The following is a 57,671-nucleotide window of genomic DNA, read 5'->3' on the forward strand; positions in this document are numbered from 1 at the left end:
GCATCTTCCCGTCCGCCAACTGCCGGGTAGTAATCGCGCCGCCGACCAATCTCGTTAAACCCATAACGCTCATACAACTTGAACGCGCCACGGTTGCTGTCGCGCACTTCAAGGAAACACTCGCGCGCCTTGGCGTCATACGCCCGGGACATCAAATGCTCCAGCAACGTCAAGCCCAGGCCACGGCCCTGGTTTTCCGGTTTGACGGTGATGTTCAGCAGATGCGCTTCATCAAGGATGATCTGCACCACCCCGTGGCCGACTTGCTGCTGGCCTTCAAACATCAGCCATATCTGATATTTACCCAGCCCATCGAGAAAAATCCCGCGAGTCCAGGGATGGCTGTAAGCCGCGTATTCGATTTTCAGTACAGCGTCCAGGTCCGCCTCGGTCATTGGGCGGAACGATACAGCGTCACTCATTCGATTCTTTCCAGCGCGCCATCAGCCGACGCATGGCTTGCCAGACATCAGCCTTACGCTGTGGCTCTTCCATTAATAATTCCAGACCCGGCAGGGCCCAGACCGAGCCCAGGCCTTCGACCTGGAGTTCACGGTTGAAGGATTCGGCGTTCGCCTCACCGGCGAACCGCACCGCCGGCAGACCGATCAGCCACACGCAGACGCACGGTGCGTCTTCCAGTCGGGCCGAGAGAAAACCTTGCACGAAGTCGCGAGCCGCTTCCGGACCTTGATCCATGGTGCCCCGAGACAACAGCGGCCAACGCACCGGCTCGCCGACGATCTGCGGGCTGTCCGGCAGACCGGCGGCGCGCAGCATGTCTTTGAGCAACAGATAGGCGGGGTCGCGGGTCTGGAACGATTCGCCTGTGGGTAACTCCACCAGCAGCAGGCAACGCCCGGCCCGCAGCAATTGCAGCGCGAAACGCGGTGGCGGCACGACTGGCGCCTTGGCCACAACCGGAGCGGCCTCTTCTTCAACCTTGGCATTCGTGCGCGTGCTGGCCAGCGATGGCCGTGGCACCTCGATTTTCACCCGTTCGGCCGGTTTGGCCACAGGTTCCACGGGTGAATCAGCCACAGGCGCGGGCGCAACCGGAGCAACCGGCGCGACGAGCAACGGCTCGGGCATCTCCAGCAGTTCGGGGCGCGAGGGCGCAGCAAAGGGCAATTCGGTGCGCGGCAGCCAGTTGACCACCTGCATGGCGGTCAAATAAGCGCGGCGACGGGACTCGATAAGCAAAGGTCGGCCACTTGTGGATAACTAAAGTGCGGTGATTCTACCGCCCTTCGCTCAAGATCGCCCACGCTTGATCGATAGAAAGCCAACTGTCCGTCCCGAGAGTGAATCGCAACGGGCGTGATGCAGTACAATCGCGACTTTTAATCGCCAACCAGCCGGCCATTCCGATGATCGAACCCAAGCGCGTCTTGCGCGCCCTCGCTGAACACTGGGCACTTCTGGAGCCACTGTGCGAGCACTTCGACCAAGGCACCTTGAGCCTCAACGAACTGCGTTCACAGCTGGCCGCCCAGCAACTGGACAGTACGCCGCAGGACATCACCAGCCTGCTGGACGTGTGGATCCGCCTCGACATTCTGGTTCCCGTGGCGAAAAGCCCGAACCGTTTCGAGCTCAATGCGCAGATCCACGACTTCCTCGCCTACCTGCGCCGTGAGCACCGTCTGGGCCTGTGCCTGGAGATCGAAGCCTATCTGCGTCATCTCGAACGCCTGGCCGGTTATATCCAGGACGCTTTCGACATCCGCGACGGCCACGACCTGGCGCGCCAGTTGCGCCTGCTCGACATGCGCGTACGGGACGTATTGAAGAAACTCGCCAACGACGAACAGGCCCTGGTGGCCGTCGCCGAGCGGGCCAAGACCAGCGACCGGCAGATTCCGCTGCGTCAGCGTTACGCCGAAGTACTGGCGACCTGGGACGAATACGTCGAACCGATGATCCAGTTGGTGAATGCCGACGGCGCCTTCGAACAAGGTGTGCGCAAGGTCGAGAACGTGCTGCTGAAGATGCTCACCGAGCAGCAGCGCCTCGGCCACCTGGTCGATGACGACATGTTGCTGCGCACCCACGCGCGCATCCTCGAAATGCAGACCAGCGCTCAACTGACCTTGCGTCACGCGCGAGAGCTGTTGCTGCCGCTGCGTGAAGAAGCCCGTCGGCACAACGCCGTGACCCGTGGCGCGGCGCTGGCCTTGTCGGCCATTCGTCGCAAAGGCATCGATGCGGTGCCACAAGCGGCGATGCCGATGTTCACCCGCCCGCAAAGCACGTTCCTCGGCAGTGCCAGCCAGGTCGAAGCCTACGTTTACGCTTTGGCCCGTTTCGAGCCGAAACCGGCGCGCTTCCCCAAGGCGCACAAAACTCAGAAAGGCGAAGCGCCGCGCGCGCCACGCACGGTTCGGGAAATGCTCGAGCGCTGCGAAGACGCCCTGCCGATGCCGGACTTGATGACCTGGCTGCTGGAGCAGGAACCGGACGGCGCTACCGACGAATTGCTTTATTGGTTCTCGCGCCTGTCGCGGGAAAAGCGCTTCACACGCGAGCGTCTGGAACGCCGCGACTACCACACTCACGAGCACCAGGTCAGCCTGCGCTCCTTCGCCCTGCTCTCGGCCCGCGACACCGCCGCCGAGGATTCTGCGAGCACCCCACATGCATCTTGATCTATCCGAACTGTCCCAGCTGGCGCCGATCTTTCGCGAGCTGTTCAAGGGTTATCACGTCAGCCGCCGCGACCCTGAGCTGTACGCGCAACTGTCGAACTTCCAGGACCAGTACCGCACGCTGTTCAGGGCGCTGGGCTATGAGTTGGTCTGCGACACCCGCGGTTTCTACTACTTCGTGCCGGATCTGGCCGCTGCGGCGGTGAACAAGACGGCGCAACGTCTGGCGCTGTTCACCTTCATCCTCGTCGAGCACCTGGCCGACCAGGGCCGCGACCCGGTCGCCGTGCTTGACGGTGGCAGCCTCGGCCGTGATGAATTGCCGTCGTTGCTGGAAAAGTACCGCGACCTGTTTATCCAGGCCGAAGTACAGACCGTCGAAGAACTCGAAGAAAAAATCATGCGCCGCATGACCCAACTCGGTTTCGCCGGCGAAGAAAACGGCATCTACCGTTTCCTGCCGCCGATGCACCGCTTCCTCGATGTCTGCCTGTCGGTCCAGCAGGACCGCGATCTGGCCGCCAGCCTGCACAGCGTCTTGCCTCTGCCGGTTCCGGTGCTAATCGATGACGACAGCGACGAAAAGCTTTTGGAAACCGATGATCCGCTCGATCTCAGCGACTTCGCTGAAGAAAGAGAAGAAGACGCCATGGCCCGCGCCATTGCCGAAGAACAGGAGACCGACGCATGAGCAAGGAACGCTACGGCATTCGCCGCTTTGCCCTTTTGAACACCGCCGGGTACAGCCTCGGCCTGTTCCCGCTGGAAGAACCGCTGTCGGTTTACGGCGCGAACAACCTCGGCAAATCCGCCTCGATCAACGCGTTGCAGTTCCCGATTCTGGCGCGCATGTCGGACATGAGTTTCGGCAAGTACAGCCTGGAACAATCCCGGCGTTTCTACTTCGCCTCGGACACCAGCTACATCCTGGTCGAAGTCTCGCTGCCCCACGGCCCGCACGTGATCGGCGTGGTCGGTCGCGGCCCGGGCGGTGGTTTCGGTCACCAGTTCTTTGCCTATGCCGGCAAACTGGATCTGGCCCATTACCAGAAAAACGACACCTGCCTGCGTCAGAAAGAATTGTTCACCAACCTTGAGCGCGAAGGCCTGAAAGCCTACGAGCTCAAGCCGGATGAACTGCGTCGTTTGTTGGTCGGCGGTCACACGTCGATCCCGCTGGACCTGACACTGATCCCGCTGCGCTCCACCAGCGAGCAGAGCCTGAAGACCTTCCGCGCGCTGTTCATCAACCTGCTGCACATGCGCGAAATCACCGCGGCCAAGCTCAAGCAGCTATTCCTCGATGCGTTCGAACACAGCTTGCGTTCCGGCAGCGTCGACTACATCGCCGCGTGCGAAGAAGCGTTCCGCGATGTACGACGCATGGAGCAGGACTACAACTCGCTGGTCACAGCCGGCCCATTGGTTGAAGCCCTTGCGGCAGGCGTGACCCAGCGCAACATCCTGCGCGGCAAACTGCACCGGATCTCGCCGCTGCTCGATTCCCTGCTCGGCACCTGGTCGGACTACGCCAGTGCGCGCAAGGAAGAACTGACGATTCAGGCCGAGCACTACCGTAACGAACAGGACGCGCTGCAAAACGATCAGCGCGGCGGCACTCAGGAACTGATGCGCCTGGAGCGGGAAATTTCCGGCATCCAGCGCTGGCTCGGCGAGCTGTCGGTGCTCAAGCATCGCTTCGCCTTGGTCACTGACGTCAAAGTCCTTGAGCAGCAACTGCTCGCGGCCAAGGATGCGCACGATGAACTGGCCGGTGCGCTGGCGCAGTCGCGACAGTTCAGCGCCGAGGATCTGGAAGAGCGTCTGCGGGATCTGGAAAAACGCCTGAAGTCGGTCAAGCAGCAACTCGATCACGCCGACAACAACAGCTACGCCCGTCTGCGCGAGGAATTCTCGCAACAGGACGTCGAGCGCCTGATGCGTTTGTTCAACAGCGCATTGTTCAGCCTGCCGCTGGGTGAGCACGGTATTACGCTGGACGAGGACGGTCAGTGGGTCAAATCCATGGAACTGATCCTCGACGGTTTCAAGGGCGAGCGCTTCGAAGTGCCTGGCCTGTCCATCGACATCTCGCACATCGAGCCGCCGGCCCTGCAAGCCCTGGCTGACCGCGCAGCATTGCGCGATCAGAAAGAGCGTCTGGACAAAGAACTCAAGCAACTGAAAACCCAGCAAGCCGTGGCCGCCGACCGCGCCGCGAGCAAGACCCAGACCGAAGCGTTGTACCAGCAAGTGCTGGATGCGCAGAAAGCGCTGGAAGATTTCCGCCGCGCGCAAACCCTGAGCGCCGAGGAAGGTGACAAGCTCGAACAACTCGCGCAGATGGAAGCGGCGCAGGACGAGTTGAAGCGCTCCAGCGACGCCTTCACCGAACGCGTCCAGCAACTGTCGGCCAAACTGCAACTGGTCGGCCGGCAGATCGGCGACATGGAAGCCAAGCAACGCACCCTCGACGACGCCCTGCGCCGCCGTCAGCTGTTACCCGCAGATCTGCCGTTCGGTACGCCATTCATGGACCCGATCGACGATTCCATGGACAACCTGCTGCCGCTGCTCAATGACTATCAGGACAGCTGGCAAGGTTTGCTACGCAGCGATGGTCAGATCGAGGCGCTGTACGCTCAGGTCCGCCTAAAGGGTGTGGCCAAGTTCGACAGCGAAGACGATATGGAGCGTCGCCTGCAACTGTTGATCAACGCTTACGCGCACCGTACCGACGAAGCACTGACCCTTGGCAAGGCGCGTCGTGCGGCCGTAACCGACATTGCCCGGACCCTGCGCAACATCCGCAGCGACTACGACAGCCTCGAGCATCAACTGGCGTTGTTCAACCGCGAGATCAACAAGCGTCAGGTCTCCAACCTGCAAAGCTTCCGCATCGTGCTGGCCCCGAACAAGGAAGCGCTCAAGCACATCGACCAGATCATCCACAGCGCCGGTCAGTATGAAGAAGGCGAAACCCTTTCGGTCTTCGACCTGAGCCAAAGCGCCGATCAGGACAACAAGAACGAAGAAGCCAAGGAGTATCTGGCACGGCTGGTGGCGGCGAACCACAACCAGCTCGGCCTCAAGGACTTGTTCGAGCTGGCGTTCGAGATCACCAAGGTCAACGGTCAGCCGGTCATCCACACCGACATCGATGGCGCCGCGTCCAACGGTACGACCATGACCATCAAAGCGCTGACCAACATGTACTTGTTGCTGCACTTGATGGACCGCGACCAGGCCGGTCGCGTGCGCCTGCCGTACTACCTCGACGAGGCAGCGGACATTGACGAGAAGAACCAGGCAGCGCTGTTGGAAACCAGCCTGCAACTGGGCTTCGTACCGATCCTGGCGAGTGTGAAACCGCAGGTCTGCGCCAGTGTCGCCATCGACCTGGAAGGCGGCAGCGGCCCGAACGGGATCTACATCGACGAGGCGGACTGGAAGTACATCCGTCGTCACGATGAAGTGAAGGCTGCCGCTACCGTTGAAGCGGATGAGCCGGAGCTGGATGCGGTCTGATTTGCGTTAATCGACAGCCATGAAAAAGGCCGCGATCCAATGGATCGCGGCCTTTTTCATGCCTGCCGTTTTGGGCTTACTTGCCGATTGAAATCTTCGGTGCCCAGGTCAGCCATTCGTCTTCGAACTTATCGAACAGCGGGAACGTTTGCTCAGCTCGCGCCGGACTACCCATGCGCTCACCGTCCGGTGTGGCGAAAGCGATGCCGCCCTGAATCAGCGTCTCCAGCGATTCGGTACGCATCGTCGCCCCTTTGAACAAGCCGTAATCAAAGCCAAAACCACTGGAGTTCCAGAAACGCGTGCCGCTGCGCACCAACGGCGCGTACTTCGGCTCGATCAGGATGTGCACCAACACACGATCCGCCGTCTGGCCGAGTTCATAGCCTGTCACCTTGCCCACGGTGATTTCGCGATAAGTGACCGGCACACCTGTTTTCAGCGAACCACGGCGGGCAGCGCTCAACACCAGACTCAAACCGGCTTCTTGTTTAGCGGTTTCCGGCGGATTGGTCAGGGCCACGAAGTTCTTCTGCGGGCCGAGGTTTTTCGCCGCCGGCTGCACTTCGATGTATTGGCCCGTAACCAGCGTTTCGAGGTTGGACGTCTTGATCAGACCCAGTTCAGGTTTGACCACCCAGAACTGACTGCCGACCCGAGCGATACGCTCCGGCACCTCGGTGATTCTTGCGGTCAGCATCACCGATTGCAGGTCATCCGTGAGGTCGACGTCTTCAATTTTGCCGACATCCAGGCCTTTGAATCTCACAGGTGTGCCGTTGCGCAAGCCATCGGCACGATCAACCTTGATCGTGACCACGGCTCCTTTCTGGTTGGCTTCGTCATGGCTGGCGAACAGACGGAAACGCGGAATCCGTTTCTGCAACGGTGCCTTGGCTTCCGGGGTTTCGAAGGCAACGCCGCCAGCCATCAGGCTTTGCAGCGACTCACTTTTGACCTGGATTCCGCCGGTCAGTCCGCCCGTGAGCGTAATGCCGCTGGCATTCCAGAACCGTGTCGAGGCGTTGACCAGACCTTCGTATTCCTTCTCGATGTGTACACCAATCACCAACTGCTTTTTAGTGCGTGAGAACTGATAGCTCTGGACCGAACCGACCTTGACCTGCTTGTAGAGAATCGGGCTGCCGACCTCCAGCGAACCGAGGTTTTCGGTGAACAGCACCAGGTGCAATCCCGGTGCACGCAAGTCGAGCGGCGGTGCCTTCGGCCGTGCCACAAACTCGCGCTGCGGTGCGGCGCCTTTGTCTCCTGGACGCACGGCGATGTAGTTACCTTTGACCAACGCTTCGAGACCGGTGATACCGGCCAGCGAGATCGACGGTTTGACCACCCAGAACTGGGTGCCTTCGACCAGGTAATCTTCAGCCAGAGGATCGAGGGTCAATTCGGCGGTGGCACTGGATAGATCAGGATCGATCTTGAGCGCTTTCAGATTGCCGACCTGAATGCCTTTGTACATAACCGGTGTGCGACCAGCCTGCATTCCTTCGAAGTCGCTGAGTTTGACCTTGACCCGAATACCGGCCGCGGCTGCATCGAAATCTTCGTAGAGACGGAATGGCAGGCTCGGGTCGGTGGGTGGGCTGTCCTTGCGGTTCTCCGGCGTGGCGAACGCGATACCGCCGGCGACGATGCTCGCCAGGGACTCGCTGCGCACTTTCACACCCGACAGGTTGGCGTCGATGCTGATGCCGCTGGCGTTCCAGAATCGCGTGTGTTTGCGCACAAGCTTGGCGTAAGTCGGTTCGATGAAAACTTTGAGTTCGACGGTGCTTTGGTCTTCGGATAGCAGGTAACTTTTGATCTGGCCGACCCTGATCTGCTTATAGAAAACCGGGCTACCGCGATTGAGTGAACCGAGACGATCAGCCTTGATGGTCAGGTGTAGACCGGGCTGGGCGTCCGATAGCGGCGGCTCTTCAGCCAAGGCTTTGAACTTGCGAGTCGGCTCACCCTCACCCGGGCTTATCGCCACGTAGTTACCCGAGACCAGCGTCTCCAGGCCAGTGATGCCGGCCAGCGTCACGCTCGGCTTTACCAGCCAGAAACGGGTGCTGGTCCGCAGGTATGGCTCCACGTCCTTGTTCATTTCGACGGTGGCGATCACGCCTTTGGAGTTGCCTTCGTCATCAAGTTTGAGGGTCTTCACCTTACCCACCGACATGCCTTTGTAGACGACTTCGGTCTTGTTGGCCTGAATGCCTTCACCACTTTCGAAACGCACCTGAATCTCGATGCCGGTCTCGTTGTAGGCACGCCAGCCAAGCCAGCCGCCGATGATCAGGGCAATCAGGGGCAACACCCAAATAGCTGACCAGTTCGAGGCCGGTCGGGTTTTTGCTGTAGGCAAATCAGTCATGGTCGTCGTCCGACTCCGTGTTATCCCAAATCAGTCGGGGATCGAAAGTTACTGCGGCAAGCATCGTCAGAATCACCACACTGGCGAAAGCGATGGCGCCAAGATTGGCTTCGACGCTGGCAAGCCGTCCGAAATTCACAACCGCCACCAGGATGGCGATCACAAAAATATCGAGCATCGACCAGCGGCCAATGAACTCAATAAAGCGGTACATCCAAATGCGTTGACGAGCCGAGAGTGGCTGGCGGCGCTGCACGGAAAACAGCAGCAGTGCAATGCCCACCAGTTTGAACGTTGGTACCAGAATACTGGCGATAAAAACCACGGCGGCGATGGGGATCATGCCGTGTTGAACCAGTTGGATCACACCGGACATGATGGTGCTGGGATCGCCCTGCCCCAGTGAACTGACGGTCATGATCGGCAGCACGTTGGCCGGGATGTAGAGAACCGCGGCGGTAACCAGCAACGCCCAGGTACGCATCACGCTGTTCGGGCGACGGGCGTGAACCAGCGCACCGCAACGGGTGCAGACCTGTTCGTCGGTGTCGGCTTCCTGCTTGTTCAATTCATGGCATTCGGCGCAAATCAGAATGCCTGCATCAATCGCCCGCATGGGCATCCTCTCCTGATAAAGCCTGCCAGATCTGATGGGGCGACATCACAACCTCCAACCAGACCTGAACCAACAACAAACCGATAAAGCACGCCAGGCCAAGCCCGACGGTAATTGCTGCCATATCTGCCAGTTTTACGATCGCCACCAGTACGCCCATGAGGTAGACCTCGAGCATCCCCCAATCGCGTAAATGGTGATAAATGCGGTAGAGCAACAGGCCGTAACTGCGTCCGATATCAAAACGAATACTCAGCAGTACAACCAGTTGGCAAAGCAACTTGAGCAGCGGGATTCCCATGCTGCAGAGAAACACCACGACTGCAACGCCCTGCATTCCGGTATCGAACAGGCCAACAACGCCAGTCCAGACAGTGTCATGCGATGACTGCCCGAGTAGATGGAGCTGCATGATGGGTAAAAAGTTCGCCGGGATATACAACAACAGAGCGGCGAGAACCAAGGCGAGACTGCGCTGTACGACGTTATGTCGATGGGCGTAGAGCTCGTAACCGCAGCGCGGACAGAGCGCTTTCTCGCCATGGGCGAGTTCGGGCTTGCGCATCAGCAAGTCGCACTCATGACACGCTACCAAGTCGTCCAGCGGTAATTCTGACAGCCCTGGGGCGTCAACCGGATCTGGCATAAAGGCTCTGGCTCCGAAAAAGTTGGACCTATTCTAGTGTCATGGATCGAAAATAACTGTGCAAATTTGTGCTTTAACTGAAAGCCACTTTCCTGCGGACAAAACAAAACCCCTACCTGCATACGCAGATAGGGGTTTCGGAATTTAATCTTGACGATGACCTACTCTCACATGGGGAAACCCCACACTACCATCGGCGATGCATCGTTTCACTGCTGAGTTCGGGATGGGATCAGGTGGTTCCAATGCTCTATGGTCGTCAAGAAATTCGGTAGCCAGGTCGTGGGCCTTTGCAGGTTCACGCTCCAGCGAATGGGTAGGTGATAGATTTGTGTGTTGCCTTGCGAATTTTCGACTGCTGTCGTCTTCACACACCGCAATCTGGTGCCTCTTCAGGTCAGCAAATTGCTTGGGTGTTATATGGTCAAGCCTCACGGGCAATTAGTATTGGTTAGCTCAACGCCTCACAGCGCTTACACACCCAACCTATCAACGTCGTAGTCTTCGACGGCCCTTCAGGGGACTCAAGGTCCCAGTGAGATCTCATCTTGAGGCTAGTTTCCCGCTTAGATGCTTTCAGCGGTTATCTATTCCGAACATAGCTACCCGGCAATGCCACTGGCGTGACAACCGGAACACCAGAGGTTCGTCCACTCCGGTCCTCTCGTACTAGGAGCAGCCCCTCTCAAATCTCAAACGTCCACGGCAGATAGGGACCGAACTGTCTCACGACGTTCTAAACCCAGCTCGCGTACCACTTTAAATGGCGAACAGCCATACCCTTGGGACCGGCTTCAGCCCCAGGATGTGATGAGCCGACATCGAGGTGCCAAACACCGCCGTCGATATGAACTCTTGGGCGGTATCAGCCTGTTATCCCCGGAGTACCTTTTATCCGTTGAGCGATGGCCCTTCCATACAGAACCACCGGATCACTAAGACCTACTTTCGTACCTGCTCGACGTGTCTGTCTCGCAGTCAAGCGCGCTTTTGCCTTTATACTCTACGACCGATTTCCGACCGGTCTGAGCGCACCTTCGTACTCCTCCGTTACTCTTTAGGAGGAGACCGCCCCAGTCAAACTACCCACCATACACTGTCCTCGATCCGGATAACGGACCTGAGTTAGAACCTCAAAGTTGCCAGGGTGGTATTTCAAGGTTGGCTCCACGCGAACTGGCGTCCACGCTTCAAAGCCTCCCACCTATCCTACACAAGCAAATTCAAAGTCCAGTGCAAAGCTATAGTAAAGGTTCACGGGGTCTTTCCGTCTAGCCGCGGATACACTGCATCTTCACAGCGATTTCAATTTCACTGAGTCTCGGGTGGAGACAGCGCCGCCATCGTTACGCCATTCGTGCAGGTCGGAACTTACCCGACAAGGAATTTCGCTACCTTAGGACCGTTATAGTTACGGCCGCCGTTTACCGGGGCTTCGATCAAGAGCTTCGCGTTAGCTAACCCCATCAATTAACCTTCCGGCACCGGGCAGGCGTCACACCCTATACGTCCACTTTCGTGTTTGCAGAGTGCTGTGTTTTTAATAAACAGTCGCAGCGGCCTGGTATCTTCGACCGGCATGGGCTTACGCAGTAAATGCTTCACCCTCACCGGCGCACCTTCTCCCGAAGTTACGGTGCCATTTTGCCTAGTTCCTTCACCCGAGTTCTCTCAAGCGCCTTGGTATTCTCTACCCAACCACCTGTGTCGGTTTGGGGTACGGTTCCTGGTTACCTGAAGCTTAGAAGCTTTTCTTGGAAGCATGGCATCAACCACTTCGTCACCCAAAGGGTAACTCGTCATCAGCTCTCGGCCTTAGAATCCCGGATTTACCTAAGATTCCAGCCTACCACCTTAAACTTGGACAACCAACGCCAAGCTGGCCTAGCCTTCTCCGTCCCTCCATCGCAATAACCAGAAGTACAGGAATATTAACCTGTTTTCCATCGACTACGCTTTTCAGCCTCGCCTTAGGGACCGACTAACCCTGCGTCGATTAACGTTGCGCAGGAAACCTTGGTCTTTCGGCGTGGGTGTTTTTCACACCCATTGTCGTTACTCATGTCAGCATTCGCACTTCTGATACCTCCAGCAAGCTTCTCAACTCACCTTCACAGGCTTACAGAACGCTCCTCTACCGCATCACCTAAGTGATACCCGTAGCTTCGGTGTATGGTTTGAGCCCCGTTACATCTTCCGCGCAGGCCGACTCGACTAGTGAGCTATTACGCTTTCTTTAAAGGGTGGCTGCTTCTAAGCCAACCTCCTAGCTGTCTAAGCCTTCCCACATCGTTTCCCACTTAACCATAACTTTGGGACCTTAGCTGACGGTCTGGGTTGTTTCCCTTTTCACGACGGACGTTAGCACCCGCCGTGTGTCTCCCATGCTCGGCACTTGTAGGTATTCGGAGTTTGCATCGGTTTGGTAAGTCGGGATGACCCCCTAGCCGAAACAGTGCTCTACCCCCTACAGTGATACATGAGGCGCTACCTAAATAGCTTTCGAGGAGAACCAGCTATCTCCGAGCTTGATTAGCCTTTCACTCCGATCCACAGGTCATCCGCTAACTTTTCAACGGTAGTCGGTTCGGTCCTCCAGTTAGTGTTACCCAACCTTCAACCTGCCCATGGATAGATCGCCCGGTTTCGGGTCTATTCCCAGCGACTAGACGCCCTATTAAGACTCGCTTTCGCTACGCCTCCCCTATTCGGTTAAGCTCGCCACTGAAAATAAGTCGCTGACCCATTATACAAAAGGTACGCAGTCACCCAACAAAGTGGGCTCCCACTGCTTGTACGCATACGGTTTCAGGATCTATTTCACTCCCCTCTCCGGGGTTCTTTTCGCCTTTCCCTCACGGTACTAGTTCACTATCGGTCAGTCAGTAGTATTTAGCCTTGGAGGATGGTCCCCCCATATTCAGACAAAGTTTCTCGTGCTCCGTCCTACTCGATTTCATGACTAAGAGATTTTCGCGTACAGGGCTATCACCCACTATGGCCGTACTTTCCAGAACGTTCCGCTAATCTCAAAGCCACTTAAGGGCTAGTCCCCGTTCGCTCGCCACTACTAAGGGAATCTCGGTTGATTTCTTTTCCTCAGGGTACTTAGATGTTTCAGTTCCCCTGGTTCGCCTCTTAAGCCTATGTATTCAGCTTAAGATAACCATCTTATGATGGCTGGGTTCCCCCATTCAGACATCTCCGGATCAAAGTCTGTTTGCCGACTCCCCGAAGCTTTTCGCAGGCTACCACGTCTTTCATCGCCTCTGACTGCCAAGGCATCCACCGTATGCGCTTCTTCACTTGACCATATAACCCCAAGCAATCTGGTTATACTGTGAAGACGACATTCGCCGAAAATTCGCATGCTTGCTCAATTAAGAGCTACTCACAAATTTTACCTTAGCCTGATCCGTTACCAGTGAAAGTAACGTCCAGTCTATCTTTCTATCACATACCCAAATTTTTAAAGAACGATCTAATCCAAAGACTAGAAATCAACATTCACCATCATCACGATGGAATGCTCATTTCTAAGCTTTCAACAAACAGAAGCAGTAGTGGTGGAGCCAAACGGGATCGAACCGTTGACCTCCTGCGTGCAAGGCAGGCGCTCTCCCAGCTGAGCTATGGCCCCGTATTTCTACAGGTTCCCACACAAAATTGGTGGGTCTGGGCAGATTCGAACTGCCGACCTCACCCTTATCAGGGGTGCGCTCTAACCAACTGAGCTACAGACCCAATTTCGAGCTTTAAGGCCGACCTCACCCTGCTCTTTACCACAGAGCATGGGGTGCGCTCCAACCAACTAAGCTACAACCTGTTAGGGCTGCTTCTTATCGTCTTCTTCAATGAATCAAGCAATTCGTGTGGGAACTTATGGAGCAGCTGATGTCGTCGATTAAGGAGGTGATCCAGCCGCAGGTTCCCCTACGGCTACCTTGTTACGACTTCACCCCAGTCATGAATCACACCGTGGTAACCGTCCTCCCGAAGGTTAGACTAGCTACTTCTGGTGCAACCCACTCCCATGGTGTGACGGGCGGTGTGTACAAGGCCCGGGAACGTATTCACCGCGACATTCTGATTCGCGATTACTAGCGATTCCGACTTCACGCAGTCGAGTTGCAGACTGCGATCCGGACTACGATCGGTTTTCTGGGATTAGCTCCACCTCGCGGCTTGGCAACCCTCTGTACCGACCATTGTAGCACGTGTGTAGCCCAGGCCGTAAGGGCCATGATGACTTGACGTCATCCCCACCTTCCTCCGGTTTGTCACCGGCAGTCTCCTTAGAGTGCCCACCATGACGTGCTGGTAACTAAGGACAAGGGTTGCGCTCGTTACGGGACTTAACCCAACATCTCACGACACGAGCTGACGACAGCCATGCAGCACCTGTCTCAATGTTCCCGAAGGCACCAATCCATCTCTGGAAAGTTCATTGGATGTCAAGGCCTGGTAAGGTTCTTCGCGTTGCTTCGAATTAAACCACATGCTCCACCGCTTGTGCGGGCCCCCGTCAATTCATTTGAGTTTTAACCTTGCGGCCGTACTCCCCAGGCGGTCAACTTAATGCGTTAGCTGCGCCACTAAGAGCTCAAGGCTCCCAACGGCTAGTTGACATCGTTTACGGCGTGGACTACCAGGGTATCTAATCCTGTTTGCTCCCCACGCTTTCGCACCTCAGTGTCAGTATCAGTCCAGGTGGTCGCCTTCGCCACTGGTGTTCCTTCCTATATCTACGCATTTCACCGCTACACAGGAAATTCCACCACCCTCTACCATACTCTAGCTTGTCAGTTTTGAATGCAGTTCCCAGGTTGAGCCCGGGGATTTCACATCCAACTTAACAAACCACCTACGCGCGCTTTACGCCCAGTAATTCCGATTAACGCTTGCACCCTCTGTATTACCGCGGCTGCTGGCACAGAGTTAGCCGGTGCTTATTCTGTCGGTAACGTCAAGACACCAACGTATTAGGTTAATGCCCTTCCTCCCAACTTAAAGTGCTTTACAATCCGAAGACCTTCTTCACACACGCGGCATGGCTGGATCAGGCTTTCGCCCATTGTCCAATATTCCCCACTGCTGCCTCCCGTAGGAGTCTGGACCGTGTCTCAGTTCCAGTGTGACTGATCATCCTCTCAGACCAGTTACGGATCGTCGCCTTGGTGAGCCATTACCTCACCAACTAGCTAATCCGACCTAGGCTCATCTGATAGCGCAAGGCCCGAAGGTCCCCTGCTTTCTCCCGTAGGACGTATGCGGTATTAGCGTCCGTTTCCGAGCGTTATCCCCCACTACCAGGCAGATTCCTAGGCATTACTCACCCGTCCGCCGCTCGCCACCAGGTACAAGTACCCGTGCTGCCGCTCGACTTGCATGTGTTAGGCCTGCCGCCAGCGTTCAATCTGAGCCATGATCAAACTCTTCAGTTCAAACATCTTTGGGTTTTTAAGAAACCCTAAACTTGGCTCAGCAATCGTTGGTTACATCTTTGATTTCTCGCGGAGTAACTTGTGATGCTGATAATCTTGTTGACTATCAGTCTGACTCCACAAGCACCCACACGAATTGCTTGATTCAGTTGTTAAAGAGCGGTTGGTTAAGAGCTTTCGTCTCAACCGAGGCGCGCATTCTACAGCAGCCTCTGTTGCTGTCAAGCGGTTATTTTCCGAAGTTTTCAAAGTTTCCTTTGCAACTTCAACCACTTGCGCTTGCGATCTCTCGTCAGCGGGAGGCGAATTCTACAGCGTTACTCGCTGCTGTCAACACCTCTTTTACCCCGCTTTCGACCGAGAAGATCGAACCGTTAAAAGAGCCAAACAACCTCGCTCTTTCAACTCCTTCTGGGCTTCGATGACCTGAAGCAACTCGCTGTCGAAAACTGCTTAACTCATTGTTTACCAAGGAGTTTTCCGTTTCGACTGCGCCGGAAGTGGGGCGAATTATAGACTTCCAGAATCTGCCGTCAACCCTTAATTACGCTTTCCTTGCAGAAGGTGCCTTTTTAGCAATTAAACGGGGGATTCGGCGGATTACAGGGGGTAGTCGCAACACTAATAGCAATGCACCTATAGAAGCGTAAACCGCCCACTCCTTTAGATCAGCACGCACGATCCACAACATATGCAGCAATCCAAGCCCGAGAACCACATAGGCAAGACGATGCAATGTCTTCCAGCGAGAACCCAAACGCCGCTGACTATAGCGATTTGAGGTCACCGCCAAGGCCAACAAACAGAGAAACCCCAGCGTCCCGACAATAATGTACGGCCGTTTGCGCAACTCGACACCCAACTGCGACCAATCAAAGCCGAGGATGAACGCCGTATACCCACTCAAATGCAAAACCACATAAGCGAAGCACCACAGCCCCAGTTGCCGCCGGACAGCAACCCACCCCGCCCAACCGGTAAGCCTCTGCACAGGTGTCATGCTTAAAGTAATGAGCAGCAGGACAAGCGTCCCCAGCCCCAACCGGTCAACCAGCACCTTGCCCGGATCAGGCCCCAGCACATCCTCCCAGGCCTGATACAACCAAAGCAGCGGCCAGACCGCAGCAGCTATAAAGACGCCAATTCGCCAAAACGGAAATCGCATCAGTAGTTCTTCCGCAAATCGAGCCCTGTATATAAGGAGGCGACTTCATCCGAGTAGCCATTGAACATCTGCGTGTCCCGCACATTGGGCTTGAACAATCCACTCGGCAAACGCCGCTCACGCGCCTGAGTCCAACGTGGATGGTCGACCGCAGGATTCACGTTCGCATAAAAACCATACTCATCCGAGGCAATGCTCTGCCAGGTGGTTTTAGGCTGCTCACTCACCAGACTGATCCGCACGATGGATTTGATGCTCTTGAAGCCGTACTTCCACGGGACCACCAAACGCAGAGGCGCGCCGTTCTGATTCGGCAACTCCCGCCCATACATACCCACGGCAAGAATCGCCAACGGGTTCATCGCCTCATCCAGGCGCAGCCCTTCCACATAAGGCCAGTCAATCAAGGCAAAACCGGAACGTTGCCCGGGCATGCTCTTGGGATCTTCCAGGGTTTCGAAGCGAATGAATTTGGCATTGGACGTCGGCTCAACTTCCTTGAGCAAGGCCGAGATGGGAAATCCGATCCATGGAATGACCATTGACCAGGCCTCTACACAGCGAAGACGGTAGATGCGCTCCTCCAACTGATAAGGCTTCATGAAGTCTTCCAGTGCATACCGCCCCGGCTTGCCCACCTCCCCGTCCACCACCACACTCCAAGGTTCGGTTTTCAGCGCGCCGGCGTTGGCGGCAGGATCACCTTTATCGGTGCCGAACTCGTAGAAGTTGTTGTAATGGGTCGCGTCCTTGAATGGCGTGATCGCCTCATCCTTGACGCTGACCGCGCCCCACTTGGTAGAAGGAAGTTTTTCGGCAAACCAGGAAGGCGCCTTGCCAGGCTCAACATCCGCATAACGCACAGCATCATCCGCAGCCGCCCAACGCGGCAGGCTGCTCATGGCCAAACCGGCAACGGCGGCACCGAGAACATTGCGACGAGATAGATAGAAGGATTCAGGCGTGACGTCCGACTCGTGGCAGTCAGACACTTTGGAGACTTTGATCAGCATGGTAACTCCGCAGCTTTGGAGAACAGATGCACCAATAGACTGCGGAGTATGAGGGAAGTTAAACGTTTTTGTGCCGACGAAGACGTAACAGATATTGAACCGGGCCAGAGGCTGCATAAGCGAGGAAAACCAGCAGCAGGATGCGCGGCGGATCACTGAACACCACGGCAAACACCAACACCACGGCGAGAATCGCCACGAAAGGTACACGCCCTTTCAAGTCCAGCTCCTTGAAGCTGTTGTACTTGATGTTGCTGACCATCAGCATGCCGGCGGCAGCGACCATCAGTGCAACCAGGAAGGACATCTTCGAACCCTGAATGCCGTAATCACTGAACGCCCAGACAATGCCTGCGACCACACCAGCAGCAGCCGGACTGGCCAGACCAATGAAGTAGCGCTTGTCCGCAGTGCCGACCTGGGTATTGAAACGCGCCAGGCGCAACGCCGCACCAGCTACATAAATGAAGGCGACCATCCAGCCGACCTTCCCCATGTCGCCCAAGGCCCAACCGAACGCAAGCAATGCCGGCGCGACACCAAAGGCGACCATGTCGGACAGCGAGTCGTACTCGGCACCGAAGGCGCTCTGGGTATTAGTCATACGGGCAACGCGACCATCGAGGCCGTCGAGCACCATCGCGACAAAAATCGCGATCGCTGCAAAAGCAAAATACTTGCTCGCACCAATCGAATCACCGGCACTCAAGGCGCTCTGGGCGCTCATCGAGTTGATGATGGAATAAAACCCTGCGAACAGATTCGCAGTGGTGAACAGATTCGGCAGAAGATAGATACCACGATGCCGGACTTTACGACCTTCAGCGTCATGCCCTTCCTCGATGTGTTCATCGATGGGCAGCAGGCTTTCGGCGTCAGAAGCCTGGTTTGGCTCTTCGGGACGTTCGCTCATGGACATTACCTTGCAACGGGGTGGAAAGTTTGGACAGGTGTCTGGGACGACGGTTCGGCCGCAAACGATGCAGCTTTATACCAGAACCAGCCACCCAAACGAAAAAACGCGGCCTAGGCCGCGTTTTTCGTACAAGTGCGCGACTTAGTTTTTAGCTTTGTCGACGATCTTGTTGGCACCGATCCACGGCATCATGGAGCGCAGTTGCTCGCCGATGATTTCGATACCGTGAGCGGCGTTGTTACGACGCTTGGCGGTCATCGAAGGATAGCCGGTAGCGCCTTCGCTGATGAACATCTTGGCGTATTCGCCGTCCTGAATACGTTTCAGGGCGTTGCGCATGGCCTGACGGGATTCGGCGTTGATCACTTCCGGACCGGTCACGTACTCGCCGTATTCAGCGTTGTTGGAGATCGAGTAGTTCATGTTGGCGATACCGCCTTCGTACATGAGGTCAACGATCAGCTTCAGTTCGTGCAGGCATTCGAAGTAGGCCATTTCCGGCGCGTAGCCAGCTTCAACCAGGGTTTCGAAACCGGCTTTAACCAGCTCAACGGTACCGCCGCACAGAACGGCTTGTTCGCCGAACAGGTCGGTTTCAGTCTCGTCCTTGAAGGTGGTTTCGATGATGCCGGTACGACCGCCACCAACGCCAGCAGCGTAGGACAGTGCAACGTTTTTGGCGTTGCCGGAAGCATCCTGATAGATAGCGATCAGGTCAGGGATACCGCCGCCTTTGACGAACTCGGAACGCACGGTGTGGCCCGGAGCTTTCGGCGCGATCATGATCACGTCGAGGTCAGCGCGCGGAACAACCTGGTTGTAGTGGATCGCGAAGCCGTGGGAGAAGGCCAGGGTGGCGCCTTTCTTGATGTTCGGCTCGATTTCGTTCTTGTACAGAGCGGACTGGAACTCGTCCGGGGTCAGGATCATGACCAGGTCGGCAGCCGCAACAGCGGAAGCAACGTCGGTCACTTTCAGGCCGTGAGCTTCGGCTTTGGCAACAGTGGCCGAACCTTTACGCAGGCCAACAGTAACGTCAACGCCGGAGTCTTTCAGGTTGCACGCTTGAGCGTGGCCCTGGGAGCCGTAACCGATGATGGCAACTTTCTTGCCCTGGATGATCGACAGGTCGCAGTCTTTTTCGTAATAAACTTTCATGAAATTCCCCTATATATCCAGGCCGTTCAGGCCATTCGCTAATTTGGTTTAGATGCTGAGTACTTTGTCGCCGCGGGCAATACCGGTTACGCCGCTGCGGACGGTTTCCAGAATCGAGGCGGTGCCAATGGACTGAATGAAGCTGTCGAGCTTATCGCTGGTACCGGTCAATTGAACGGTATACACGCTAGCGCTGACGTCAACGATCTGCCCACGATAAATATCGGTAGTGCGTTTGATCTCGGCGCGCTGGGCACCGGTAGCCTTGACCTTGACCAGCATCAGCTCGCGCTCGATGTGAGCACTCTCCGACAGGTCGACCAGTTTGACCACTTCGATCAACTTGTTCAGGTTCTTGGTGATCTGCTCGATGACTTCATCGTGACCAACCGTGGTCAGCGTCAGACGCGACAGGGTCGGGTCTTCCGTAGGTGCCACGGTCAGGCTTTCGATGTTGTAGTTGCGCTGCGAGAACAGGCCGACTACACGAGACAGAGCGCCCGGTTCGTTTTCCAGAAGCAAGGAAATAATGTGCCGCATGATTAAGTACGCTCCGTCTTGCTCAGCCACATATCACGCATGGAGCCGTCTTTGATCTGCATCGGGTAGACGTGCTCGCTGGTGTCGACCGAAATATCGAGCACCACCAGGCGATCTTTCATGGCAAACGCTTCCTCCATCTTCGACTTCAAATCTTTCGAGTCGGTGATGCGCACGCCGACGTGACCATAGGCCTCCGCCAACTTGACGAAGTCAGGCAGCGACTCCATGTAGGAATGCGAGTGACGGCTGCCATAGCTCATGTCTTGCCACTGGCGAACCATACCCAGAACACCGTTGTTCAGGATGACGATTTTCACCGGCAAGCCATATTGCAGACAGGTGGACAGTTCCTGAATGTTCATCTGGATACTGCCCTCGCCCGTCACGCAGACGACGTCGTCATCCGGGAAGCTCAGCTTGATGCCCATGGCCGCCGGAAAACCGAAGCCCATGGTGCCCAGGCCACCGGAATTGATCCAGCGGTTCGGCTTGTTGAACGTGTAGTACTGCGCCGCGAACATTTGGTGCTGGCCCACGTCGGAGGCCACAAAGGCATCGCCCCTGGTGACTTCGCACAGGGTTTCGATCACGGTCTGCGGCTTGATGACGCTGCCGTCGCCCTTGTCGTAAGGGAACAGGCCGCGGTCACCGCGCCACTCATCAACTTGCTTCCACCAGCTGGCAACAGACTCCTTGTTCGGGGTCTCGCCGATTTCCTTGAGGATCGCGACCATCTCGGTCAGGACACTCTCGACCGGACCGACGATAGGTACGTCTGCCTTGATGGTCTTGGAAATCGAAGCCGGGTCGATGTCGATGTGAATGATCTTGGCATTCGGACAGAACTTGGCCGGGCCGTTGATCACGCGGTCATCGAAACGAGCGCCGACTGCAAGGATCACGTCGGCATGGTGCATCGCCAGGTTAGCGGTGTAACTGCCGTGCATGCCGAGCATGCCGATGAACTGACGGTCGGTGCCAGGGTAGGCACCCAGACCCATCAGGGTATTGGTCACTGGCAGGTTGAGCATCTTCGCCAACTCGGTCAGCGGCGCGGAGCCACCACCGAGAATCACGCCGCCGCCTGCGTACATCACAGGACGCTTGGCCGCCAGGAGCATTTCTGCCGCTTTGCGGATTTGCCCGGAGTGGCCGCGAACGGCCGGGCTGTAGGAACGCAGCTTGGCTTTTTTCGGGAAGATATATTCGAACTTCTCGGCCGGGTTGGTCATGTCTTTCGGGATATCGACAACGACCGGACCAGGACGACCGGATTGCGCGAGGTAAAACGCTTTCTTCATGACTTCCGGGATTTCCGACGCGTGCTTGATCATGAAGCTGTGCTTCACGATCGGCCGGGAGATACCGATCATGTCGGTTTCCTGGAACGCATCGGTGCCCACCATAGTGCTAGGCACCTGGCCGGAAATGACCACCATCGGAATGGAGTCCATGTAGGCCGTGGCAATACCGGTAATGGCGTTGGTTGCGCCCGGGCCGGAGGTCACCAGTACCACACCGGCTTTACCGGTGGCACGGGCATAGCCGTCAGCCATATGGGTCGCAGCCTGTTCGTGACGAACCAGGATGTGGGTCACTTCCGGTTCTTTGAACAGGGCATCGTAGACATGAAGAAGAGCACCACCCGGGTACCCGTAGATATATTTGACGCCTTCGTCACGCAAAAAGCGGACGAGCATCTCACCGCCAGATAAAAGCTCCACGTTGTTCACCTCTAAAACGCCAGAATACCGCCCACATAAAAGGGGACGGGTCTTAATAGGTTTACTTCTCAGCAGAGCATGAGCGACGGTGGTCGCCGACTACGTCAGCACTGACTGAGCAAGTATTGGGATCGTCCCAAGTGTTGCGGGCCTTTCCCACCCAGCGCGAGGTAACGCGTTGCGGGTGTAACAGGTCGGCGCGGATGTGCGCCTCATGATCTGCTGAGCGGGCCTGCTTCTGGCAGTCCCTCTACAGCGGACTTTGGATTCTTCTGTTTCGTCCTCTCCAAGTCAAGTCGTCTATGTGCTTTATTGAACTAAGCACATGAGAAAGCAAGAAAAAACCGCTAAACAGCAACTGTGTTAGCTTCAATTGCGCAACCCAATACAAGGAAATGGCATGCGAACGTTTTTCCTGACCGCCAGCCTGCTGATTGGCATCAGCCCTCTGTGCATGGCCGCTCAGATCTACAAATGGGTCGACGCCCAGGGCGTTACCCACTTCGACGCCCAGCCGCCCCAAGGCCGGGAAGCCACCACCGTGGTCACGCCCTCCTCGCCTGCAAGCAACCAGCCCCCGTCGCCACGCAGCAGTGCCATTGGCGATCAACAGGCCATCGACAAAAAAGTGAAAAAGCAGGTGACCGAGCAGCAAGCCCAGCTAAAGGCATTCTGCGAACAGGCACGGACGAACCTGGCTCAGCTGCAGAACAATCCGCGAATACGGGAGGATGTCGAAGGTGAGATGCGCCGCCTGACCGACCAGCAGCGGCAGGATCGCATTAGCGAAGCACAGAAACAGATTGCGGATAACTGCCAGTAGACGCTGGCAGTTCTGATTCAGCGAGAGGCGGTGATCAGCAGATCAAACTCTTTGAGCAGCACCTGCAGTTGCCGATCCTTGCCCTGGACATTACGGGCAGCGAAGACCATTTCGGCCATTTCCTGAATTCCCGAAGCGTTTGGCAAGGGCAGATCCTGCTCGAGGATCACCTTCATCCGCGGAAGGAAGATCCATTGCAGCCACTGCTCGAAATCCAGCGTATCGACCGAGAATGGTTCGACACTGGAAAGCGCTTCGGCGGAGGGCGAGACCTCGTCCCACCACCCCTGAACCCGCAGCTCGCGCTCGATCAACAGCAGCTGTTCGGCAATCTTCGGAAAGCGTGCATCCATCACAGCGATACCTTGGCCTTCTGACGGGCCAATGCTGCGCCAGCAGAATCACCCTGTTTCTCACGCGCCTGAGCGATCAATTGCCACAGACTGGCCTGAAGTGCCGGACGACCGTTGGCGAAGGTCAGGCCACGACGAGCAAACTGCTCGGCTTGTGCAGCATCGCCTTGAGCCATACGCACCTGAGCCAGACGATAAAGCACTTGCGGCTCACGCGGCGCAACACGCTGGGCGCGCTCGAGGCTGGAAGAAGCACCGTTGAGATCACCGCTCGCCTGTTGCTGCTGAGCGGTGGTCAGCAAGGCCAGAACCGGACCGTCCAATTGCTCGTCGGCAGACAAGCCACCGGAGTTCGCCGAAGGAATCCCGCTCGGTGTCGACGGCATGCTGTAGCTGCCCTGATTGACCGGTGTCGACTGGACCGGCGAGGTATCGATCGGCCCCGGAGTAATCGGGCCTGGCGTGATCGGCGCAGTGCTGATCGGTGCCGACGTCACTGCGCCACCACCTGGCACCATCACGACGACGCCGGTATCACCTTGCGGGATTGCCTGAGTCTGGGCTTGCGCAGGACGTTTAGTCGTCGTCTGACGGAAACCGCCATTCGCCGAAACCCGTTCACTGTTCGAAACGGCGCTACCGGAATCCACAACCGGAATCGACCCGCGTTGTACGGAGGAGCAACCGCTGAGCAAAGCCACGACGGTAACCGCTGGAATCAACCACTTGTTCACTTGAAACCCTCTTTGCTTAATTCATCCAGCCCTTGACCCAATCCATCACCGTTTCGCCGGAAACAGGGCTTTCGCCACCGCAAGCGGCACCGGGAGGCGGTTCGCTGCCGCGAATATACGGCATCTGCACCGCACCTGGGCAGTTGGCATCAGAGCCTTGTCCGGTACGCGAATCGACCCAGGCCTGAACAATGTTATCTGGCTGCGGCATGTCCAGCGGCAACGGATCGGCCTTGCGCATGAAACTGGTCCAGACCTGCAGCGCACCGGTGGCGCCGGTGAATGGAGTCTTGCCGTTGTCATCGCGACCCAGCCAGACCACTGCCAGCAGGTCCTGACTGAAACCGGCAAACCAGCTGTCCCGCGAATCGTTACTGGTACCGGTCTTGCCGGCCAGGGTCAGGGTTTTCGGCAACACGTTGTAAACCGAACTGCCGGTACCTTCACGCATGACCCGCTGCATGGCGCTCTGGATCAGATAAATAGAGGCGGGATCGAAACGCTGCTGAATCTGAAACGGATAACGCTTGAGCGGTTCGCCTTCAGCGGTCAATACGCTACGGATCCCGCGCATCGGCGTATTGAAACCACCGTTGGCCAGGGTCTGGTACATGGTCGCCACTTCGATCGGGGTCAGACCGCCAGCGCCCAGCAACATCGACGGGAACGCCGGGAATTCGCGACTCACACCGAGACGCGCCAGGGTCTTCAGGACATTCGGTACGCCCACCGCCAACCCGAGACGCGCGGTCGACAGGTTGTAGGAATGCGCCAGGCCCTGATACAGGAATACGGTGCCATGGGAGCGGCGATCATAGTTCTGCGGTTTCCAGACTTGACCGTCCGCGCCTTTGACCGAGAAGGAATCGTCCGACAGCCAACTGGTCAATGTGTACTGGCTCGGCTTCTCAAGGGCTGTCAGATAAACCGCCGGCTTGATCAAAGAGCCGATAGGTCGTACAGCATCCAGCGCACGGTTGAAGCCGGCAAAACTCGCCTGACGACTGCCGATCATGGCCTGGACTTCACCGGTTTCCGGGTTGGTCACGACCATGGCCGCTTCAACCTCATCGGAACCCTTGCGCCCGGAGAGTCTCTTGAAGGTGTCGTTGACCGACGCCTCGGCTTTCATCTGCAGGATCGGGTCGAAACTGGTGAAGATCCGCAGGCCTTCTTCGGTCAAGTCTTCATCGCGATAATCTTCGCGCAGCTGACGCTTGACCAGGTCGAGGAAGCCGGGGAACGAGCTGTCGGCCAGCTTGCCGCGAGTCGTCACACCCAGTGGCATTTTCTTCGCAGCAGCGACCTGATCGGCGGTGGCAACACCTTGCTGCTCAAGTACATCGAGCACGAGGTTGCGCCGTTCAAGCGCCCGTTCAGGATTGCGACGAGGGTTGTAATAGGACGGCCCCTTGACCATGCCCACCAGCATCGCGACTTGATGCAGCTTCAGTTCAGACAACGGCTGCGCGAAGAAAAACTGGCTTGCCAAGCCGAAACCGTGCACCGCTCGCTGCCCATCCTGACCGACGAACACTTCATTGAGGTAAGCCTCAAGAATTTCTCGTTTGTCATAATGCAGCTCAAGCAACATCGCCATCATGGCTTCGGTGAGTTTACGGGTCAGGCTGCGTTCGCTGGTCAGGTAGAAGTTTTTGACCAATTGTTGCGTCAGCGTACTGCCGCCCTGGGTCATCTTGCCGCCAGAGGTGTTGACATAGATGGCTCGGGCAATCGACTTGGGCGACACGCCCCAGTGGCTGTAGAAATCCCGGTCTTCCACGGCGACCAGAGTTTCCAGCAGATAAGGCGGGACCTGATCGATTTTGATCAAAATGCGATCTTCGAGATTTTTCGGGTAAATCCCGCCAATCAGTAGCGGTTCCAACCGCACCACAGAGAGTTTCGAACCGTTGGTCGCCGAAAGTTCGGCTACGTAGTCGCCAGAGAAACGCACCCGTACTGGTTGCGCTTGCTCCATACCTTCATAGAACTGGAAGCCACGGGTATTCAAGTCGACGGTATTGCCGCTGACCGCCGCCGCGCCGGGTCCATTGCTCACGCTTTCACGTCGATAGCCCAAGGCATCGAGCTCGGTCAGAAAATCGTCCTTGCTGAGCTTTTGTCCGACGAACAGCTCCAGCGGGCGCGCGTACACCTTGGCCGGGATGGTCCAGCGCTTGCCGGAGAACTTCTCCTGGACGATCGCGTCGAGGTAAACCGCGAACCCGGCCAGCACCACAAGGCCGACCAGACTGAGTTTAAGGGCCCAGCCCAGCCAGGGGCGCAGGCCCTTGGAAGGTGGTTTTTTTGGGGTGCGGGGGGATCGAGTACGAGTCATGGCGGCGGATTATACGCACTTTATTCATACTCAACAGGAGCCCTCCGAGGTTTGCGTCAGACGGACTTGCGGCCATAATGACGGCCATGAATTTTCCCCAGACTCTGAAGGATCGCCTGTGAGCCAGTCCCTGATCGCTGCCCTGCAAAACCCGGCCCTCTACCCGCATCCCGTAGACGGGTTCCAGGTCATCGAAACCCATATTTCCTGGGTAATCCTCACTGGCCCCTTTGCTTATAAAGTGAAGAAACCAGTGAATTTCGGCTTCCTGGATTTCACCAATCTCGATGCTCGCAAGCATTTTTGCGGGGAAGAGCTGCGTCTTAACCAGCGCCTGACCAACGATTTGTATCTCGAAGTGTTGCCAATCACCGGCAGCGCCGAAGCCCCACAACTGGGTGGCGAGGGTCCGGTCGTCGATTACGCACTGAAAATGCGTCAATTCCCACAGAGCCAACTGCTCAGCACGCTGCAAGCCAACGGCGAATTGACCCCCTTGCACATCGACGAGATGGCCGCGCAGATTGCCCAATTCCACCTCAGCGCGCCGAAAGTGCCTGCCGAACACGAAGCCGGCACGCCGGACAGCGTGATGGCGCCGGTACGCCAGAACTTCGAACAGATCCGCCCGTTCCTCAGCGACAAGGCCGACCTGCTGCAACTGGATGCGCTGCAAGCCTGGGCCGAAAGCAGCTTCGAACGCCTCAAGCCACTGTTCGCCCAGCGCAAGGCCGACGGCTTCATCCGCGAATGCCACGGTGACATCCACCTGGGCAACGCCACCGTGATCGACGGCAAGGTCGTGATCTTCGACTGCATCGAGTTCAACGAACCGTTCCGCTTCACCGACGTTTATGCCGACACCGGCTTCCTGGCGATGGACCTGGAAGACCGTGGCCTGAAGAGTCTGGCGCGCCGCTTCATCAGCCAGTATCTGGAACTGACCGGCGATTACCAGGGCCTTGAGTTGCTGAACTTCTATAAAGCCTATCGTGCACTGGTTCGCGCCAAGGTCAGCCTGTTCAGCATGCCGGCCGAGGCCGACCCGGTTCAGCGTGCCACCACCCTGCGTCAGTACCGCAACTACGCCAACCTGGCGGAAAGCTACAGCACCATTCCTTCGCGCTTCATGGCTATCACCCACGGTGTTTCTGCCGTCGGCAAGAGTCACGTGGCCATGCGCCTGGTGGAAGCGTTGGGCGCCATTCGCCTGCGTTCCGATGTAGAGCGCAAACGTCTGTTCGGCGAGCAAACCGTGCCAAACGACCCTCAGGCCGGCATCTACAGCGCCGACGCCAGCGCCGCCACTTACACCCGCCTGCATGAAATTGCCGCGGTGATCCTGCGTGCTGGTTTCCCAGTGGTAGTCGATGCGACGTACCTCAAGCGCGACCAGCGTGACGGCGCAGCGAAAATCGCCGAAGCCACCGGCGCGCCATTCCTGATCCTCGATTGCAATGCGCCGCAAGCGGTGATCGAGAGCTGGCTGGCCCTGCGTCAGGCAGACAAAAAGGACCCGTCCGACGCCAACCTGGCCGTAATCGAAGCCCAGCAAGCCACTCGTGAGGCCCTGACGCCCGAAGAGATTCTCTGCAGCAAACGCGTTCAGACCAATGAAAGCGGAACCCTCGACACCGTCGTTGCACAGATTCGCCAGCGCCTGCCTGGTCTGTAAGAAACTATTTCAGCCGTGAAGCCTTCGCCGGCTTCACGGCCGCCAAATAGTGGCACTATACTGGCGTCATAAAACCAACAGGTGATGTGACATGAGCCAGCCGAAACTTCTCGACACCCCGCTTTATGCGTTGCTGCACAAAGACGACATCACAGGCTTCAACAACGAGCGTCCAAAAGACGGACCTATCGACATGGTCGGTGGCGATTTCCGGGGGCTGGACCTACGTGAACTGAACGCCGACGGCGTCGACTTTACCGATGCCTACTTCCGCTCCGCCGACTTGCGCGGCATCGACTTTCGCAACGCTTCCCTGGAAGGCGCGAGCCTTGCTCATGCACAGATCTCCGGCGCCTACTTCCCTCCAGAGCTGAGTGCTGACGAGATCCTGATGTCGATGAATTTCGGCACACGCCTGCGTTATCGCACCCGCTAAAAGCGACTTTTAACTGACCCGTTCGGCGCCCCCGCATTGCGCTGAACGCAGGGCATATTTTGCCCGGAATCCTGATTCCGCCGCCCTCTCTTCCTACCGCGCTCGCAGACTTTCACGCAGCTTCAAGACTTCGCTTCTTAGAAGCTTTTGCGTCGAAACCGACCAAACAATCACGCTTTTCCTACTGATGGCTACACTCCTGAGAAGCTCGCCCACGCACCGTTCGGCCGTCGCAAGGAGGCTTGATGAATGATGAACTGCAGCACCTGAAGAATCTTGGCAAGACGTCGGCGCAGTGGCTGCATGCCGTGGGCATCCACAGCGCCTCGGACTTGCGTCGCCTGGGGGCGGTGGATGCTTATCGGGCCGTGCGCACGCGCGGGTTTCGGGCGTCCAAAGTGTTGTTGTATGCCATCGAAGGTGCCCTGATGGATGTGCACTGGAATGACATTCCCGCCGAGCGCAAGGACGCCTTGAACAAACAGCTGGAAGCTATCTCGTCACGTCACAAGAACTGAACGGACGCAGCAGCCATGTACCTACTTGGGGAACAACCGGCTTACGCCGACGCGCTGATCAACCGACTGCAACATATTCCCGTCCGGCTGCTGGAAGGTTTGATGCCGTGCGGACCGAGCCTGGAATTTTCAGCCGTCGATGATCTGGCCGTCCTGTTACCCGGCGATCAACTGTTTGTGCTGGACAATGGCCTGCTGCATGGGTACATCGACGAGCGGGCATTGTTCTATCTGCACGAGGGAGATCTGATCGGCTTGCGCCAGGGCACGGAGCTGCCGCGTTGCCGCTTTCGCAGCGATAGCCCGTTAGCACTGACGCCTTATCTGCGCTCCGAGGTTTTTCAGCATATCTACGCCGACCCGGAGCGTTCGGAGCTGTTCCTTCAATACATGGCCGGTCAGTCCGCCCTGCTATCCGACGCACTCGCCCGCCTGAAACAACCCGAGTTTCGAAGCACCAATGGTTTTCAGCGCGTGGCCAGTGGCGAAGTGTTGATCCGTCAGGGCGATGAACCGGATCACGTGTTCGTCATCATCGATGGCCACGCCGAAGCCTTTGTCGACGGGCACAAAATCGGCGATATACCCAAGGACGAGATTTTCGGCGCCATGGCGGTGTTCACCGGCGAGAAACGTAACGCCAGCGTGATCACCAGCGAACCCAGCACCGTCATGCTGATCCCCAAGGATCAGTTTCTCTGCCTGACCCAAAGTAATCCGAAGATCGCCCACAGTCTGATCGAGAGCATGGCCCGACGCATTGCCCTGCTGAACAAGCAGATCATTCAGCTGAGCTCGCTCAACCGCACAGGCTGAAGCCCAATGATCACGGGCGTTTCCAGCGAACGAGTAGCGCATTTCAAAGAATTGAGAAATCAGCGGTTGACTTGGTAATGAGAATCGCTATGATTATCACAACTGGTCGCGAGACTGGTCGATATTTGAAAAGCCCTTGGTTCGGACTCTCAGATATCTCCTCATCAGGCTAATCACGGTTATTTGACCCGGCTCTTGCCGGGTCTTTTTTTGCCTGGAGAAAAGTCGTTCGATCACTTGCCAAATTGCTTACGCATTTGCGCGCAGTAATCCTGCGGTGGCATGGCAGGCGTGTACCAGACGTAATCCACCATGGCTGGTGCAACCTTGCTGCCCTGCTCCGCCAGCATCAACACCACAGGCGCCAGGGGCTCTCCCAGATCAAGCACATGAATTGGCACGCCGACATCCTTGCGCGCATGGTAAGCGCCGGCAAGCAGCAGCGAAGGCGTAGGAGCAGCCAGCAAGCGTTCGGCCATCCGCCGGTCGCGTTGCTGCTGGACCGCCAGCATCGCCGGCATCTGCGATTCGGGCAGCAGACCACAGTGAGAATCGCTGACTTGCTTAAGCAACTCGTCCCTGACTGAAGCAGCGTTGGAGCGCGAACCGATCAATGTCGGAGGGTTGGCGTAAACGGCACGGACTTGAAGCGTGTCCAGATTGGCTGCCAACAACGGGTATGGCTGGGACAGTGCGAAGCGAACGATCGGCCCGTACAGATTCCAGTCCCAGCCAGACTGCCAGGCTAATGCTCCGGGTAAATCCACCGGTGGTGTCGAGGCGTGACGAACATCATCGACGCGCAGCTGTTGATCCGGCGTGAGCATTTCCAGCAGCACACTGCCTTGAGGTCGCCGCTCACCCAGCGACTGCAATAACCACAACTGCAGTTGATGGTGATCGCGATTGTCATGCTGCTCGCCCACGATCAGCCGTGAAGTCGACTCCAACCGCTCAACCAGTTCCTCTGCCGTCAGAGCCTGGCCGCTGCGCAAGTCCCGGATCTCGCCCACAATCGGCGGCGGAGTCGAAACATGCTGACAGGCACTCAGCATCAGCAAGGCCAGCATCAAAATCCCACGCATGCTTCCACTCCATAAAAAACTCAGCGGGCGATGATCAGCGGATGCCCACGCTCCGGGTGCTGCTGCACCAGCACTTCCAGCCCGAACACTGCCTTCAGTGGTTCGGGGCGCAACACCTGCTCCGGTGTATCGAGCGCCACAGGGCGTCCGCCTTCGAGCAGTAACAGGCGATCACAATAGCGCGCTGCCAGGTTCAGATCATGCAGGATCACCAGCACCGCCGCGCCACGATTGGCGAACTCGCGCACGGCTTGCAACGTGGTGTGCTGATGAAGCGGGTCGAGCATCGACGTTGGCTCATCGAGCAACAACGTTTGCCCCGCTTCGCCTGGCCAGAGCTGCGCCAGAACCCGCGCCAGATGCACCCGCTGACGTTCGCCACCGGACAAGGCCAGATAGCTGCGGCCACTCAAATGCCCGGCATCGGCAGCGTGCAACGCGGCGGCGACGATCTCGTCATCGCGGACCCGACCGCTTTGATGCGGTAAGCGGCCCATGCCGACCACTTCTTCGACACGAAAGGCGAAGTCCAGGGTCGACACCTGCGGCAATACCGCCAAGCGCTGCGCTCGCGACGTCCCCGTCCAATCGCTCAACTCACGCTCGTCGAGCCAGACGCTGCCATGATGAGCCTTTAACTCGCCGCACAAGGCGCCAAGCAAGGTGCTCTTGCCGGCACCGTTAGGTCCCAGCACACCGAGGACTTCGCCCGGTTTGAGCTCAAGCGTAATGTCCGTCAGGACAATCTTTCGGCCTCGACGGATTTGCAGATTTTGCGTTCGCAACATCAGGCACGCCCTCTGAGCAGTAAATACAGAAAGAACGGCGCACCGATGAAAGCCGTGACGATCCCGATCGGCAATTCGGCCGGCGCCAGGGCCAGTCGCGCCACCAGATCGGCAAACAACAAAAGACTGGCACCCGCCAATACTGACGCTGGCAACAGCACACGATGATCCGGACCCGCCAGCAGTCGCACCAGATGTGGCACCACCAGACCAACAAACCCGATCATCCCCGCCGCAGCCACCGCTGCACCGACACCCAACGCCGTGCAAAACACCAATTCGCGCTTGAGCCGTTCGACGTCGATGCCCAGGTGACCAGCCTCCGACTCACCCAGCAACAACGCATTCAAGGCCTTGGCCCGGCGCGGCAACCACAGCGCCACACCGGCACTGATCATCAGTAACGGCCAGAGCCGCGAATAGCTGGCGCCATTGAGGCTGCCCAGGTTCCAGAACGTCAGGGTGCGCAACGTCGCGTCATCTGCCAGATAGGTGAACAGCCCCACGGCGGAGCCGGCTAGCGCAGTCAACGCAATACCGGCCAGCAGCATGGTCGCGACATTGGTCTGCCCGTTGCGCCGGCCCAGTCGATACACCAATGCCGTCACGCCGAGCCCGCCGAGAAACGCGCACAGCGATAACAGATACGGCCCGAAGGATTCGGGCAGTCCGCCGAATACCGAGCCACCGACAATCGCAATTGCCGCGCCCAATGCCGCACCACTGGAGACGCCGACCAGCCCCGGATCGGCCAGGGGATTACGAAACAACCCCTGCATCGCCACACCGGACAATGCCAACACCCCTCCCACAGCCAAACCCAACAAGGTTCGCGGCAAGCGAATCTGCCCGAGGATCAGCTCGGCCTGCTCCAGTCCGTCGGGCGCGATCGGTACACCCACCAGCCGCAGGGCTGCACGCAAGGTGTCGAACAACGGCAAGCTCACCGGCCCAAGCGCCAACGACAGCCAGATGGCCAAGACACACAGCAGGATCAGACCAACGAATAAAGCGCGGGGCTTAACCAGGATGGTCATTGGCCGGCCGAACCGGGGTAGAAAGCGTCAGACAGGTTTTTCAACGCATCGGGTAGCCGCGGCCCCAAGCCCCCGACCAACAACGTTGGATCAAGCTCCATGACTCGCCCGTCCTTGGCCGCGCGGGTCGAGGACAGGATCGGGTTCTCCTTGAACAACGCCGCACGTGCCGCATCGCCGGTCAGTGCACGATCGGCAAACACCAGCACCTCGGGATCCAGGCTGACCAGGGATTCGACAGAAAAGGGTTTATAGCCGGTATGAGTGGCCAGATTGTGCCCACCGGCCTGTTGCAGCAACCAATCGGCGGCGGTGTCCTTGCCGGCGATGAGCGGTTTACCGCCTGCATGGCCAAGCAACAACAGCACGCCCGGCGATTTTTCCTTCAATTGCGCCCGAGTGACCCGGATCTTTTGTTGATCGAGTTGCTGTTGATAAGTCTGAAACACCCGAGAAGCCTGATCTTCAGCGCCGAGTAACTTGCCCAGATGCTGCAAATTACCCTGCAAGGTCGGCAGATCCGGCTGGGCCGAGAACAGTTCGACCTGCACGCCTGCACTGCGAACCTGCGAAAGTACCGGTGGCGGTCCCATTTCCTCGGTGCCGACCAGTATCTGCGGGCGTAAGCTCAAGATGCCCTCCGCCGACAATTGCCGCTGATACCCGATGCTTGGCAATGCCTTGAGCGATTCCGGGTGCTGACTGGTGGTGTCGACACCGACCAGTTTCGATTCACCGCCCAGCGCGCTGATCCATTCCGATAAAGCTCCACCGGCACTGACCCAACGTTGTGGCAACTCGGCCGCTGCGGCGTGGTGGCTGACGAGGAGTCCGACACAGAGCGCAGCAACGCGGGTACTCAGGCGCATAAACAGCTTCCTTTAAGGGTTTTCCCAGGCATCGAGATGACAGGCCAAGTATCCTCGGCATCTGGCACCTGAACCCGACAGGCAAGGCAGCCATTTGATAATTGTTTGCATTTGAACGTCAAGCTCGGACATATCCAGTCACGAGCTGCAGGACTTGAGGATAGACATGAAGTTTCTTTGTGCAGGCGTTGAGCTGGCCGATGCCAGCAGCCGCGGCTTCGACATCGACGGCCAGAAGCTCTTTGCCGTGCGCCGTGGCGGCCAGGTTTACGTCTACATCAATCGCTGCCCGCACCGTGGCGTCGGACTGGAATGGAAGCCCGACCAGTTTCTCGACCCCAGCAACAGCCTGATCCAGTGCGCGACCCACGGCGCACTGTTTCTGATCGAAGACGGCGAATGCGTCGCCGGCCCTTGCGCCGGGCAGTCCCTGACCACCGTCGCCTGCCGCGAAGACGAGCAAGGAATCTGGGTCAGTCTTTAGCCATTCAGCAACACATCCAGACGTCGATCGACCACCATTTCTTCATGGGTCAAGTGCACGCCATAGGCCAGCACTTCGACCCCGCACGACACCGCCTCACGCAAGGCTGCGGCGTAGGCCGAATCGATTTCTTCTGCAGGACGCACAGCATCGATGCCGGTGAGATTGACGCAATACAACTGCACCGCACGAATTCCATCCCGGGCCAAATGGGCCAGTTCGCGCAAATGTTTGGCCCCGCGCTGGGTCACCGCATCGGGAAACGCTGCCACCAAAGAACCATCGAAGCCCAGGGTCACGCTTTTGACTTCTACATAAGCCGGCCCGCTCGGGTAATCGAGACGGAAATCGATGCGGCTGCTTTCCTGACCGTAGGCCACTTCGCGCTTCAGCTCGGTAAAGCCGTTCAGTTCGGTGATGACACCGGCTCGCAGTGCCTCTTCGATCAAGCCATTGGCCCGCCCGGTGTTCACACAAAACAAGCGTCCCTGCGGCGTTTCGCCGATTTCCCAGGTACCGGGCAACTTGCGCTTGGGGTCGTTGGAACGGCTGAACCAGACCTGCCCGCCTTCGACCTGGCAATTGAGCATCGAACCGGTGTTGGGGCAGTGAATGGTCAGCAACTCGCCGCTAACGGTTTCGATATCGGCGAGAAAACGCTTGTAACGACGAATCAAACGGCCTTCTTCGAGGGGAGGATGAAAACGCATCAGCCTTGCCAGCTCTTCAAGCCGCGCGCAATCCGCTCGACCGCTTCCTGTAGGCGCGGAAGACTTTGGGTGTAGGCAAACCGCACATGATGGCCAGCCTGATAACGACCGAAGTCCAGACCCGGAGTAATCGCCACGTGTTCGGTTTCGAGGAAATGTCGGCAGAACGCGAAGGCATCGCCGCCAAACTTGCTGATATCGGCATACAAGTAGAACGCGCCCTCAGGCTCAACGGCGATACCAAAGCCCAGTTCTCGCAGGGCTGGCAGCAGGAAGTCCCGACGACGGCCGAATTCGGCGCGACGTTCTTCCAGAATGCTGATCGTGGCCGGTTCGAAGCACGCCAGAGCGGCGTGCTGAGCCATGCTCGGGGCGCTGATGTAGAGGTTCTGGGCGAGTTTTTCCAGCTCACCGACCGCCGCTTCCGGCGCCACCAGCCAACCAAGTCGCCATCCCGTCATGCCGAAATACTTGGAAAAACTATTCAGCACAAAGGCACTGTCATCGACTTCCAGTACGCTGGCCGCATCGGTGCCATAGGTCAGACCGTGGTAGATCTCATCCACCACCAGATGACCGTGACGTTCCTTGATCGCAGCAGACAGGCCTGCCAGCTCATCACGGGTCAGAATCGTCCCGGTCGGATTGGCTGGCGAAGCCACCAGGGCGCCGACGCTGTCGTGATCCCAATGGCGTGCAATCAGGTCTGGCGTCAGTTGATAGCGCACGTCCGGACCTACAGGAACAAGCTGCGCTGCGCCTTCCACCAACCGCAGGAAATGCCGGTTGCAGGGATAGCCTGGGTCCGCCAGCAGCCAGTGCTTGCCCGGGTCCACCAACAAGGCGCTGGCCAGCAGCAGCGCACCGGAACCGCCAGGCGTGATGAGGATTCGCTGCGGGTCGATGTTCAGACCATAACGCTGCTGATAAAAGCCGGAAATGGCCGCACGCAACTCGGGAATGCCGCGTGCGGCGGTGTAACGGGTCTTTCCCGCCGTCAATGCGGCCTGCCCGGCCTGAATGATCGGCTCGGCGGTGGTGAAGTCGGGTTCGCCGATTTCCAGATGGATCACGTCGTGGCCAGCGGCTTGCAGTTCATTGGCCCGCGCCAGCAGCGCCATGACATGGAAAGGTTCGATCGCGCGACTGCGGGCACTGTAGGACTGAGCCATTAGCCTTCCTTCAACGTGGAAAAAAACTGATTCTACCCAAGCGCAGGAACGAGCGAGAACCTAAAGCGGTCAGACCGTTATAACTCCGGTCTCAAACGACTCAAGCGAGTGTCTCAGGTTTGACTAAAATCAATAATTGATCAGGTCTCCAGCACCGCCAGACAAGGCTTTGCAATCATTTGCAAGCACAGCGGGCCACTACCTCGACATCCGGGAGTAGCGCGGTCCGATTTGATCTGGTAAGTTCGCCCGCTTGCAGCCGCAGGGCCGGCAGGTGTCGGTGATGGAGCAATCCTGCGCAATGGATTACAAGAGTAGAGGCGGTCCATTTCATGCCCACCCAAGCAAAGCAGCAAAACCAGTCGATCAGCGGCTTCGAACCCTACAAAGAAGTAAAGGGCGAGGAATACATGGGCAAGCCCATGCGCGCTCACTTCACCAAGATCCTGAATAAGTGGAAACAGGACTTGATGCAGGAAGTCGACCGTACGGTTGATCACATGAAAGACGAAGCGGCCAACTTCCCGGACCCGGCAGACCGTGCCAGCCAGGAAGAAGAATTCAGCCTCGAGCTGCGTGCCCGCGACCGCGAGCGCAAGTTGATCAAAAAGATCGACAAGACGCTGCAGTTGATCGAAGACGAAGAATATGGCTGGTGCGAGTCCTGCGGCGTCGAAATTGGCGTCAAGCGACTGGAAGCCCGCCCTACCGCCGACATGTGCGTTGACTGCAAGACCCTGGCGGAAATCAAGGAAAAGCAAGTCGGCAAGTAATCTCGACTTGAACGAAAAACGGAGCGTGCGAACGCTCCGTTTTTGTTTCTGACGCTTTTTGACTTTAAGCTTTTTGACTTTAAATAGCCGCCATGACCGCCATCGCCTCCCCCACCTACATCGGGCGCTTCGCCCCCACGCCCAGTGGACATCTGCATTTCGGTTCGCTGGTCGCAGCGTTGGCCTCGTACCTCGACGCGCGCTCGGTGGGTGGCCGCTGGCTGATGCGCATGGAAGATCTCGATCCGCCACGGGAAGAGCCCGGCGCTCAAGCGGCGATCCTTAAAGCCCTGGAAAGCTACGGTTTCGAGTGGGATGGCGAAATGGTCCGACAGAGTGACCGGCACGATGCCTACGCCGAAGTCCTCAATCGCCTGTTCAATCACGGCTTGGCCTACGCTTGCACCTGCTCACGCAAAACACTTGCGCCCTATCACGGCATTTATCCAGGGCTGTGCCGCAACGCCGGTCATGACACTAAAGATGCCGCGATTCGCCTGCGTGTCCCCGAGCTGGAATACCACTTCATCGACCGGGTGCAAGGCGAATACCGCCAACACCTGGGCCGTGAGGTCGGCGATTTCGTGATCCGTCGCCGCGACGGGCTCTACGCCTATCAACTGGCGGTGGTGCTGGACGACGCGTGGCAAGGCATCACCGATATCGTCCGCGGTGCCGACCTGCTCGACTCCACGCCGCGCCAGCTCTACCTGCAAGAACTGCTTGGCCTGCCGCAACCGCGCTATCTGCATATCCCGCTGATTACCCAGCCCGATGGCAACAAACTCGGCAAGTCCTACCGTTCGCCGCCGTTGACCCAAGATCAGGCGACTCCCTTGCTGCTGCGTGCGTTGCGCGCATTGGGGCAGAATCCCGGTGCCGAACTGGCTTACGCCACCCCACGGGAAGTGTTGAACTGGGGCATTGCCCACTGGGATGCATTGCTGATCCCGCGCACACTCAACCTGCCCGAAGCGCAACTACAGTGATCACACTTGCAGTGGCGCGCCCATCCGTTACCATCGCCGCACGTTTTCGGGCACGCGCATAAAGAAGAGAGGCCGGGATGTACATCTATCGCTTGGTCCTGCTCCTGGTAGTGGGGATTTATCTGTTCTCCCCGGCCATCATGGATTGGTGGATCGACGCCACTGGCGCCTGGTATCGCCCTTATCTGCTCTGGCTGATTCTGATCGTCGTGACCTTCATCCTGCAGAGCCAAAAAGATGCCGATGAGCTTTAGCCTGACCCAGATGATCCTGATCAGCGCCGCGTACCTGGCGGTGCTGTTCGGCGTAGCCTGGGTCAGCGAACGGGGCATGATCCCCCGGGCGATCATTCGCCACCCGCTGACGTACACCCTGTCGCTGGGCGTGTATGCCAGTGCCTGGGCGTTTTACGGCACGGTGGGCCTGGCCTATCAATATGGCTACGGATTTTTGTCCAGCTATCTGGGCGTCTCCGGCGCGTTTCTGCTGGCACCGGTGCTTTTGTATCCGATCCTGAAAATCACCCGCACGTATCAGCTGTCGTCGCTGGCCGACCTGTTCGCCTTCCGCTTCCGCAGCACCTGGGCTGGCGCACTAACCACAATCTTCATGCTGATCGGCGTGCTGCCGTTGCTGGCGTTGCAGATTCAGGCGGTGGCCGACTCCATCGGCATCCTCACCCGCGAGCCAGTGCAGCATCGCGTGGCCCTGAGCTTCTGCGCACTGATTACGCTGTTCACGATTTTCTTCGGCTCCCGCCACATTGCCACCCGCGAAAAACACGAAGGCCTGGTGTTCGCAATTGCTTTCGAGTCGGTGATCAAACTGATCGCCATCGGCGGCGTTGGTCTCTATGCGCTGTACGGCGTGTTCGACGGCCCGCAACAGCTTGAGCTTTGGTTGCTGCAAAACCAGACCGCCCTCGCCGCTTTGCACACGCCATTGCAGGAAGGCCCGTGGCGTACGCTGCTGCTGGTGTTCTTCGCTTCGGCGATTGTGATGCCGCACATGTACCACATGACGTTTACCGAAAACCTCAACCCGCGCTCGCTGGTCAGTGCGAGCTGGGGCTTGCCGCTGTTCCTGCTGTTGATGAGCCTGGCGGTACCGCTGATTCTCTGGGCCGGACTGAAACTCGGTGCCACCACCAACCCGGAATACTTCACGCTGGGCATTGGTATCGCGGCCAACAGCAAGGCTTTGGCGCTACTGGCCTATATCGGCGGATTGTCCGCGGCCAGCGGGTTGATCATCGTCACCACCCTGGCCCTGTCCGGGATGGCGCTGAACCATTTGGTGCTGCCGCTCTATCAGCCGCCGGCCGAAGGCAATATCTACCGTTGGCTGAAGTGGACCCGCCGGGGGCTGATCGTCGCGATCATCATGGCCGGTTACGGTTTCTACCTGCTGCTGGGCGCAGAACAGGATCTGGCGAATCTGGGCATCGTCGCCTTCGTCGCCACCCTGCAATTCCTGCCGGGCGTGCTGTCGGTACTGTACTGGCCGACCGCCAACCGCCGCGGTTTCATCGCCGGTTTGCTCGCGGGCATTCTGGTGTGGCTGGTAACCATGCTGCTGCCGCTGGTCGGCAATCTGCAGGGTTTCTACATACCGCTGCTCAACATGATCTACGTGCTGGACGACACCAGTTGGCACATGGCAGCGATCGCCTCGCTGGCCGCCAACGTGCTGATGTTCACTCTTATCTCGCTGTTCACCAACGCCAGCAGCGAAGAGGCCAGCGCGGCAGAAGCCTGCGCCGTGGACAACGTGCGCCGTCCGCAACGCCGCGAACTGCACGCCGCCTCGCCTCAGGAATTCGCCACACAACTTGCAAAACCCTTGGGCGCCAAGGCTGCGCAGAAAGAAGTCGAACAGGCCCTGCGTGATCTTTACTTACCTTTCGATGAGCGCCGGCCTTATGCCTTGCGCCGATTGCGCGACCGCATCGAAGCCAACCTCTCCGGCCTGATGGGGCCGAGCGTGGCTCAGGACATGGTCGAGACATTCCTGCCTTATAAGGCCGGCGGCGAAAACTACGTCACCGAAGACATCCACTTCATCGAAAGTCGCCTCGAGGATTACCACTCGCGCCTGACCGGGCTTGCCGCTGAACTCGATGCCCTGCGCCGCTACCACCGCCAGACCCTGCAGGAATTGCCGATGGGCGTCTGCTCGCTGGCCAAGGATCAGGAAATCCTCATGTGGAACAAAGCCATGGAGGAGCTGACCGGGATTGCCGCGCAACGCGTGGTCGGTTCGCGCCTGAGCACCATTGCCGATCCGTGGAAAGAACTGCTGCAAGGCTTTATCAATCTGCCGGACGAGCATTTGCACAAACAGCACCTGGCCCTCGACGGCCAGACCCGCTGGCTGAACCTGCACAAAGCGGCGATTGATGAACCGCTTGCGCCCGGTAACAGTGGTTTGGTGTTGTTGGTAGAAGACCTGACCGAAACCCAGATGCTCGAAGACAAACTGGTGCACTCCGAGCGCCTGGCCAGCATCGGCCGACTTGCCGCCGGCGTGGCCCATGAAATCGGCAACCCGATCACCGGCATCGCCTGCCTGGCGCAGAACCTGCGCGAAGAGCGCGAAGACGATGGCGAGTTGAAGGAAATCAGCGGGCAAATCCTCGAGCAGACCAAACGCGTGTCGCGCATCGTTCAGTCGCTGATGAGCTTCGCCCACGCCGGCAGTCATCAGCACAGCGACGAGCCCGTCTGTCTGGCGGAAGTGGCCCAGGATGCCATCGGTTTGCTAGCCCTGAACCGACGCAATTTCGAAGTGCAGTTCTACAACCTGTGCGATCCCGATCACTGGGTCGAAGGCGACCCGCAGCGACTTGCCCAAGTACTGATCAACCTGCTCTCAAACGCCCGTGACGCCTCGCCTCCCGGCAGTGCGGTGCGGGTCAAAAGCGAAGCCGGCGAACACACGGTCGATTTGATCGTGGAGGACGAAGGCAGCGGTATTCCGAAGAACATCATGGATAGATTGTTCGAACCTTTCTTCACCACCAAGGATCCTGGCGAAGGCACCGGTCTGGGCCTTGCACTGGTCTATTCCATCGTTGAAGAGCATTATGGACAAATCACCATCGACAGCCCGGCTGATGTTCAAAGCCAGCGCGGCACCCGTATCCGGGTGACCTTGCCGCGTCATGTCGAAGCGACGTCCGCTGTGAACTGAGACCGTCGAGAGTATCGAATCAATGCCGCACATTTTGATCGTCGAAGACGAAACAATTATCCGCTCCGCCTTGCGCCGCCTGCTGGAACGTAACCAGTACCAGGTCAGCGAAGCCGGTTCAGTGCAGGAAGCACAAGAACGCTTCACCATTCCCACGTTCGACCTGATCGTCAGTGACCTGCGTCTGCCTGGCGCGCCTGGCACCGAGTTGATCAAACTTGGCCAGGGCACTCCGGTGCTGATCATGACCAGCTACGCCAGCCTGCGTTCGGCAGTCGACTCGATGAAGATGGGCGCGGTGGATTACATCGCCAAGCCTTTCGATCACGACGAAATGCTCCAGGCCGTCGCGAGAATCCTGCGTGACCGTCAAGCGGTGCAAGCCAGCGGTGAGCCGGTCGCCGGCAAAGCCGGCAATGGCGCCGCGAAACCGGGCGCCAGCAACAACAACGGCGAAATCGGCATCATCGGCTCCTGCCCGCCTATGCAGGATCTGTACAGCAAGATCCGCAAAGTCGCGCCAACCGACTCCAATGTCCTGATCCAGGGCGAATCCGGCACCGGTAAAGAACTGGTGGCGCGCGCCCTGCACAATTTGTCCAAACGCGCCAAGGCGCCGATGATTTCGGTGAACTGCGCGGCCATTCCGGAAAGCCTGATCGAGTCCGAACTGTTCGGCCACGAAAAAGGCGCGTTCACTGGCGCCAGCGCCGGGCGTGCCGGTCTGGTCGAGGCGGCCGACGGCGGCACCTTGTTCCTCGACGAAATCGGCGAACTGCCACTGGAAGCCCAGGCCCGCCTGCTGCGCGTGCTGCAGGAAGGCGAAATTCGTCGTGTGGGTTCGGTGCAGTCCCAGAAAGTCGATGTGCGCCTGATCGCCGCGACTCACCGGGACCTCAAGAGCCTGGCGAAGATCGGCCAGTTCCGTGAAGACTTGTATTACCGCCTTCACGTGATCGCCCTGAAACTACCGGCTCTGCGCGAACGCGGCGCGGACGTCAACGAAATTGCCACCGCGTTCCTGGCGCGGCAGAGCGCGCGGGTCAACCGCACCGATCTTAAGTTCGCCCCGGATGCCGAGCAGGCGATTCGTCATTACTCCTGGCCGGGTAACGTTCGAGAGCTGGAAAACGCAGTAGAACGTGCCGTCATCCTGTGCGAGAGCCCGGAGATTTCCGCCGAGCTGCTGGGTATCGACATCGAACTGAGCGATCTGGACGATGACGATTTCATTGGCCTGCCCCCACAACAGGGCAGCGCCGCCGGTAACAATAGCCATGAGCCGACCGAAGACCTGTCACTGGAAGACTACTTCCAGCACTTCGTTCTCGAGCATCAGGACCACATGACCGAAACCGAGTTGGCGCGCAAACTCGGTGTCAGTCGCAAATGCCTGTGGGAACGCCGTCAGCGCCTGGGCATTCCGCGGCGCAAGACCGGAGTGGCCAGCGAGAGCTGAACGCCACCTGTAAGGCGTGCGGGTAACACGTGACATTGTGAAAAAAACTGTTACCTCAGCTTTTTCACGTAACAGAAGCCGGGGCTTACGGTAACGAAGCCCCGGTTTTTTTTGGCCTCTGAAAACCTCACCTGCCGGCCTCACCCCTTGTTTTGCTGGGCCTCGCAAAAGTTGGCACGCACCCTGCTATATGTTTGGTACAAGAACAATAACAAGCAATGCACAAGACAATAAAAATAAGACGTATCGACTCACGCACAATAAAAACAAGACGGCGAGAGGCGCAGCTAACTGATTCTTTTGGAGAGGCGTTGTATTTGGGGCTTGCCCCACGACCAGGCCGAGAACAACAAAAAACTGTCACAAGACAGAGCCTGAACTGGTTGGATCGCAAGATCACTGCAACACAGCGACCAAAGCAATCCGTTTGCTCTTGGCTCCCGATTGGGAGGGTCATGAAGGAAAAACTTCATGGCGTGGGCACTCAACAAAAACAAGAAGCCCGAATCAAAAATAAAAAAAGAGCACGCAACTACTTTCTTGGGGAGCTTCGGCTCCCCTTGTAGTTTCTGCCGTTTGGCCTTTGTAGCAGCTGTCGAGCAACGCGAGGCTGCGTTCGACTGCAGAGCAGTCGCAATACAGGCAACCGGTTTCTTCTGACACACCGCAATTTCTGGTTTGACGACTGCTTCGCAGCCGAACGCAGCCTCGCAGGCTCGGCAGCTGCTACACAAAGCCAATCCGCACCAGCAAGCCCCCTTCAAGCGCTTGCGCAGCTTCCTACACCATCCCCCGACTAAATGCTAGAATCCCCGCCCATCATGCGGTCATTCTTCGTTTTGGCCGAACATTCCTTCAAACAGTGCATCCCATGCTGAAGAAGCTGTTCCAGTCATTCCGTTCTCCCAAGCGTCATACGCAACACATTCGCAGTACGCCTGAAGTGCTCAACAGCGGCCAACATTCGCTGCAAAAGGCCCAATTCAGTCGCTACGCGGTGAACATCGTCGAACGCCTGCAGAACGCCGGTTATCAGGCTTACCTGGTCGGCGGCTGCGTGCGCGACATGTTGCTCGGCATTACGCCGAAAGATTTCGACGTCGCCACCAGTGCCACACCTGAACAGGTGCGAGCCGAATTCCGCAACGCGCGGATCATCGGTCGTCGCTTCAAGTTGGTGCACATCCACTTTGGCCGCGAAATCATTGAAGTCGCGACCTTCCGCGCCAATCACCCGCAAAACGATGAAGAGGAAGATAGCAACCAGTCTTCCCGTAACGAAAGCGGGCGCATCCTGCGCGATAACGTCTACGGCACGCTGGAAGAAGACGCGCAACGCCGCGACTTCACCATCAACGCCTTGTATTACGATCCGGTCAGCGAGCGCATCCTCGACTACGCCAATGGCGTACACGACATCCGCAATCACCTGATCCGCCTGATCGGCGATCCGAAGCAACGCTACCAGGAAGACCCGGTACGAATGCTGCGAGCCGTGCGCTTCGCCGCCAAGCTGAATTTCGGCATCGAAAAACACAGCGCCGCACCAATCCGTGAACTGGCGCCGATGCTGCGCGAGATTCCATCGGCCCGCCTGTTCGAAGAAGTGCTCAAACTGTTCCTCTCCGGCCATGCCGCGGACACCTTCGAGATGCTGGTCGACCTGCAGCTGTTCGATCCGCTGTTCCCGGCCAGTGCCGAAGCGCTGGAATACAACCCGACCTATACCCACACGCTGATCAGTGAAGCGTTGATCAACACTGATCTGCGGATCAAGCAGAACAAGCCGGTGACCCCGGCGTTCCTGTTTGCGGCCCTGCTGTGGCCTGCCCTGCCGGCTCGTGTATTGCGCCTGCAAGAGCGTGGCATGCCGCCGATTCCGGCGATGCAGGAAGCGGCTCATGAACTGATCGCCGAACAGTGCCAGCGCATCGCGATTCCGAAACGCTTTACCATGCCGATCCGCGAGATCTGGGACATGCAAGAGCGTCTGCCACGCCGTAGCGGCAAGCGCGCCGACCTGTTGCTGGACAACCCACGGTTCCGTGCCGGTTACGACTTCCTGCTGCTGCGCGAAAGCGCCGGCGAGCAGACCGATGGCCTGGGCGAATGGTGGACGGATTATCAGGACGCCAACGACAGCGAACGTCGCGACATGATCCGCGACCTCAGCGGCAAGGACGACGGCACCGGCGCTCCACGCAAACGTCGCCGCAGCGGTGGCGCCAAGCGCAAACGCACCGCCGGCGCACCGAGCGCCACGGGCGAGTAATCCATGGAACGCATCTACATCGGCATGGGCAGCAATCTGGCTGACCCCGCCGAACAATTGCGCAGCGCCGTCGAGGCGCTGGCACAGTTGCCGCAGACCGAACTGATCGGGGTTTCCGCGTTTTATCAGAGCGACTCGCTGCTGCCCGGCCAACCGCGTTACACCAACGCGGTTGCCGCCCTCGACAGCACGCTCCCGCCGCTGGAGCTGCTGGATGCGCTGCAGGCCATCGAGAACGGACAAGGCCGCGAGCGCCTTGAACGTTGGGGGCCGCGTACGCTGGATCTCGACATCGTGCTGTTCGGTAATCGGCTGATCGATGAACCTCGCCTCAAGGTGCCTCACTACCATATGCAGGAACGAGCATTCGTTCTCTATCCACTGGCCGAACTGGCGCCTGCGGATTTGCGTCTGGCCGATGGTCGCGGCCTGAGTGATTTGCTCGCGGCCTGCCCGTTCGTCGGCCTGGAGCGTCTCCCGGCGTGCTGAGTAGGCACCGTCACAAATCCTGCTGAATCGCATCAGTTACCCCGGTAACACCCCACGCGTAACAATGCGGTAACACACGCAATTGACTTCCCGAGTTCTCCTCACGACTATAGGCGTCCCGCTGCCGCCAACACGGCGTTGAAGGGCGCAATCCAGGCCTTAAAAGCACGACAACAGACCGTGCGCCTGTATTTAACGAAGAATCACGCGCGTTACTCGCAGTAGTTTCCACAGCGCCTGAATGAGGAACTTTTCATGCCAGCCATCACCCTGACCACTCTGCAAGGTCTCAAGCAAAAAGGTGAAAAGATCACCATGCTGACCTGCTATGACGCGACCTTCGCCCACGCCTGCAATGAGGCTGGCGTCGAAGTGCTGCTGGTGGGCGACTCCCTTGGCATGGTTTTGCAAGGTCACGACAGCACCCTGCCGGTCACCACCGCTGAAATGGCTTACCACGTGGCGTGCGTCAAACGCGGTAACACCGATGCGTTGATCCTCGCCGACCTGCCCTTCATGGCCTACGCCACCACCGAACAAGCCATGACCAACAGTGCCCTGTTGATGCAGGCGGGTGCGCACATGGTCAAGGTTGAAGGTGCGCTGTGGCTGGCGGACTCGATCCGTCTGCTGGCCGAACGCGGTATCCCGGTGTGTGCGCACATGGGGCTGACACCGCAATCGGTGAATATCCTCGGCGGTTACAAAGTCCAGGGTCGCAACGAAAACCAGGCGCGGCAGATGCGTGCCGATGCAATCGCCCTGGAACAGGCCGGCGCGGCGATGTTGCTGCTCGAATGCGTACCGAGCGAACTGGCCGAAGAGATCACCCAGGCGGTAAAAATCCCGGTGATCGGCATCGGCGCCGGCAGTGGCACCGACGGCCAGGTACTGGTTCTGCACGACATGCTCGGCCTGTCGATCACTGGCCGTGTGCCGAAGTTCGTGAAGAACTTCATGGCCGGGCAACAAAACATTCAAGCGGCGCTTGGTGCGTACGTCACTGAAGTCAAAGCGGTAACTTTCCCTGGTATCGAACACGGATTCTCTGCATGAACACCGTAAAAACCGTACGCGAATTGCGGGCCGCCGTGGCCCGTGCCCGCAGTGAAGGCAAGCGCATCGGCTTCGTGCCGACCATGGGCAACCTGCACAGCGGTCATGTGGCACTGGTGACCAAAGCCACCCAACGGGTGGATTTCGTGGTCGCGAGCATTTTCGTCAACCCGTTGCAGTTCGGCGCCGGCGAAGACCTCGACAAGTACCCGCGCACCCTCGCGGCCGATCAGGAGAAACTGCTCCAGGCCGGTTGCCACTTGCTGTTCGCGCCAACCGTTGAAGAAATGTATCCCGACGGCATGGTCGGCCAGACCCGCGTCAGCGTTCCGCAGCTCTCCGAAGGCCTCTGCGGCGCCAGCCGTCCCGGGCATTTCGAAGGTGTGGCAACGGTGGTCACCAAGCTGTTCAACATGGTCCAGCCGGACCTGGCGATCTTCGGCCAGAAAGACTTCCAGCAACTGGCGGTGATCCGCGCCCTGGTGCATGACCTGAACATGCCGATCCAGATCATCGGCGAACCGACGGTACGTGCAGCCGATGGCCTGGCGCTGTCGTCGCGCAATGGTTTCCTCAGCGAAGAACAGCGTGCCGTTGCGCCGGTTGTGTATCGCGGCTTGAGCCAGATTGCCGACGCGATCAAACAGGGCGAACGGGATTTCCCGGCGTTGATCAGTGCGCAGATCAAGCAGCTTGAAGCGGCGGGTTTGCGTCCTGACTACCTGGAAATTCGTCATGCCCAGACCTTGCGCCCGGCAACTGCGGAAGATCGGGATCTGGTGATTCTGGTGGCGGCGTTCCTGGGTACAACGCGGTTGATTGATAACTTGCACTTCAATCTCGACGCCCCTGCCTGAACACCGCAATACCCTGTGGGAGCGGGCTTGCTCGCGAATGCGGTGTGTCATCCAGTATTGATGTGGCTGACACACCGCATTCGCGAGCAAGCCCGCTCCCACATTGGATCTACGTCGTTTCCAGACTGTATTGCCGCTCACAAAGCCTTTGGGCACAATGCCCGCCGTTCGATTCCGACCTGGGGAAACACTCATGCACGCCATCATGCTCAAGGCCAAGCTGCATCGCGCCGAAGTCACCCACGCTGTACTCGATTACGAAGGTTCTTGCGCCATTGACGGCGAATGGCTGGACCTGTCCGGCATCCGTGAGTACGAACAGATCCAGATCTACAACGTCGACAATGGTGAACGCTTCACCACCTATGCGATTCGTGGCGAAGAAGGTTCGCGCATGATCTCGGTCAACGGTGCCGCAGCGCACAAGGCCAAGGTGGGCGACCGCGTGATCATCTGCGCATACGCCCACTACAGCGAAGCCGAGCTGCTCAACTTCAAGCCACGCATGCTCTACATGGCGCCGGGTAATGAACTGAGCCATACCAGCAATGCCATTCCGGTTCAGGTCGCCTGATCCCGTCTTGGCCCCTCCCCCTTCCGTTTGTCGGACCGTTCCCTGCTCGATGTATAAAAAAGTACCGGGAACGGGTCAGACAAAGTCAAGACAGATCGCAGCGCGAGGTTTACTGTATTCGCCCTGTGTCATGAAATCGTGTCGACGCAGTTGACCGGACGCCCACCCACAGCGCTCCGGTATTTTTAGTGTTCAAAAGGCCGTTCAAGTAAAAAGGAAACCCGCAGCGATGGCGTATTACCGCACCCCTCAAGACGTTACCGCTCTGCCCGCCTGGCAAGCGTTGAATGACCACCGCCAAGCCATGCAAGATTTCAGCATGCGCGAAGCCTTTAATGCCGATCCGCAGCGCTTTACCCAATTCACCCTCAGCAGCTGCGGCCTGTTTCTCGACTACTCGAAAAACCTGATCAACGCCCAGACCCGCGATCTGCTGGTGGGCCTGGCCAACGAAGTCGACCTCCAGGGCGCGATCAAAGCGCTGTTCGAAGGCGAAATAGTCAACTCCTCCGAAGGTCGTCCGGCCTTGCACACCGCCCTGCGCCGTCCGGTCGGCGACAAGTTGTCGGTCAACGGCGTCAACGTGATGCCGGAAGTGCACAAGGTCCTGAACCAGATCACCGACCTCGTAGGCCGTATCCACGACGGTTTGTGGCGCGGTTACTCCGAGAAGCCGATCACTGACGTGGTGAACATCGGCATCGGTGGCTCGTTCCTCGGCCCCGAGCTGGTCTCCGAAGCGCTGCTGTCCTACGCCCAGAAAGGCGTGCGCTGCCATTACCTGGCGAACATCGACGGCAGTGAGTTCCACGAACTGACCATGAAGCTGCGCGCCGAAACCACGCTGTTCATCGTTTCGTCGAAATCCTTCAACACCCTCGAAACCCTGAAGAATGCCCAGGCCGCACGCGCCTGGTACCTGGCCCAGGGTGGTTCGGAAGCCGAGCTGTACCGTCACTTCATCGCCGTCTCCAGCAACAACGCAGCGGCTGTGGCCTTCGGGATCCGCGAAGAAAACATCTTCCCGATGTGGGACTGGGTTGGCGGCCGTTACTCGCTGTGGTCGGCCATCGGTTTGCCGATTGCCCTGGCCATCGGCATGTCGAACTTCAAGGAACTGCTGTCCGGTGCCTACACCATGGACCAGCATTTCCAGAGCGCGCCGTTCGAACAGAACATGCCGGTGCTGCTGGCCTTGCTCGGCGTGTGGTACGGCAACTTCTGGGGCGCGCAAAGCCACGCGATCCTGCCGTACGACCACTACCTGCGTAACATCACCAAGCACTTGCAACAGCTGGACATGGAGTCCAACGGCAAGAGCGTGCGTCAGGACGGCACTCCAGTGTCCACCGACACCGGTCCGGTGATCTGGGGTGGCGTGGGTTGCAACGGTCAGCACGCTTACCACCAGTTGCTGCACCAAGGCACCCAATTGATCCCGGCCGATTTCATCGTGCCGATCGTCAGCTTCAACCCGGTGTCCGACCACCACCAGTGGCTGTACGCCAACTGCCTGTCGCAAAGCCAGGCGCTGATGCTGGGCAAGACCCTTGCCGAGGCCGAAGCCGAGTTGCGCGACAAAGGCATGAGCGAAGAAGAGGTGCAGAAAATCGCGCCTCACAAGGTGATCCCGGGCAACCGTCCGAGCAATACGTTGGTGGTCGAACGCATCAGCCCGCGTCGTCTCGGCGCATTGGTGGCGATGTATGAACACAAAGTCTTCGTGCAAAGCGTGATCTGGGGCATCAACGCCTTCGACCAGTGGGGCGTGGAACTGGGTAAAGAGCTGGGCAAAGGCGTCTACAACCGCCTGGTCGGCAGCGAAGAAACCCCGGCTGACGATGCTTCGACCCAAGGCCTGATCAACTACTTCCGCGGTCGTCACCGCGGTTGATCCAGCCCTGAAAACACCCCCTCGCTCTGAGGGGGTGTTTGTTTTCGGGTCTTGAACCCTCTCTTCACTCGGCGCATCTTTAGATCTTGTCGCAAAACAAGAATAAGGAACCGTCATGTTCGATATCAGCACGTTCCCCCAAGCCGATGCCGTCCGCCGGGCTGCACAATTAAGTCAAGACGACTACAAGCGCCTGTACCGCCAGTCCATCGACCACCCCAGCACCTTCTGGGCCGAACAGGCCACACGCTTTCTCGACTGGAGCAAGCCGTGGGATACCGTCCAGCGCTATAACCTGAAAACCGGTGAGGCGAGCTGGTTCGCCGGCGGAAAGTTGAATGTCAGCTACAACTGCATCGACCGTCACCTGGAAAAGCGCGGCGATCAAATCGCGATCATCTGGGAAGGCGACGACCCTGCCGAATCCGCGCAGATCAGCTACAAAAAACTTCATCACAACGTCTGTCGCCTGGCCAACGTGCTCAAAAGCCGTGGCGTGAAGAAAGGCGACCGCGTGTGCATCTACATGCCGATGATCCCCGAAGCCGCCTACGCCATGCTCGCCTGCACGCGCATTGGTGCAGTGCATTCGGTGGTGTTCGGTGGTTTCTCTCCGGACTCGGTGCGTGACCGCATTCTCGATGCCGACTGCCGCACCGTGATCACCGCCGATGAAGGTGTGCGCGGCGGTAAAGTCGTGCCGCTCAAGCAGAAGGTCGACAAGGCGCTGCAAAGTTGTCCGAACGTCAGCACCGTCATCGTGGTCGAGCGCACTCAGGGCGAAGTGGACTGGGTCGAGGGCCGGGACATCTGGTATCACCAGGCGTTGCGCGACGTCAGCGACGATTGCCCGCCTGAACCGATGGACGCCGAAGACCCGCTGTTCATCCTCTACACCTCCGGCAGCACCGGCAAACCCAAAGGCGTGCTGCACACTACCGGCGGCTATCTGCTGCAAGCGGCGATGACCTTCAAGTACGTGCTCGACTACCGCGACGACGAAGTCTTCTGGTGCACCGCCGATGTCGGCTGGGTCACCGGCCACAGCTACATCGTCTACGGTCCGCTGGCCAACGGCGCGACCACGCTGATCTTCGAAGGCGTACCGAGCTACCCGAGCAGCTCGCGCTTCTGGCAGGTGATCGACAAGCACCAGGTGAACATTTTCTATACCGCCCCGACCGCCCTGCGCTCCCTGATGCGTGAAGGCCCCGAACCGTTGAAGGAAACTTCCCGCGCGAGCCTCAGATTACTCGGCAGTGTCGGTGAGCCCATCAACCCGGAAGCGTGGGAGTGGTACTTCAATGCTGTCGGCGAACAGCGTTGTCCGATCGTCGATACCTGGTGGCAGACCGAAACCGGCGGCATCATGCTCAGCCCTCTGGTCAGCGCTCAACGGATCAAACCCGGCTGCGCCACGCAACCGATGTTCGGCGTGCAACCGGTGTTGCTCGATGAAGTGGGCAAGGAAATCAAAGGCGCCGGCAGCGGCGTGCTGGCGATCAAATCCAGCTGGCCGGCGCAGATCCGCAGCGTCTACGGCGACCCGCAACGAATGGTCGACACCTACTTCAAGCCCTACCCCGGTTACTACTTCACCGGCGACGGTGCCCGGCGCGATGAGGATGGCGATTACTGGATCACCGGGCGCATCGACGACGTGATCAACGTCTCCGGGCACCGCATCGGCACTGCGGAAGTGGAAAGCGCGCTCGTGCTGCACGACAGCATCGCCGAAGCGGCGGTGGTCGGTTACCCCCACGACATCAAGGGCCAGGGCATCTACGCCTTCGTCACCCCCATGAACGGCACCGAGCCCAATGACGAACTGAAGAAAGCATTGCTGGCCCACGTCAGCAAGGAAATCGGCAGCTTCGCCAAACCGGACCTGATCCAGTGGGCGCCGGCCTTGCCGAAAACCCGTTCGGGCAAGATCATGCGGCGCATTCTGCGCAAGATCGCCTGCAACGAACTGGACAGCCTGGGCGACACCTCGACCCTGGCTGACCCAAGCGTGGTCCAGGAGTTGGTCGATAAACGCCTGAATCAATAAGCGCATGCTTTAAACTTCCCGGCGCGGCCCCTAACGGCCGCGCCTTTTTTTCGCCATTGAGCCGCCATGGAATTCATTCGAACCCGCATCGAAACCCAGATCATGAGCCTGACCGGTCTTTCTCTGGGCAAACTCGACCTGGAAAACCCCAAGGGTGATCCCGGTCTGTTCGGGCCTGATTCGGTGAGCTGGCAAGTGCATGGCGACTTCAGCAGCATGCTGATCGGCGGCATCAGCGCCTTGATGCTGCAAGCACTGCATCCACTGGCCCTGGCCGGGGTCTGGGACCATTCGAATTTCCGCGAGGACATGATCGGCCGACTGCGCCGCACCGGGCAGTTCATTTCCGGCACTACATTCGGTTCGCGAAAGGACGCCGACTGGCTCATCGAGAAAGTCCGCACCATCCACCTGCAAGTGACCGGCACGGCACCGGATGGCCAGCCCTACGCCGCCAGCGATCCTGATCTGTTGACGTGGGTGCACGTGGCCGAAGTCAGCAACTTCCTCGCGGCCCATTTGCGTTACCGCAATCCCAACCTGTCCCTGGCTGATCAGGACCGTTACTACTCGGAAATCGCGCTGGTTGCCGAACGGCTTGGCGCCCGTGACGTGCCGCGTTCGCGGCAGGAAATTGCCGATTACCTTGAACGCATTCGTCCACAGCTGCTGTGCGATGAGCGCAGTCGAGAGGTGTTACGGCTGTTGTTGAACGCCCCGTCCCCCAGCCGTTTGGCCAGACCTTTCGGCAGCTTGATGATGAAGGCCGGGATCGACCTGCTGCCGGACTGGGCCAGTGACATGCTTGGCGTCAGCCAGAGCCCGCTGCAACGCAAGCTTATCCGCGCCGGCGTCAATCGCAGCGTGCCGATGCTGCGCTGGGCGGTGCGTAATGGCTCGGTGCACCGGGCCAAACGACGGATGGGGTTGCTCAGCTAGAAAGAGCTGAAAAGCTTCGCGAGCAAGCCCGCTCCCACAGGGGATTTGTGTCGTTCATCAGTCCAATGTGGGAGCGGGCTTGCTCGCGAAGGGAGCACCGCGGTTTGGCGCCAAGCTGTTAAACTCCCGCGCCAAATTCCCTCCTGCAAGGCGCCCGGCATGTCTTCCTTGAATCAGGCGCTGCGCGCCGCCCTCGATCGTCGCCAAGACCTGCTGGCCGAGCTGCATCAGCAAGGCACCGATTGCTATCGCCTGTTCCACGGCAGCCAGGAAGGCGCCGGCGGCCTGACGATCGACCGCTACGGCCCGCAATTGCTGGTGCAAAGCTTTCACCAATCGCTGGAACGAGATGCGTTGCTGCAACTGCACGACACCATCAATCAGCACCTGGGCCTCGAAACGCTGCTGGTCTACAACGATCGCTCCCGTGGCAACTCGCGTATCGACCGTGAAGACACCGTCTACCGCGCCGACGAAGCCGCCCTGCAAGACTTGATCGGTCACGAATGGGGCTTGAATTACCGGGTTCGCGGCCGCCACGCCGGCCAGGACCCGCTGTTGTTCCTCGACCTGCGCAACGCGCGCGGCTGGGTCAAGCAGCACAGCAAAAACAAAAGTGTACTGAACCTGTTCGCCTACACCTGTGGCGTCGGCCTGAGTGCTGCGGCCGGTGGCGCGAGCGAAGTCTGTAACCTTGACTTCGCTGAGGGCAACCTGGCCGTCGGCCGTGAAAACGGCCTGCTCAATCCGCAGTTGCCGACCATGGACTTCATCCAGTCCGACTACTTCCCGGCCATCCGCCAATTGGCCGGTCTGCCGATCAGCCAGCGCCGCGGGCAGAAACTGCCAAGCTATCAGCGTCTGGAACAGCGTCAGTACGACCTGGTGCTGCTGGACCCGCCGGCCTGGGCCAAGAGCGCTTTCGGCACTGTCGACCTGCTGCGCGACTATCAGAGCCTGCTGAAGCCAGCACTGCTGACCACCGCCGACAATGGCGTGCTGATCTGCTGCAACAACCTGGCAAAAGTCAGCATGGACGACTGGCGCGAGCAAGTTTTGCGTTGTGCAGAGAAAGCCGGCCGGCCGGTGCGCGAGTGGACAGTGATGAAACCGGGCGGCGATTTTCCGTCAATGGATGAGCAGCCGCCGCTGAAAACCCTGATTCTGCAGCTCTGAAATTCGTCCGAAAAATCAGATAAATCCTATAAAGCTTGATCACTTCGGAACCGGAATCGCGTGCCATACTCCAACGCACTCCGATTCAGACAGATGAAGCCGCACATGCCCAAAGGATTGATTCGCGCTATTGGCGCTCTGTTGACCGCTCTAGCCCTCTACAGCCTGCTGGGTTTTCTGATTTTGCCGGGCATCGCGTTGCGGGTGGCCAATCAACAATTGGCCAATTACGCAACGACGCCTGCCACGATTTCGCGGATCGAACTCAACCCGTTCAGCCTTGAAGTCACCCTTTGGGGACTGATCATCGGCGATCCGGGCAAGGAACAGGTTGGCTTCGAGCGACTGTATGCCAACTTGCAGATCGACAGCCTCTGGACCAAAGCGCTGCATCTGTCCGATATCGAAATCGACAAACCCAAGACCGAAATCCTCTTCGGCAAGGACGGCAAGCTCAATCTGCTTGGCCTGTTCAAAATCCCCGCCAGCGAGCCGACCCCGGCCGACCCGAACGCCAAACCGTTCCCGTTGCGCATCGAGCGGATCAAACTGGCCGGCGGTGTCGTGCACTTCCAGGATCAACGCCCCAGCGAACCCATCGAATTCCTCTACGACAAACTCGACTTCGAACTGAAAAACCTCAGTACCCTGCCTGAAGACAGTGCCGACATGACCTTGGTGGCCATCGGCCCGGCAGGTGGACAGATCGACTGGACCGGCAATTTCAGCCTGATCCCGATCGCCTCCGAAGGTAAGCTGAAGATCACCGATGGCAAGATGAAATCCTTTTGGCCCTATGTGCGTGACGCGCTGCCACTGGTGCTCGAAGACGGCGTCATGAGCCTCAGTACCGACTACAAACTCAACTTGTCCAAGGAAACCGAACTGCTGCTGAGTAACGTCGCCGTCAGTGTCGCGCCCTTCGCCATCAAGGCCCCGGACGGTCGACCGCTGGCGAAGCTTGAGCGTCTGGACATCAGCGAAACCACCGTGGACCTGGCCAAGCAGCAAGTGGTCGTCGGCAAGATCCGCAGCCAGAAACTGGAAACCTGGGCCGCCCTCGAAGCCGACGGGCAACTCGACTGGCAGAAACTGTTCGCCAGCCAACCGTCCAAAGAAGCCGTCAAAGCCAAGGCCGAACCGGCCAGCACCCCGGCAGCCGCCGATTCACCGAAACCCGACCCGGCGCCACCGAGCAAACCCTGGCAGGTGCTGCTCAAAGACGTGCAACTGCGCAATTACCAGGTGCATCTGGCTGACCGCAAGGCGGTACCCGCCGTGGCGCTGGACGTCGGCCCGCTGAACCTGGACCTGCAGAATTTCGACAGCCTCAATGGTTCGCCTTTTAACCTCAAGCTCGATACGGGCGTGGGCAAGCAAGGCAAGATCACCGCAGACGGTACCGTCAATCTCGCCCCGGTCAGCGCCAAGTTAAAAGTACAAACCAAGGACATCGACCTGCGCGTCGCACAGTCCTATATCAACCCGTTTATTCGCCTGGAACTGCGCAGCGGCATGCTAGGCAGTGATCTGGCGGTCGATCTGAAAAGCACCGAGCCGCTAGCATTCAGCGTCACCGGCCGTGCTCAGGTCGATCAACTGCATACCCTCGACACCCTCAAGACCCGCGACTTCCTCAAGTGGCAGCAGTTAGTGCTCGAAGGCCTGAATTATCAGCACGGCGACAGCCTGTCGATCGACAAGGTCAACCTGTTCCAGCCTTATGCGCGCTTCATGATCAACGATGACCGCACCACTAACATCGATGATCTGCTGATTCCACAACCGCCCGACTCAGGCGCCAAAACGGCAGCAGCCAAACCTGCCAGCAAGGAAAAACCGCTGGGCATCCACATTGGTGGCATCGCCATCAATGACGGCTCGGCCAACTTCGCCGACTTCAGCCTGACCCCGAATTTCGCCACGGCCGTCCAGCAGCTCAACGGGCAAATCGGCACCATCGACAGCCGTCAGGCGAAACCGGCCAGCGTCGATATCAAAGGCAAGGTCGACCGCTATGCACCGGTCACCATCAAGGGCTCGGTCAACCCGTTCGACCCGATGGCCAGCCTCGACATCTCCACCAGTTTCAAACGTGTTGAGCTGACCACGCTCACGCCCTACTCCGGCAAGTTCGCCGGTTACCGCATCCGCAAGGGCCGGCTCAATCTCGACCTGCATTACATGATCACCAAGGGCCAGCTCAAGGCCGAAAACAAAGTGGTGGTCGAGCAGCTGCAACTGGGTGAGAAAGTCGACAGTCCAGACGCCGTGAGCCTGCCGCTGAAACTGGCGATCGCGTTGCTCAAGGACGTCGACGGCAAGATTTCCATCGAGCTGCCGGTGACCGGTGACCTGAACAACCCGCAGTTCAGCATCATGCCGATTGTCTGGCAGACCTTGCGCAACCTGATCGTCAAAGCCGCCGCGGCACCATTCAAAATGATTGGCGGACTGGTCAGTGGTGGCGGTTCGGAAGATTTGGGCACTGTGTCGTTTGCGCCGGGCTCAAGCGACCTGAGCAAGGAGGCCGAGGGCTCGCTGGTCAAACTGTCCCAGGCCCTCAAGGAACGTCCGGCCCTGCGCCTGGAAATCGAAGGCACGGCTGCCGCAAGCAGCGATGGCCCGCTGATCGCCGAGCAGCGTCTGGAACGTGAATACCAGTACAACTACTACAAAATGCTCCAGCGTCGCGGCGACAAGGTGCCGGCTCAGGCTTCATTGCTGCAGGTACCGGACAACGAGAAAGGTCCGCTGTTGGAGGGGATCTACCGCACGCGCCTGAAGACGCAGCCACCTGCTGAATGGAAAGACTTGGGCAAGGAAGAACGCACCGCGAAGATGCGCGCAGACGTGATCAAGTTCTGGAGTTCCAGCGACGTGCTATTGCGACAGTTGGGTCAGGAACGCGCCAGCAGCATCAAGGACTATCTGGTCGACAAGGGTCAGTTGGCCGATGACCGCGTGTACTTCGTCGATGCCAACCTCGGCGAGGCGGAAAGTGACGGCCGGGTGGTTACGTCGCTGCATCTGGACGCCGAGTGATGGGCGCGAAATGGCTGATGAGCCTGGCTCTGGCGATGGCCGCCAGTCAGGCCTCGGCAGCCGATACCCTGCGCTGCGGCAGTCAATTGGTCAGTGTCGGGGACAGGTCCAGCGAAGTGCTGCAGAAATGCGGTGAACCGGTCAGCCGTGATCTGTTGGGCTACAAGCGCAGCGCTAACCGCCGGGAAGAATTTCAAGTCGAGGAATGGACCTACGGGCCCAACGGCGGGATGTACCAGTACCTGCGTTTTGAAGGCAATCGTTTGAAGCAGATCACCAGCAAGCGCGGCAATTAAGTACACCACATTTGGTTTTGCGTCGCTCACAAATAGAACAGGCCCCGACACGAATGCCGGGGCCTGTAATGGCCACATCCTTATGGCCTTCGCATGAACTCTCCAGATGCGGCAGACGTATAGCTCGGCCCGCCTGTCGCGCCTTCTCCCAGTCCAGGCGAGAAGTCTTGCCTTACTCGGCTTTCAGGCCGTCAGCGGAGACCGCTTTGACGCCTTTGATTTTCTTGGCGATGGCCACTGCGGTGGTTTTCTGAGCGTCGGTCACCGCAACGGTGGACGACAGGGACACAACGCCTTTGTTGGTTTCAACTTTAATGTCGGTACCAGGAATGCCTTTTTCAGTCACCAGGTCTGCTTTGACTTTGGTAGTGATCCAGGTATCGGAAGTAGCTTCTTTAGCTTCGGTCACTTCACCGGCGGCCAGAACCATGGGCGCCTGGGTAGCCTGGGTTTGAGCAAATGCAGCGTTGGCCATGGTCAGGGTCAGCGCGGTAGCAGTAGCGGCAGCGATAGCGAACTTCTTCATACGAGTAACTCCTGTTTTTCATAAAGTCTGCTGCGTGTCTTGTCAGCAGGGTTACTGGAGATATTGCGAACGTTGTGCCAAGTTAGAGACAGACAATAAATCTATATAAATCAATACGTTATGAAAACGGCTAATTTTCGGAATCATGCAAATTGCATGACTTTGATTTTTTCAACATGCAAGTTGCGGGTTTTGGGCCTGGGCCTAAGGCCATGAATTATCGGGGTTTTTGTACTCGAGCCTGATACGCACTTAAAAAAATGCCCCTGTCTGTCGACAGAGGCACTTCAAACCGCTTTAACCGCGTTACAAATTACGGGTGCGTGCAACCTGCTGGCGCGAAATCGGCACCGACGCTCGTGGCGCATGACCAACCATTAGTGGCGTCTCGAGTCAGTGTCACAGTCGCGCCAGCAATAACCGCTGGCGGGCTTTTCACTGTGCAAAGAATGCCTGCAC

Annotated in this window: 49 protein-coding genes, 2 tRNA genes and 3 rRNA genes (2 of these 54 running past the window's edge); 27 read left to right on the forward strand and 27 right to left on the reverse strand. The window is 58.3% G+C overall.

Going from position 1 to position 57,671, the window contains the following annotated elements; translation table 11 throughout:
• Together rimI and ACMXYI_RS02180 are read right to left on the reverse strand one after the other, a co-directional pair.
• Positions 1-422 carry the 5' portion of a ribosomal protein S18-alanine N-acetyltransferase gene (gene rimI / locus ACMXYI_RS02175; RefSeq protein ID WP_008145534.1) on the reverse strand. It extends 31 nt beyond the left edge of the window, so 422 of the gene's 453 nt are visible here — the first part of the coding sequence; the start codon lies at positions 420-422; its stop codon lies off the left edge, out of view.
• Complete coding sequence (locus tag ACMXYI_RS02180; RefSeq protein ID WP_415773849.1) at positions 415-1,164, reverse strand: energy transducer TonB; 750 nt, start codon at positions 1,162-1,164, stop codon at positions 415-417. Before ACMXYI_RS02180 ends, rimI begins: the two co-directional genes overlap by 8 nt.
• A gap of 206 nt (positions 1,165-1,370) precedes the next feature.
• On the opposite strand from ACMXYI_RS02180, the gene mksB reads away from it, so the two are divergent.
• Genes mksB through mksF form a run of 3 tightly spaced genes read left to right on the forward strand, consistent with a single transcriptional unit; the run spans position 1,371 to position 6,176 of the window.
• Positions 1,371-2,648: an Mks condensin complex protein MksB gene (gene mksB / locus ACMXYI_RS02185; RefSeq protein ID WP_162556247.1), complete on the forward strand. Its 1,278-nt coding sequence runs from the start codon at positions 1,371-1,373 to the stop codon at positions 2,646-2,648.
• Positions 2,638-3,339 (forward strand): Mks condensin complex protein MksE, encoded by a 702-nt coding sequence (gene mksE, locus ACMXYI_RS02190; RefSeq protein ID WP_415771413.1) that lies wholly within the window; start codon positions 2,638-2,640, stop codon positions 3,337-3,339. The genes mksB and mksE overlap by 11 nt, the downstream gene beginning before the upstream one ends.
• Complete coding sequence (mksF, locus tag ACMXYI_RS02195) at positions 3,336-6,176, forward strand: Mks condensin complex protein MksF (protein WP_415771415.1); 2,841 nt, start codon at positions 3,336-3,338, stop codon at positions 6,174-6,176. Before mksE ends, mksF begins: the two co-directional genes overlap by 4 nt.
• A gap of 76 nt (positions 6,177-6,252) precedes the next feature.
• Here the strand turns inward: mksF and ACMXYI_RS02200 are convergent, their stop codons facing one another.
• The 8 genes from ACMXYI_RS02200 to ACMXYI_RS02235 form a co-directional block, all read right to left on the reverse strand.
• Positions 6,253-8,556 carry an intermembrane transport protein PqiB gene (locus tag ACMXYI_RS02200; RefSeq protein ID WP_415771417.1) on the reverse strand — a complete coding sequence of 768 codons (2,304 nt, stop codon included), beginning with the start codon at positions 8,554-8,556 and terminating at the stop codon, positions 6,253-6,255.
• Complete coding sequence (locus tag ACMXYI_RS02205; protein ID WP_008145542.1) at positions 8,549-9,172, reverse strand: paraquat-inducible protein A; 624 nt, start codon at positions 9,170-9,172, stop codon at positions 8,549-8,551. The genes ACMXYI_RS02200 and ACMXYI_RS02205 overlap by 8 nt, the downstream gene beginning before the upstream one ends.
• Positions 9,159-9,818, reverse strand: coding sequence for a paraquat-inducible protein A (locus ACMXYI_RS02210; RefSeq protein ID WP_033061202.1), 660 nt, complete (start codon positions 9,816-9,818; stop codon positions 9,159-9,161). Before ACMXYI_RS02210 ends, ACMXYI_RS02205 begins: the two co-directional genes overlap by 14 nt.
• Positions 9,819-9,966: 148 nt before the next feature.
• Positions 9,967-10,082, reverse strand: a 5S ribosomal RNA gene (gene rrf, locus ACMXYI_RS02215).
• A gap of 156 nt (positions 10,083-10,238) precedes the next feature.
• Positions 10,239-13,130 (reverse strand): 23S ribosomal RNA (locus ACMXYI_RS02220).
• A 252-nt stretch (positions 13,131-13,382) separates the two neighbouring features.
• Positions 13,383-13,458: transfer RNA gene (locus ACMXYI_RS02225), tRNA-Ala, on the reverse strand.
• A gap of 27 nt (positions 13,459-13,485) precedes the next feature.
• A tRNA-Ile gene (locus ACMXYI_RS02230) sits at positions 13,486-13,562 on the reverse strand.
• Between the two features lie 161 nt (positions 13,563-13,723).
• A 16S ribosomal RNA gene (locus tag ACMXYI_RS02235) occupies positions 13,724-15,262 on the reverse strand.
• The 16S, 23S and 5S rRNA genes sit together here with 2 tRNA genes alongside, the layout of an rRNA operon.
• A gap of 32 nt (positions 15,263-15,294) precedes the next feature.
• Between ACMXYI_RS02235 and ACMXYI_RS02240 the strand changes: the two genes are divergently transcribed.
• Positions 15,295-15,687: a hypothetical protein gene (locus tag ACMXYI_RS02240; protein WP_415767976.1), complete on the forward strand. Its 393-nt coding sequence runs from the start codon at positions 15,295-15,297 to the stop codon at positions 15,685-15,687.
• 119 nt (positions 15,688-15,806) lie between these two features.
• Here ACMXYI_RS02240 and msrQ read toward each other — a convergent pair whose 3' ends face one another.
• The 6 genes from msrQ to ACMXYI_RS02270 form a co-directional block, all read right to left on the reverse strand.
• On the reverse strand, positions 15,807-16,427 hold the full coding sequence (gene msrQ / locus ACMXYI_RS02245; RefSeq protein ID WP_415771419.1) for a protein-methionine-sulfoxide reductase heme-binding subunit MsrQ: 621 nt from the start codon (positions 16,425-16,427) through the stop codon (positions 15,807-15,809).
• Positions 16,427-17,440: a protein-methionine-sulfoxide reductase catalytic subunit MsrP gene (msrP, locus tag ACMXYI_RS02250; RefSeq protein WP_415771420.1), complete on the reverse strand. Its 1,014-nt coding sequence runs from the start codon at positions 17,438-17,440 to the stop codon at positions 16,427-16,429. The genes msrQ and msrP overlap by 1 nt, the downstream gene beginning before the upstream one ends.
• A 58-nt stretch (positions 17,441-17,498) precedes the next feature.
• Complete coding sequence (gene pssA, locus ACMXYI_RS02255; RefSeq protein ID WP_415771421.1) at positions 17,499-18,353, reverse strand: CDP-diacylglycerol--serine O-phosphatidyltransferase; 855 nt, start codon at positions 18,351-18,353, stop codon at positions 17,499-17,501.
• A gap of 144 nt (positions 18,354-18,497) precedes the next feature.
• The gene (ilvC, locus tag ACMXYI_RS02260) at positions 18,498-19,514 is read right to left on the reverse strand and encodes a ketol-acid reductoisomerase (RefSeq protein ID WP_007948647.1); all 1,017 of its coding nucleotides are present in this window, start codon (positions 19,512-19,514) and stop codon (positions 18,498-18,500) included.
• 48 nt (positions 19,515-19,562) lie between these two features.
• Positions 19,563-20,054, reverse strand: coding sequence for an acetolactate synthase small subunit (ilvN, locus tag ACMXYI_RS02265; RefSeq protein ID WP_003176102.1), 492 nt, complete (start codon positions 20,052-20,054; stop codon positions 19,563-19,565).
• Between the two features lie 2 nt (positions 20,055-20,056).
• Positions 20,057-21,781: an acetolactate synthase 3 large subunit gene (locus ACMXYI_RS02270; protein WP_415771423.1), complete on the reverse strand. Its 1,725-nt coding sequence runs from the start codon at positions 21,779-21,781 to the stop codon at positions 20,057-20,059.
• 400 nt (positions 21,782-22,181) lie between these two features.
• Here ACMXYI_RS02270 and ACMXYI_RS02275 point away from each other — a divergent pair, with 400 nt between their 5' ends.
• The gene (locus ACMXYI_RS02275) at positions 22,182-22,604 is read left to right on the forward strand and encodes a DUF4124 domain-containing protein (RefSeq protein WP_415771425.1); all 423 of its coding nucleotides are present in this window, start codon (positions 22,182-22,184) and stop codon (positions 22,602-22,604) included.
• A 17-nt stretch (positions 22,605-22,621) separates the two neighbouring features.
• Here the strand turns inward: ACMXYI_RS02275 and ACMXYI_RS02280 are convergent, their stop codons facing one another.
• From ACMXYI_RS02280 to mrcB, 3 genes are read right to left on the reverse strand one after another with little or no spacing between them, the layout of a single operon-like run.
• Positions 22,622-22,957 carry a YqcC family protein gene (locus ACMXYI_RS02280; RefSeq protein ID WP_033054374.1) on the reverse strand — a complete coding sequence of 112 codons (336 nt, stop codon included), beginning with the start codon at positions 22,955-22,957 and terminating at the stop codon, positions 22,622-22,624.
• A complete protein-coding gene (locus ACMXYI_RS02285; RefSeq protein WP_415771427.1) occupies positions 22,957-23,691 on the reverse strand; it encodes a tetratricopeptide repeat protein in 735 nt (244 codons plus the stop codon). Before ACMXYI_RS02285 ends, ACMXYI_RS02280 begins: the two co-directional genes overlap by 1 nt.
• Positions 23,692-23,707: 16 nt before the next feature.
• A complete protein-coding gene (gene mrcB / locus ACMXYI_RS02290) occupies positions 23,708-26,032 on the reverse strand; it encodes a penicillin-binding protein 1B (protein ID WP_415771428.1) in 2,325 nt (774 codons plus the stop codon).
• A 118-nt stretch (positions 26,033-26,150) separates the two neighbouring features.
• On the opposite strand from mrcB, the gene ACMXYI_RS02295 reads away from it, so the two are divergent.
• From ACMXYI_RS02295 to ACMXYI_RS02310, 4 genes are all read left to right on the forward strand, one after another.
• Complete coding sequence (locus ACMXYI_RS02295) at positions 26,151-27,707, forward strand: AAA family ATPase (RefSeq protein ID WP_415771430.1); 1,557 nt, start codon at positions 26,151-26,153, stop codon at positions 27,705-27,707.
• 91 nt (positions 27,708-27,798) lie between these two features.
• Positions 27,799-28,143 carry a pentapeptide repeat-containing protein gene (locus ACMXYI_RS02300; RefSeq protein WP_008015079.1) on the forward strand — a complete coding sequence of 115 codons (345 nt, stop codon included), beginning with the start codon at positions 27,799-27,801 and terminating at the stop codon, positions 28,141-28,143.
• A 245-nt stretch (positions 28,144-28,388) separates the two neighbouring features.
• The gene (locus ACMXYI_RS02305) at positions 28,389-28,661 is read left to right on the forward strand and encodes a TfoX/Sxy family protein (RefSeq protein WP_003228231.1); all 273 of its coding nucleotides are present in this window, start codon (positions 28,389-28,391) and stop codon (positions 28,659-28,661) included.
• A 15-nt stretch (positions 28,662-28,676) separates the two neighbouring features.
• Positions 28,677-29,477: a Crp/Fnr family transcriptional regulator gene (locus ACMXYI_RS02310; protein WP_415771431.1), complete on the forward strand. Its 801-nt coding sequence runs from the start codon at positions 28,677-28,679 to the stop codon at positions 29,475-29,477.
• A gap of 233 nt (positions 29,478-29,710) precedes the next feature.
• Here the strand turns inward: ACMXYI_RS02310 and ACMXYI_RS02315 are convergent, their stop codons facing one another.
• The 4 genes from ACMXYI_RS02315 to ACMXYI_RS02330 are packed head-to-tail and all read right to left on the reverse strand — an operon-like array spanning position 29,711 to position 33,256.
• On the reverse strand, positions 29,711-30,562 hold the full coding sequence (locus ACMXYI_RS02315) for a ChaN family lipoprotein (protein ID WP_415771433.1): 852 nt from the start codon (positions 30,560-30,562) through the stop codon (positions 29,711-29,713).
• Between the two features lie 20 nt (positions 30,563-30,582).
• On the reverse strand, positions 30,583-31,350 hold the full coding sequence (locus ACMXYI_RS02320) for a heme ABC transporter ATP-binding protein (protein WP_415771435.1): 768 nt from the start codon (positions 31,348-31,350) through the stop codon (positions 30,583-30,585).
• Positions 31,350-32,387 (reverse strand): FecCD family ABC transporter permease, encoded by a 1,038-nt coding sequence (locus ACMXYI_RS02325; protein WP_415771437.1) that lies wholly within the window; start codon positions 32,385-32,387, stop codon positions 31,350-31,352. Before ACMXYI_RS02325 ends, ACMXYI_RS02320 begins: the two co-directional genes overlap by 1 nt.
• The gene (locus ACMXYI_RS02330) at positions 32,384-33,256 is read right to left on the reverse strand and encodes a heme/hemin ABC transporter substrate-binding protein (RefSeq protein WP_415771439.1); all 873 of its coding nucleotides are present in this window, start codon (positions 33,254-33,256) and stop codon (positions 32,384-32,386) included. Before ACMXYI_RS02330 ends, ACMXYI_RS02325 begins: the two co-directional genes overlap by 4 nt.
• A 166-nt stretch (positions 33,257-33,422) precedes the next feature.
• Here ACMXYI_RS02330 and ACMXYI_RS02335 point away from each other — a divergent pair, with 166 nt between their 5' ends.
• Complete coding sequence (locus ACMXYI_RS02335) at positions 33,423-33,740, forward strand: Rieske (2Fe-2S) protein (RefSeq protein ID WP_008153288.1); 318 nt, start codon at positions 33,423-33,425, stop codon at positions 33,738-33,740.
• Here ACMXYI_RS02335 and sfsA read toward each other — a convergent pair.
• Entirely contained in the window at positions 33,737-34,450 is a 714-nt protein-coding gene (gene sfsA / locus ACMXYI_RS02340) for a DNA/RNA nuclease SfsA (RefSeq protein WP_415765550.1), read from the reverse strand. The genes ACMXYI_RS02335 and sfsA overlap by 4 nt on opposite strands.
• Positions 34,450-35,622, reverse strand: a complete 1,173-nt coding sequence (locus tag ACMXYI_RS02345; RefSeq protein ID WP_415771441.1) for a pyridoxal phosphate-dependent aminotransferase — start codon at positions 35,620-35,622, stop codon at positions 34,450-34,452. Before ACMXYI_RS02345 ends, sfsA begins: the two co-directional genes overlap by 1 nt.
• A gap of 332 nt (positions 35,623-35,954) precedes the next feature.
• Between ACMXYI_RS02345 and dksA the strand changes: the two genes are divergently transcribed.
• From dksA to ACMXYI_RS02430, 17 genes are all read left to right on the forward strand, one after another.
• Entirely contained in the window at positions 35,955-36,395 is a 441-nt protein-coding gene (gene dksA / locus ACMXYI_RS02350) for an RNA polymerase-binding protein DksA (RefSeq protein ID WP_007902025.1), read from the forward strand.
• Between the two features lie 92 nt (positions 36,396-36,487).
• Positions 36,488-37,384 carry a tRNA glutamyl-Q(34) synthetase GluQRS gene (gene gluQRS, locus ACMXYI_RS02355; RefSeq protein ID WP_415771443.1) on the forward strand — a complete coding sequence of 299 codons (897 nt, stop codon included), beginning with the start codon at positions 36,488-36,490 and terminating at the stop codon, positions 37,382-37,384.
• Between the two features lie 77 nt (positions 37,385-37,461).
• On the forward strand, positions 37,462-37,638 hold the full coding sequence (locus ACMXYI_RS02360) for a hypothetical protein (RefSeq protein WP_003176118.1): 177 nt from the start codon (positions 37,462-37,464) through the stop codon (positions 37,636-37,638).
• The gene (locus ACMXYI_RS02365) at positions 37,622-40,576 is read left to right on the forward strand and encodes a sensor histidine kinase (protein ID WP_415771444.1); all 2,955 of its coding nucleotides are present in this window, start codon (positions 37,622-37,624) and stop codon (positions 40,574-40,576) included. The genes ACMXYI_RS02360 and ACMXYI_RS02365 overlap by 17 nt, the downstream gene beginning before the upstream one ends.
• Positions 40,577-40,598: 22 nt before the next feature.
• Complete coding sequence (locus ACMXYI_RS02370; protein WP_415771446.1) at positions 40,599-42,035, forward strand: sigma-54-dependent transcriptional regulator; 1,437 nt, start codon at positions 40,599-40,601, stop codon at positions 42,033-42,035.
• Positions 42,036-42,506: 471 nt separating this feature from the next.
• On the forward strand, positions 42,507-42,695 hold the full coding sequence (locus ACMXYI_RS02375) for a hypothetical protein (RefSeq protein WP_415771448.1): 189 nt from the start codon (positions 42,507-42,509) through the stop codon (positions 42,693-42,695).
• A 211-nt stretch (positions 42,696-42,906) separates the two neighbouring features.
• Complete coding sequence (locus tag ACMXYI_RS02380) at positions 42,907-44,307, forward strand: polynucleotide adenylyltransferase PcnB (protein ID WP_008153304.1); 1,401 nt, start codon at positions 42,907-42,909, stop codon at positions 44,305-44,307.
• Between the two features lie 3 nt (positions 44,308-44,310).
• Positions 44,311-44,796, forward strand: a complete 486-nt coding sequence (gene folK, locus ACMXYI_RS02385; protein WP_415771450.1) for a 2-amino-4-hydroxy-6-hydroxymethyldihydropteridine diphosphokinase — start codon at positions 44,311-44,313, stop codon at positions 44,794-44,796.
• 255 nt (positions 44,797-45,051) lie between these two features.
• Positions 45,052-45,852 (forward strand): 3-methyl-2-oxobutanoate hydroxymethyltransferase, encoded by an 801-nt coding sequence (panB, locus tag ACMXYI_RS02390; protein WP_415771451.1) that lies wholly within the window; start codon positions 45,052-45,054, stop codon positions 45,850-45,852.
• Positions 45,849-46,709: a pantoate--beta-alanine ligase gene (gene panC, locus ACMXYI_RS02395; RefSeq protein ID WP_415771453.1), complete on the forward strand. Its 861-nt coding sequence runs from the start codon at positions 45,849-45,851 to the stop codon at positions 46,707-46,709. Before panB ends, panC begins: the two co-directional genes overlap by 4 nt.
• A 193-nt stretch (positions 46,710-46,902) precedes the next feature.
• Positions 46,903-47,283, forward strand: a complete 381-nt coding sequence (panD, locus tag ACMXYI_RS02400; RefSeq protein ID WP_003228271.1) for an aspartate 1-decarboxylase — start codon at positions 46,903-46,905, stop codon at positions 47,281-47,283.
• A 229-nt stretch (positions 47,284-47,512) separates the two neighbouring features.
• A complete protein-coding gene (pgi, locus tag ACMXYI_RS02405) occupies positions 47,513-49,177 on the forward strand; it encodes a glucose-6-phosphate isomerase (protein WP_415771455.1) in 1,665 nt (554 codons plus the stop codon).
• 115 nt (positions 49,178-49,292) lie between these two features.
• A complete protein-coding gene (gene acs / locus ACMXYI_RS02410; RefSeq protein WP_415771456.1) occupies positions 49,293-51,230 on the forward strand; it encodes an acetate--CoA ligase in 1,938 nt (645 codons plus the stop codon).
• 66 nt (positions 51,231-51,296) lie between these two features.
• Positions 51,297-52,169, forward strand: a complete 873-nt coding sequence (locus ACMXYI_RS02415; protein WP_415771458.1) for an oxygenase MpaB family protein — start codon at positions 51,297-51,299, stop codon at positions 52,167-52,169.
• 159 nt (positions 52,170-52,328) lie between these two features.
• On the forward strand, positions 52,329-53,345 hold the full coding sequence (locus ACMXYI_RS02420; RefSeq protein ID WP_415771460.1) for a class I SAM-dependent rRNA methyltransferase: 1,017 nt from the start codon (positions 52,329-52,331) through the stop codon (positions 53,343-53,345).
• A 93-nt stretch (positions 53,346-53,438) separates the two neighbouring features.
• The gene (locus tag ACMXYI_RS02425; protein WP_415771462.1) at positions 53,439-56,390 is read left to right on the forward strand and encodes a DUF748 domain-containing protein; all 2,952 of its coding nucleotides are present in this window, start codon (positions 53,439-53,441) and stop codon (positions 56,388-56,390) included.
• Positions 56,390-56,686, forward strand: a complete 297-nt coding sequence (locus ACMXYI_RS02430) for a DUF2845 domain-containing protein (protein WP_123367810.1) — start codon at positions 56,390-56,392, stop codon at positions 56,684-56,686. The genes ACMXYI_RS02425 and ACMXYI_RS02430 overlap by 1 nt, the downstream gene beginning before the upstream one ends.
• A 172-nt stretch (positions 56,687-56,858) precedes the next feature.
• Here ACMXYI_RS02430 and ACMXYI_RS02435 read toward each other — a convergent pair whose 3' ends face one another.
• On the reverse strand, positions 56,859-57,212 hold the full coding sequence (locus tag ACMXYI_RS02435) for a BON domain-containing protein (RefSeq protein ID WP_415771464.1): 354 nt from the start codon (positions 57,210-57,212) through the stop codon (positions 56,859-56,861).
• Between the two features lie 313 nt (positions 57,213-57,525).
• Positions 57,526-57,671, reverse strand: the 3' end of a protein-coding gene (locus ACMXYI_RS02440; RefSeq protein WP_415771466.1) for a pilin. 259 nt of this gene lie beyond the right edge of the window; 146 of the gene's 405 nt are visible here — the last part of the coding sequence; the start codon falls outside the window, past its right edge — the gene reads right to left on this strand; the stop codon is at positions 57,526-57,528.

The sequence above is a fragment of the Pseudomonas lyxosi genome (genome assembly GCF_047758685.1).
In the GTDB taxonomy this organism is placed as follows: Bacteria; Pseudomonadota; Gammaproteobacteria; order Pseudomonadales; family Pseudomonadaceae; genus Aquipseudomonas; species Aquipseudomonas lyxosi.

Bases quoted from the DNA above. Each gene is read 5' to 3' on its own strand.
- ACMXYI_RS02180 (WP_415773849.1), bottom strand. From the start codon at position 1,164: ATGCAGGTGGTCAACTGGCTGCCGCGCACCGAATTGCCCTTTGCTGCG.
- mksB (WP_162556247.1), top strand. From the start codon at position 1,371: ATGATCGAACCCAAGCGCGTCTTGCGCGCCCTCGCTGAACACTGGGCA.
- mksE (WP_415771413.1), top strand. From the start codon at position 2,638: ATGCATCTTGATCTATCCGAACTGTCCCAGCTGGCGCCGATCTTTCGC.
- mksF (WP_415771415.1), top strand. From the start codon at position 3,336: ATGAGCAAGGAACGCTACGGCATTCGCCGCTTTGCCCTTTTGAACACC.
- ACMXYI_RS02200 (WP_415771417.1), bottom strand. From the start codon at position 8,556: ATGACTGATTTGCCTACAGCAAAAACCCGACCGGCCTCGAACTGGTCA.
- ACMXYI_RS02205 (WP_008145542.1), bottom strand. From the start codon at position 9,172: ATGCGGGCGATTGATGCAGGCATTCTGATTTGCGCCGAATGCCATGAA.
- ACMXYI_RS02210 (WP_033061202.1), bottom strand. From the start codon at position 9,818: ATGCCAGATCCGGTTGACGCCCCAGGGCTGTCAGAATTACCGCTGGAC.
- msrQ (WP_415771419.1), bottom strand. From the start codon at position 16,427: ATGCGATTTCCGTTTTGGCGAATTGGCGTCTTTATAGCTGCTGCGGTC.
- msrP (WP_415771420.1), bottom strand. From the start codon at position 17,440: ATGCTGATCAAAGTCTCCAAAGTGTCTGACTGCCACGAGTCGGACGTC.
- pssA (WP_415771421.1), bottom strand. From the start codon at position 18,353: ATGAGCGAACGTCCCGAAGAGCCAAACCAGGCTTCTGACGCCGAAAGC.
- ilvC (WP_007948647.1), bottom strand. From the start codon at position 19,514: ATGAAAGTTTATTACGAAAAAGACTGCGACCTGTCGATCATCCAGGGC.
- ilvN (WP_003176102.1), bottom strand. From the start codon at position 20,054: ATGCGGCACATTATTTCCTTGCTTCTGGAAAACGAACCGGGCGCTCTG.
- ACMXYI_RS02275 (WP_415771425.1), top strand. From the start codon at position 22,182: ATGCGAACGTTTTTCCTGACCGCCAGCCTGCTGATTGGCATCAGCCCT.
- ACMXYI_RS02280 (WP_033054374.1), bottom strand. From the start codon at position 22,957: ATGGATGCACGCTTTCCGAAGATTGCCGAACAGCTGCTGTTGATCGAG.
- mrcB (WP_415771428.1), bottom strand. From the start codon at position 26,032: ATGACTCGTACTCGATCCCCCCGCACCCCAAAAAAACCACCTTCCAAG.
- ACMXYI_RS02300 (WP_008015079.1), top strand. From the start codon at position 27,799: ATGAGCCAGCCGAAACTTCTCGACACCCCGCTTTATGCGTTGCTGCAC.
- ACMXYI_RS02305 (WP_003228231.1), top strand. From the start codon at position 28,389: ATGAATGATGAACTGCAGCACCTGAAGAATCTTGGCAAGACGTCGGCG.
- ACMXYI_RS02310 (WP_415771431.1), top strand. From the start codon at position 28,677: ATGTACCTACTTGGGGAACAACCGGCTTACGCCGACGCGCTGATCAAC.
- ACMXYI_RS02315 (WP_415771433.1), bottom strand. From the start codon at position 30,562: ATGCGTGGGATTTTGATGCTGGCCTTGCTGATGCTGAGTGCCTGTCAG.
- ACMXYI_RS02320 (WP_415771435.1), bottom strand. From the start codon at position 31,350: ATGTTGCGAACGCAAAATCTGCAAATCCGTCGAGGCCGAAAGATTGTC.
- ACMXYI_RS02325 (WP_415771437.1), bottom strand. From the start codon at position 32,387: ATGACCATCCTGGTTAAGCCCCGCGCTTTATTCGTTGGTCTGATCCTG.
- ACMXYI_RS02330 (WP_415771439.1), bottom strand. From the start codon at position 33,256: ATGCGCCTGAGTACCCGCGTTGCTGCGCTCTGTGTCGGACTCCTCGTC.
- ACMXYI_RS02335 (WP_008153288.1), top strand. From the start codon at position 33,423: ATGAAGTTTCTTTGTGCAGGCGTTGAGCTGGCCGATGCCAGCAGCCGC.
- sfsA (WP_415765550.1), bottom strand. From the start codon at position 34,450: ATGCGTTTTCATCCTCCCCTCGAAGAAGGCCGTTTGATTCGTCGTTAC.
- ACMXYI_RS02345 (WP_415771441.1), bottom strand. From the start codon at position 35,622: ATGGCTCAGTCCTACAGTGCCCGCAGTCGCGCGATCGAACCTTTCCAT.
- dksA (WP_007902025.1), top strand. From the start codon at position 35,955: ATGCCCACCCAAGCAAAGCAGCAAAACCAGTCGATCAGCGGCTTCGAA.
- gluQRS (WP_415771443.1), top strand. From the start codon at position 36,488: ATGACCGCCATCGCCTCCCCCACCTACATCGGGCGCTTCGCCCCCACG.
- ACMXYI_RS02360 (WP_003176118.1), top strand. From the start codon at position 37,462: ATGTACATCTATCGCTTGGTCCTGCTCCTGGTAGTGGGGATTTATCTG.
- ACMXYI_RS02365 (WP_415771444.1), top strand. From the start codon at position 37,622: ATGCCGATGAGCTTTAGCCTGACCCAGATGATCCTGATCAGCGCCGCG.
- ACMXYI_RS02370 (WP_415771446.1), top strand. From the start codon at position 40,599: ATGCCGCACATTTTGATCGTCGAAGACGAAACAATTATCCGCTCCGCC.
- ACMXYI_RS02375 (WP_415771448.1), top strand. From the start codon at position 42,507: ATGGCGTGGGCACTCAACAAAAACAAGAAGCCCGAATCAAAAATAAAA.
- ACMXYI_RS02380 (WP_008153304.1), top strand. From the start codon at position 42,907: ATGCTGAAGAAGCTGTTCCAGTCATTCCGTTCTCCCAAGCGTCATACG.
- folK (WP_415771450.1), top strand. From the start codon at position 44,311: ATGGAACGCATCTACATCGGCATGGGCAGCAATCTGGCTGACCCCGCC.
- panB (WP_415771451.1), top strand. From the start codon at position 45,052: ATGCCAGCCATCACCCTGACCACTCTGCAAGGTCTCAAGCAAAAAGGT.
- panC (WP_415771453.1), top strand. From the start codon at position 45,849: ATGAACACCGTAAAAACCGTACGCGAATTGCGGGCCGCCGTGGCCCGT.
- panD (WP_003228271.1), top strand. From the start codon at position 46,903: ATGCACGCCATCATGCTCAAGGCCAAGCTGCATCGCGCCGAAGTCACC.
- pgi (WP_415771455.1), top strand. From the start codon at position 47,513: ATGGCGTATTACCGCACCCCTCAAGACGTTACCGCTCTGCCCGCCTGG.
- acs (WP_415771456.1), top strand. From the start codon at position 49,293: ATGTTCGATATCAGCACGTTCCCCCAAGCCGATGCCGTCCGCCGGGCT.
- ACMXYI_RS02415 (WP_415771458.1), top strand. From the start codon at position 51,297: ATGGAATTCATTCGAACCCGCATCGAAACCCAGATCATGAGCCTGACC.
- ACMXYI_RS02420 (WP_415771460.1), top strand. From the start codon at position 52,329: ATGTCTTCCTTGAATCAGGCGCTGCGCGCCGCCCTCGATCGTCGCCAA.
- ACMXYI_RS02425 (WP_415771462.1), top strand. From the start codon at position 53,439: ATGAAGCCGCACATGCCCAAAGGATTGATTCGCGCTATTGGCGCTCTG.
- ACMXYI_RS02430 (WP_123367810.1), top strand. From the start codon at position 56,390: ATGGGCGCGAAATGGCTGATGAGCCTGGCTCTGGCGATGGCCGCCAGT.
- ACMXYI_RS02435 (WP_415771464.1), bottom strand. From the start codon at position 57,212: ATGAAGAAGTTCGCTATCGCTGCCGCTACTGCTACCGCGCTGACCCTG.